We start from the raw sequence: 57,671 nt of genomic DNA, 5'->3' as shown, positions 1-57,671 counted from the left end.
TTGGAAGCAGGCGAATGCTATACGTTTGAATTTGCTATTGCCTGGCATTTTCCTAACCGCCCAAAGTGGTGGGAAGGCGGCAATACGTTTAAAGATGACGGCAGACGTGAAATCGAAAAAAACTATTACATCCATTTATTTGCTAATGCTTGGGATGCAGGAACTTATCTATTAAACAACCTTCCACGTTTAGAGCAGCATTCGCGTAATTTTCATCGGGCGTTGTTCGGCAGCACATTGCCTGGTTATGTACTTGAAGCTCTATCGAGCAACATAACCGTGCTTCGCAGTACAACTTGCTTTCGCATTTTTAACGGAACCTTCCTCGGCTGGGAAGGCGGTCTTGATCAAGGCGGAAGCTGTGAGGGCTCCTGTACGCATGTGTGGAATTATGCGCATACGCTGGCCTTCTTATTCCCTGATCTGGAACGTTCCATGCGCCGGGTCGAGTTTCTGCTTGAAACGGATGAGCAAGGCAGTATGGCATTCCGTACCAATCAAGTGCTGGGCGGTGATAAATGGGATATGATTCCCGCTACTGATGGCCAGTTGGGGACGATTGTCCGTTTGTACCGAGAATGGAAGCTAAGCGGGGATGATGCTTTTTTACACGAAGTGTGGGGAAAAGCGAGTCTTGCTTTAGATTTTGCTTTTCGTTATTGGGATTCCGACGGCGATTTTGTACTCGATAGCGAGCAGCACAATACTTATGATATCGAGTTCCATGGTCCGAATTCGCATTCCAACTCGATGTTTTACGCTGCTTTAAAGGCCGGGATGGAAATGGCGCAATATTTGAGGGATGACGGGCGGGCCGAACGCTATAAATCCGCCTTCGAAAAAGGCAGCCATAAAATGGACGAGCTGCTGTGGGGCGGCGAATATTACGTACAGCAGTTAGACGATATCGACGAGTACCGTTACCAATACGGCACGGGCTGCCTGTCCGATCAATTACTCGGTCAATGGATGGCCCATGTGGCGGGACTCGGTTATATTTTGCCGGAGGATCATGTTAAAAAAGCCATTCAATCGATATTCAAATATAACTTCCGTTCCACCTTGTCGGAACATCACAATGTTCAACGCACCTTTGCGCTAAACGATGAGAGCGGGCTGCTGCTTTGCTCCTGGCCAAATGGCGGCAGACCGAAGCTGCCGTTCGTGTATGCGGATGAAGTATGGACAGGCATCGAATACCAGGTTGCCGCACATCTGATTTACGAAGGTTTTGTGCAAGAAGGACTTTCACTTGTAAAAGCAGTTCGCGACCGCCATGACGGATATAAACGAAATCCATGGAATGAAGTGGAATGCGGACATCATTATGCCAGATCGATGGCAAGCTGGGCGCTTTTGACCTCGCTTAGCGGTTATTCTTTCGACATGGTCAATCGTACGCTATCTTTTGCTCCCCGAATAAATGAAGAACAGTTCAGCTGCTTTTGGAGCACGGGTACAGCGTGGGGAGTTTACAATCAAACGATAAATACCGCGACAGGTGAAAAAGATTGGTCGATCGATGTTTTGTATGGCGAAATTAGCGATGTGTCCGTTAATGGAGCACAAAAGAAAGTCGATTAGGACTCTAAAAATCGAGAACCTCGTAATTAGAACCTTTGTATCCTGCACAAACAGAACCAAAGCTGCAAATTGCGAACTATTTGTACCAATGGAACGATGCTATTCTCAAGATGCCGGCAACAATAGAAGGGGTGAGAGCGTGACAGGGAAATTGAAGCTTGGAATTATCGGGTTAGGAGAAATTGCTCAAATTGCTCACTTGCCGATTCTTTCCTCCTTACGAGACCAATTTGAAATTACCGCGATATGCGATGTGTCTCCACAATTAGTCCAGGCGATTGGACGGCAATATCATGTAGACAAACGTTATCTTACTTCAGCAGACTTGGTTGCTGATCCTGATATAGAGGCAGTGTTTGTTTTAAATAGCGACGAGTATCACGCGGATAACGTTATTGCGGCTCTAGAAAACGGCAAACATGCTTTTGTCGAGAAGCCAATGGCTCTCAATATGGAGGATGCCGAACGGATTATGGCCGCGGAAAAGGCATCCGGCAAAAAAGTGATGGTTGGCTATATGCGCCGCTACGCTCCGGCATTTAGACAAGCGCTCGAAGAAGTGAAGCAGATGAAGCATATTAACTACGCGCGCTTTAGAGACATTATTGGCTACAACCATTATTTCATTAAACAAACGCAAAATGTATTCCGTTTTTCCGATATCCCTGCCGAGCTGGCTGCCCAAAAAGAAGCAAGAGGCAAGGAGCAGGTTTACAAAGCGATTGGCGATAGCGCCGAGTTATACTCGAACACATATCGCTGGATGGCCGGATTATGCAGTCATGATTTCTCCGCTATGCGCGAAATGCTTGGCATGCCAAAACGCGTCGTTGCCGCTACGAAGTGGAGCGAGCGGAATTTTATGAATGTCCTGTTCGAATACGAAGGGTTTCATGTCGTCTATGAGGTAGGCTTTGATCATCATATTAGATTTGATGCTGCGATCGAAATATTTGGCGATCAGAAAACCGTTCATGTCCAGTATGACTCGGGTTACATTCGCCACTTGCCGACAACATTGAAAATCGAACAATCGGAAGGCACCAGCTATACGGAATCGGTTATCCGTCCCACTTATACAGATCCGTATACTTGCGAAATTTTACATTTTTACGAAGCTGTCAAAGAAGGCAAGCCGTTAAATACGACAGCGGAAGATGCCATCGATGATTTGCGGTTATTCCAAATGATTGTTCAAGCCATCGAAGCGGCGCAATAATCAGTTTCTATCTATGAAGGAGCAAATATGCAAAGGAAACTAAAGGTTGGTTTAATTGGCTATGGTTATGCGGGCAAAAATTTTCACGCACCGCTGATCACCTCGATTCCGGGCATGGAGCTTGCCAAAGTCGTACAGCAGAAGCTGGATAGCGCCAAAGAACGCTACCCTGGGGTGGAAGTGGTGAGAAGCGCAAATGATTTGTTTCAAGATCAATCGATCGATCTGATTATCATTGCAACGCCAAGTACGGATCATTACACGTTTACGCGCGATGCACTGCTAGCCGGCAAACATGTTATTGTCGAAAAACCGTTTACGGTTCGATCTTCGGAAGCCCGTTCATTAATTGCCTTGGCCAGAGAGCAAAAAAAGATGTTGTCTGTTTTTCATAATCGGCGGTTTGATGGCGACTTTAAAACGATTAGAGAATTACATGGTCAAGGCCTGCTTGGCCGCTTGACCGATGTCCGCTTTAGTTGGGATCGTTATATGCCAAAAGTCGATGTATCCGCGTGGAGGGAAAGCAGCGCTCCCGGCGCAGGTATTTTATATGATCTCGCCATTCATTTTATTGATCAAGCCCTATATTTATTTGGAATGCCGAGCCATATCCATGCAGATATTCGCAAACAACGCGAGCACGCTGAAACAGACGATTTCTTTGACATCGTATTGACGTATGAAAACGGACCGCGCGTAACGCTGGAAGCCTCGCTGCTGCGCCGGGAAAAAGGGCCGCGCTATACGCTGCATGGCACAAAGGGCTCCTTTGTAAAGTATGGAGAAGATCCGCAGGAAGAAGCGTTACTGCAAGGATTAACGCCTGCGTGGGCAGATTGGGGTAAAGATAAGCCCGATCGCTTTGGAGCTTTGGATCTGACATTTGCAGGGCAGCATTTCATCGGCCGTATCGAAACAATGGCGGGCAGCTACGAGCAATATTATCAAAACGTGTATGATCACATCGTCCATGGGGCTGAGCTGATCGTAAAGCCTGAGGATGCACAGGCAGCCGTTCGTTTAATTGAATTGGCGCAAGAAAGCAGCGAGAGCGGCAAGACGATAGCGGTCAATCTGTAAACTAGGGCACGAACTTGGCAACTTAAAGGAGGTGCGGCATGGGATTTTTTAAAGAAATATATCGCAATCGAAGTCTTTATACTTTAGCATTGCCTGGATTACTGTTTCTGGTCATCTTTGCTTATATACCTATGTTTGGTCATTTGATCGCTTTCAAAAAGTTTAATGCAACAATCGGATTCTGGAACAGCCCTTGGATAGGCTTTAAAAACTTCGAGTTTTTCTTTTCTTCGGGTCAATGGCTTGAAGTGACATGGAACACGATTTTTCTAAATTCCTTATTTATTATTTTTGGTTTGGGTCTTGCTGTCGTGATGGCCATACTGTTGAATGAGATTCGACTCGCTATAGTAAAACGATTTGCTCAATCCATTATTTTTATGCCGTATTTTATATCATGGATGGTAGTCAGCTTAATGGTTTACGCTCTGTTAAACACGACAGACGGCATGATCAACCAAATGCTCAAATCATTGGGCATGGATGCCGTAGGCTGGTACAATAACGCAAATTTCTGGCCATCTATATTGACGATCGTTTATGTATGGAAAATGGCAGGGTACTATTCGATTATTTTCTTAGCTTCCATAACGGGCATTTCCAGTGATTATTATGAAAGTGCTCGGATAGACGGCGCAACTCGTTTTCAGCAAATCCGTCATATCACTTTGCCATTAATCCGTCCAACGATTATCGTGTTGGCGCTGCTTGCAGTCGGTCGTATTTTTTATGGAGACTTCGCGATGATCTACGGCATCATTGGTGATAACGCGGCACTGTTTTCTACAACGGATGTAATCGATACTTTCTCGTATCGCGCGCTTAGACAGCTTGGCGATTTCGGAATGTCATCATCCGTTGCCCTGTATCAGTCCATCATGGGCGTCGTGGCGATTATATTATTTAACTGGATCATTCGAAAAGTAGATAAAGATTCCGCATTGTTTTAGCGAAAGGGTGAGAGTGATGGAACAGCCAGCTTTGCGAAAGCGCAGAAACTTGGATGTGGAATATACATGGACGGGCAGACTATTTACATGGTCCGGTTATATTCTCGTCGCGCTGTTTACAATATTTTGTTTAGTGCCGTTTTGGATGGTGCTTATCAACTCCTTCGCTGCCGAAAAAGAAATCATGACCAATGGCTTTCAATTGTTTCCTGCACAATTTTCATTAGATGCTTATAAGATGCTGTTTAGAAGCAATCAAATTTATAGCAGCTATTTTGTCACTATCTTTGTAACGATTGTAGGCACGGTGTTAGCCATGCTCGTTACCAGCATGTATGCTTACGTGCTCGCTCATCGCAAAGTAAAGTATAGAAATTTTCTATCGTTTATGACTTACTTGACGATGATATTTGGTGCGGGTCTGGTTGGATTTTATATTACAATTGCCATCTATCTGGACTTAAAGGATAGCATTTGGGCTTTAATATTGCCGTATTTATTAAATCCGTTCTTTGCGTTTATACTGGTCGCCTTTTATCGGAGCGTGCCGTATGAGCTCAATGAGGCGGCAACTGTTGACGGAGCAAGCGAGTATAAAATATTTTTTAAAATCGTATGGCCGATTTCGTTGCCGGCCATTTCTACAGTCAGTTTGTTTTATGCACTGACATTCTGGAACGATTTTTGGTTATCGCTGCTATTCATTGATAACCATAAGCTACATCCGCTGCAAATTATGCTGCGCCAGCTTATTTCCAACGCCAATATGAAGCAATATGTAGCTGGGGCCGCAATGGACTACGCTCAAGCGATTCCAACGTATGGTCTGCAAATGGCTACCGTTTGCTTAACGATCGGACCTATCATTTTATTGTATCCATTCGTACAAAAGTTTTTCGTTAAAGGGATTACGATTGGTGCGGTAAAGGGTTAATTATAGTTTTTACTAACAAGAAAAGGGTGATCGAAGTGAAGTTAAAAAAATGGTTAGTCGTCATGTTGTCTGTCATGTTAGTTGTACTTGCTGCTTGCTCCAACTCCAATCCAAGCGGCGGAAATGAGGGCGGAGGCGATAAAGAGGGGGGCGCCGATCTAGGCAAAGAAGTGACACTTAAAATTATGCTGCCTGGCGATCGTCCGCAAGATCTGGATAAAATCGTTGCTGCAGCAGAGCAAAAAATGAAGGAAGACGGTCTTAATTACAAATTGAACTTTGTGTTCGTGCCTTGGGCGGATCTAGCCAGCAAAACACAAGTAACCTTAACATCCGGCGAAGAGATCGACATGATTTACGATGCTCCTTGGTTGCATATTAATCAAATGACTAGCGAAGGCTACTACACGGATTTGACTGATCTTATTAAAGAACACGGTCAAAACATTTTAAATGCCGGCTCCGAGCTTATTTTCGAAGCCAATAAATTTAACGGCAAAATGACTGCTATTCCGCTAGGAAGTAAAAACGGTCATGCCAACTCTATCATTATCCGTAAAGATATTCGCGAAGAGCTTGGACTTGAAGAAGTGAAAACACATGAGCAGTTTATCGAGTTTCTAAGAGCAGTAAAAGAGAAGAAGCCTGAAATTATCCCTTATTCCGCTTGGGGCGTTTCACCGGACTTATCCTACGCAGGTATTCGCATCGAAAATGATTACGAAGCCGGCTTTAGAGTTACACCTGCTTTCAACCGCAACTTTACGTTATACTTGAAAGGCAATGATCCGACGGTTTACAACTTGTTTGACGAGATGGACCCGACAATATGGAGTTATATCGAGCTTACAAGATCGATGTATCAAGAAGGCCTGATCAACCCGGATATTATGTCCAGCCCTGACAGTAAGGTTATGCTGAAATCCGGTGAAATTGCATCTATGACATATACGGACTTCTCGATGCAGCAAAATACGTTGCGCGAATTGCAGGCAAACGTGCCAGGAGCGGATTTGGAAATTTTCGAGCTTTATAAATTCGAAAAGAATGCCAACACATCCGATTACAAACAAAACGATTATTTGGCAATACCAAAGGCAAGCAAAAATCCTGTAGATGCTATTAAATTTTTGAACTGGGCACATGAGCAAGACAATTACAACCTGATATCGTTTGGTATTGAAGGCGAGCATTGGGAAGCCGTAGGCGACACGCAGTATAAACCGCTTAAAGATTCTTATCCGTGGTTTGGCTGGTCCTTCTTATGGGCTCCCAAATATCATAAGTTCAGCGCAGAATTCTCGCCGGAAGATCTTGCGAAAAACGAATTCTATTATACGGCTGAAAACTTTGAAAAAGATGTTCTAACTGGCTTTACCTTTGACACAAGCCCGATTGCAAACGAAATTGCTCAATTCAACTCCATTGACGCTAAGTACTACCCGCTAATTATGAACGGCGTAGTTGATCCGGCGGAAGCATGGGACAAGTATAAAAAAGAAGGCGAAGCGGTCGTTAAAAAGATTCAAAATGAACTGCAAGCACAAATTCAAACCTTTTTGGATGGACAAAAATAAACTGGCGGTAGTGAGTGAGGTGAGCGAACGATGGATGTAAAAAGAATTATTATCGATACCGATATCGGCTCAGATCCGGATGACTCTGTCGCACTTGCACTCGCTATGCGATCTCCCGAACTCCAGATTGAAGGCATTACGACCGTGTATGGCGATGTTGATTTACGAGCGCGTTTAGCGAAAAAAATGCTGCGACTCGGAGAGAAGGCGGATATTCCGATATATACGGGCATCAGTCCTTCCTTGCTGCGCAATCGCGAGGTTTGGTGGGGCGGGCATGAAGGCGAAGGCGTACTCGAGGGCGGCGAGCCGACCGAGTCTGCCGGACATGCCGTAGATTTCATAATTGAAAAAATTATGAACAATCCCGGTCAAATTACCGTGATTGCCATTGGTCCGCTTGCTAACGTAGCGGCAGCACTCATTCGCGAACCGGCTATCGCAACGAACGTAAAGCAAATCCTTATGATGGGCGGCGTAACTCGCCTGGGCAAGGGCGGCGCTAGCTTACCCGTACTTGAGCATAATATCAAATGCGATCCGGAAGCGGCCTCTGTCGTTTTCGCTTCGGGTGCACCGATCGTCATGGTTGGACTTGATGTTACGATGCATGTAAACATACATCGTTCGGAAGTTCAGCAGTTAAGCCGCTCGACCAGCCCATTAAATCAAGCGGTTAGCGAAATGTTGGGCAGATGGCTTGATATTTGCCAGCGCGACTTTACGGCTATGCACGATCCGATAGCGGTTTCGTACTTGCTTGATGACGCGGTTTTGCAGACAGAAAGAATGAACGTAACGGTAGAATATGATTTGCGCCATCCATCAGGGATGACAGTGGCTGTCCCGTCGGAAACAGGCAATGTGCAGGTTTGCCTGGGCGTAAATAGCGAACGGTTTATTCGGCTTCTGATGGAACGATTGCTAGGGAATGAATAGTCATTGCTATAATTGGCATAATACAATACGATACGGTTGCGAAAGGAAATCCTCTCTTTCATTTAGAGAGGATTCCTTTCGCATTTATAAACAGACAAGCCGTTCGTTCAAACAGCATCTTTGTAGCTGCTGCTTCCACTGACCAAGTCAACAAGGCGGGTAGTTTCCAATGAAAAGTAAATTAATTCCCAGATCAACTTATATTCGTATCTTTATTGCCCTTGCCATATTGTGCACGTTCATTATTGCCATATTTTCTTTATTTCTAACCAAGCAATTTTCGAAATACTATATGGATGAAATAAAAGTTATTGCTGACAACCAGTTAAAGCAAACGGTGTTTGACACGGAATTTACGTTAGAAAAGCTAAAGAGTTACAGCATAAACATGTATCAAGATCCGGATATTTTTAATTGGATCTCGGTTAATCGTAGAGATAAAGTGGCGGATTATCAAGCGATGGTCGCTTTGCGCCGCTATATTAATACAGAACGTTTTATTAGCAATGTTTATTTGATCAATAAGCAAACAGGCGATGTATTGGATTATCAAAAAGGGATTTCTGTTTTGGAAGCCTTTCATGATCAAACGATACTGCAATTAGAAGACAAAAAGAGCCAAGAGTATTTGCATTTTTTCTATCACGAGACTGCTCAAAAAGCTTATTGGGGGCTTGTTTTACCTCCGGATATTAGTCATGTGGACTATACCGGAAGCCTCGTCGTATTGTATGATCTGCAAATAGTCGAAGATTATTTTCAAAATAGTGGGGATGAAGACGTCCAAATTGCTGTGTTGGATGGTGAAGGCCGTTCGGTGCTTGGCGACCATAGAGAAGAATGGGATGCAGCGATATATGAGCATGCTTCGCAAACGGATAAGTCCTACTTTCAGTTTGAATATGGCAATGAAACTTATTTCGCCAGCTCTGCTGGACTGAATTCGAATAAATGGAAGTTGTATTATGTTATTGGCATGAGCGGCTGGGACAAGAAGGTGGATCAATTTTCCGCCATTATTGTGTTATCTTCATTTGCTATGCTAGTTGCGATTATCATTGTGATGTTTTGGAATTCGCATCGATATATTAAACCTTTTAGTTCCCTTGCCAAAAAAGTACAACTGCTTTCGACGAGCTCTAAAGATGAGCGTTCGCTTGAGTGGGAGTATGATGTCATTAAGCGCGGTATTGATAGCCTGGTACATACCAGGGACGAGATGATACATACGATGCGTGATCATGAGTTTATGATTACGGATGAATATTTTCGTCGCTGGATTTTGCAGGGAAAGATGAACTCCTCCATGAAAGCTTATATCGAGAAGCGGTCATCCTTAGTACATTATGATTATATAAGACTTGCCGTTATCCGTATCGATTCGTACGCGGAGTTTCAAGAAAAATATAATTTTGAATCTCGTAAATTAATGAAATATGCCATAGGCAATATCGCTCAGGAAGTATTACAGCAAGCGGAAAAGGATTCTCGAGCAGTCGACATCGGCGGGGATCATCTCGTCTTATTAATCGGCTGTTTGCCCGAGGAAATCGCGGATTCTTCTGAGGACGACATCCTAACCCGACAAGTTCTGCCGATGGTTTCGGAGCAGGTTAAGAAATGGCTGTCGCTGCAGGTTACGATAGCTATAAGCTCGATCCGGGATATTTCGGACGATGTACGGCTTGGCTATGACAATATGTATGAGCTATCGACCTTTAAATTTGTAAGCGGCGAGGACCGTATTTACGAAGAGCGGGATCTGGAAGTATACGATACACTGCTCCAGCCGCCGGATGATGTTATGCTGCTTGAGCAAATTATGTATTCGGTTCGTTTGGGGCAAGAAAATGCGATGCGCTCGCATGTGGACACCCTATTCGCCAAGCTGCAGCATCTATCTTATACGGATTGTAAATATCAATTGGATCTTATTATGCACACATTTATGAGGAGTTTCCATTCGATTAAATCGGTTCAGGCTTTGCACGGCACTGAAATTCAGCTTGATCGATTTGCGACTCTGCAATTATTTCGACAATGGTTCGAAGAACAGCTAGTGCAGGCTATGGAGACCATCCAAAACAACAGCCGTATTGGACGTAAAGAAGAGTATGTGGACGAAATGAAGGAATATATTCAAAACCACCTGCATTCGGCGCAGCTTAATATTGATGAGATTGCAGAAAAACTATCGCTTTCCCCGGGTTATGTAAGGCAGATCTTTAAAGAAGTTACCGAGATGTCTTTGTCGGATTATATTTTAAATAAGCGAGTGGAAAATGTTTGCCTGCTGCTTATTAACACGGACTGGACAGTTGCGGAAATTGCCAAGCAATCCGGCTTTCAAACAAAAAGCCACTTTTTTACGATTTTCAAAAAAAGCACGGGTATAACGCCAAATCAGTATCGCATCGCGCATGGCAAGGAGCAGACGGAGTAGAAAAGGGAACCTTATTCCCTGAGGGAGACGAAATAACGCAGCCAGTTGGCTGCGTTATTTTCTTTCTGTTACCTTGCTTCCATCATACGAATAATGATTGTCGTTCCTTTGCCCTCTTCGCTGTGCATGTCAAAGCTTGCTCCTTTAATAAGCGAAAGCTTTCGAAACGGATTCATAAAGCCGAGTCCCTCGCTTTTGCCATGCATGAGCTCCTGCTGCTTCTCGTGAGGGATACCTGCGCCGTTATCCGCAATCATGATTTTGATTCGCTGCTGCCCGCGTTCGAATTGTTCTCGTTCGATCGCCAGACGCAGCGTTCCGCCGGCTTTATTATTGGATATGCCGTGATGGACGGCATTTTCTACCAATGGCTGGAGCGTCATCGCCGGGATGTCGATGTTAATGGTTTCGTCAATATCGTATTCGATATGCAGCCTGTCGTCGAAACGTATTTGTTCGATCGCTAAATAGGCCTTTACAAGCTCTAACTCCTCCTTTAAAGGGATGAGCGAACGCTGCTTCTGGTAATCCAGCTTTGCACGGAAATAGGTAGCAAGATGATCCAATGCCGATCTTGTTTTCTCCTGATCAAAGTAGCTGAGCGAAATAATCGAATTGATCGTATTATACAAAAAATGCGGCGTAATTTGTGCGTAAAAGGAGCGAAGCTCATTCTCCACCGCTTCATGGGCTGACTTTTTCATAAGGAGCAAGGACTCGATTCGCACCTCTAGTTCAGCCAAGTTTACCGGCTTTTGCAAGTAATCATTAGCCCCCAATTGAAAGGAAACAACAAAATCGGACAATTGCCCTGCTGCTGTTAACATAATGACCGGCAGCTCTACCCAATCCTGCTTTTGCCTGATCGTTTTGCAAACCTCATACCCCGTCATCTGCGGCATCATTAAATCCAAAAGTAGTAGATCTACCTTATCATTTTCAATAATGTCCAGAGCTTCCTGCCCGCTGCCTACCGCAATTACGCTATAATCCAAAGAATGAAGCCAATTAATAAGCACCTTTAGATTGGCAAGCTCATCGTCTACGACCAGTATGGTATCAGGCTTTGAGCCCTTTACTCTTGTCTGGGGGATAGGCTGCGGCTGCTGCAGGTCCTGCACGTTCAACCTCGCCGTCATCGCTCGCTCATCCCGATCGATGTCGTTAGCCGAATACTCTAGCAGTTGCTCCTCGGTTGCCAGTGGAATCGTAAAGGTGAAGCATGAGCCTTGACCTAGCTCGGAAGTTGCCTCAATATGCCCTCCCGCAGCCTCTACAATCTGTTTCGTAATACTTAAACCTAAACCAAGCCCTTCCGATTCGCGCAGCCTGGTGCTCTCTACTTGGTAGAAGGTTGTGAAAATATGTTCTAAATTCTCTTTCGCAATACCCAACCCGGTATCCTGCACCGATATGTGCATGTGCTCTTCATTGACCCAAGCAGATATCGTGATCGTTCCCTGCTTCGTAAACTTAATCGCATTATAGATCAGATTGAAAAAAATCTGTTTCAGCTTTTGCTCTTCCATATAGACCAGCGGCATATCATTCGGGATTTTATTGATGATTTGTACCTGCTGAGCGGGCTGCATGACATATGCAATCTCATCAAGGACTTCCTCGACAACGCGAATCTGGATCGGTCTGGATACAATCGATACTTCCCCTTGCTTGATTCGGGATACAAATGAAAGATCCTCAACCAAACCCGCCAATCTTCTGCCAACCGAATTTATTAAAATAACGCTTTCTTGCTGCTGCTTTTTTAAGGGCCCTTCTACGCCCTCCATCAGCGATCGGGATAGATTAATAATGCCGTGGAGCGGCGTTCCAAGCTCATGTGAGGTTTTGACAAGGAATTCATCCTTCATGCGGTCGAATACGAGCAACTCGCTGGATAACTCCTCGACCCGCTTAAAAGCCTGTTGAGAACGATGGCTCATTAACAGCGCCAAGCTAACTACCATAATCAGGAATAAAAGCAGCGTAGGCGTTTCGATGTCGACCTCAAACAAGAGGACGGCTACGAGCAGACAGCCGTAGGCTGCAAAGGTAAAAACGACCGTCAGCACATAATGGGACTCATCGGTTTTTTGTTTATAGGCTTTAATCAACAAGATCAGGATGTATACAAAACCAATACCCGTAGTCAACGAGATAATAAATTGGATAACCGAAAATGGAACATAGTCCAGCAGACTCGTTGCTGCAAAGAACACCGTTACGGCCAAGGCTTGAATGCCTAGCAACCAGCTTAATGCGGTCACGACTTTTTTGCTGGCAATCATATTGAAAAAATGATACACGAATTGGAGAAAAAAGAGCACGAACAGGGTAAGCGCAACAGCCTGTATGTTGATTTGGGCCAAAGGACCGAGCTCGGGAAATAGTAAGTAGATCCATCTTTCATTAATTGTCGAAATATGTACAGCCTGCGCCAGACAGAATAGACTAAAAAACAGCTCATACCTGAATTTTCGTTGATGCTGCAAATACGATGTGAAATAAATAAACGAAAATAGCAAATAGCCTGCTATAAGGAAGGCTTCAATAAATTTTTCTCGGCCCTGCAGCGCTAATATTTGATCGGCCAGACCGAAATCGAGCGAGCTGACAATCCCTCCAACTGCATAATCGTGATTGGCAACCTGTATAACAAGCTCCAGCTGTTTATTGCTGCTCTGCTCCAGGACGACATACTTTTTAAAGTCGAAGCGATAGTCCAAACTGCTTTTGGAAGGAACGCCTGCAGAACCAAGCTCTTCTCCGTTTATATACACCTTGTTTGCATTTCGAATCGTATTTAGCTTGACCCCGTAACGATCGTCCTCTGGAACATGGATGAGCAAACGATACGTGCCGGTACCGAAAGGCGTTGCTTTTGCTGCTATATAACCGTCCCAGGCTCCAGGCACAGAGATAGATCGATGTATGCCCTGATACGCCTCAAACACATCCTCACCAGGCTTGGGCACGATTAACTCATTGGGATAGAAGTCCCATTCGCCGTCAAGCGGAATAATCCGTTTATCCCGAGGATCCCATTGCTGCAAAGAAAGAACACCATTCTCCGCCTGGTATGAACCCGTGTCGAATACGTGAAGGGAACGTAATAAAAAATACGTTGTCAGTAGAACGCCAGCCATAATCAAGGTAAACAACTTTCTATTAAGCAATTACCCCAATCCTCTCCGTAAAACCGCTTAACCTCCTGTTTAGTATACTTTACTAGTCTTATCGCGTTCAATATAACAAACAGTAGCCCCGCTAGGAGAAAGGGATGAGCAAAGACCTAATCTATATTATATATAATATATTACATAAAATATATATTGCATCATATTTAATCTATCTGGTAGTATATAGACGAATTAATAAAACAAGGGTAAGAACAGGAGGGGTGAGTTTATATCGGTAGCGCTTTTAAAAATATGACAGCGGTTTCATTTTGAATGCAAGCTGCAATAAATCTGAGAACGAGGAGATGAACGATTTGTTGAAAAAGCCGATTTCATTGATTTGCTGTTTTATTCTCGTATTATCCCTGTGTCAAAACCTTGCTTTCGCAGCCGCCTCCGGGGCTGAAAGCCCGGAAGCGTCGGCAGAGTTGCCGGATTTCCTTGTAGACGTGCCCGATAGTGATTGGGTGAAGTTCGAGGAGGATGAGTTCATTCTTTATGATCCGGCGGTAAGCGTCGATGACAGTAAGGCAACAAATCAGAAGGCCGCGCAATTAGCCGGCAATAAAATAGATTGGGCGATACAGCTGCATAGAGCGAGCCTCCCTCAAGAGGGTCAGTGGAAGATTTATGCGCATGCGCGGATTGATCGTGGATCGGCAAACGCTGGAAATGCGTTTAGCTATGGTATTTATCCGCCTTATGAGAATTCGGCATCGATGAAATTTTCATCCTACGCGGATGAGGAATATCATTATGTTGAATTCCCATGGCTATACGAATATGATTCCAATTTGGCTTATCAATATTTGTATTTTTCTACGGCCAACACTTCCATTGAAAACTTGTATGTGGATCATATCATTGCAGTCAAGTATACGCCGGACGAACAGCTTCCGGACTTTTTGACCGGCGTGCCGAAAAGCGATTGGCTAAAAATAGAGGAGAATCAATTTGCTCTGGATAACCCGGCGGAAGTTGTCGCGGATCAGGGGGCCGCAAATCAAAAGTCTGCACGGCTAGCCGGCAATACCGAAGGTCCGGTCATACAGGTGCCGGGATTGGCGTTGCCTGCCGGGGGTCAGTGGAAAGTGTATGCCCATATACGGATTGAACGCGGAACGGCGCAAATGGGGGATCCGTTATTAAGCTACGGCATATCTTCGTCAAATCCACAGTCGGGACAAATCAATCTTACGGGCTCTACGGACGAGGAGTATCATTACATCCAGTTCCCCTGGTTATATGAATATGATCCCAATGAGGAGTCCCAGGCGATTTGGTTTTCGACCCAGGATTCGGCAATTGGCAATTTGTATGTGGACCGGATTATCGCTGTCAAATACGAACCTGTCATGCCGGTAGAAAAACCGGATTTTCTGAGCGGTGTGCCCGAGAGTGATTGGGTAAGCATGGAGGAGGATCAGTTCCAGCTTACTGCTCCGGCTGAAGTCGTCGGAGACGCGAAAGTATGGAATCAAAACGCGGTTAAGCTGCCCGGAAATACGAGCATCCAGGCGATCCGGCTGCCTGCGCAAGCAATGCCTTCCACGGGCAAATGGAAGCTGTATGCCAATGTTCGCATGGAGACGGGGTTGGCATCGGGGACAAACGCATTCCAGGTCGGCATCTCCTCGTCCAAGCCAAACGAAACGCCGATCAGCCGAGCGCCCCTGGCAGACGGCGAATATCATTACGTCGAAGTGCCCTGGATTTATGAAGCCGATCCGCAAGATGAGTTATATCTGTATTTCCATACGGGAGACGCGCTCATCGATAACTTGTACGTGGACCGGGTTATCGCCGTGAAATATGAAGAAAACGAAACGGAGCCCGTAACGATCGTGGATAGCGGCACGGCTCATGCCGTCATTGTTTATCCCGAACAAGCGGAGCAGCAAATCGTTAAGGCAGCGCATACCTTGCAGAACTATATCGAGCAATCGACAGGGGTTAAACTGCCCGTGATGTCCCGCGATTGGGCTTTGACAGACCCGATCGGCGCCGCTCGCATCCATGTAGGTTACAGCATGGAGGCTCGACATCGGGATCTGCTAGACCCGATGAAGGATGATGGTTACATCATTGATGCACAAGGCTCCTCCATTACGATTATCGGGCCTACGGAGTGGGGCACGGAATTCGGCGTCTATCGTTTCCTGGAAGAGTTTGCAGGCGCGGTTTGGCTGCTGCCGGGTCCTGATGGCGATGATGTAGTCCGGCAAAGCACGATTGATGTGCCAGCGGGACTTATGCAAGACGAGCCTGCCGTCATCGCGCGTCATTTCTTCGGCACGGACGAATCATACGGCCTACATATTTATGCCGAATGGGCACGACGCAATGGCATGCATGACAGCTTGAGCTTTCATCATAATTTAAGCACGTTGTTCGATCCTAACGTATTCAGCGACCATCCGGAATATTATCCGGGCGGCGTACTGCCAACGCATCCGTATGAATGGCAGCCTTGCTTCAACGATGATACGGCATCGGCGGCGGTGGAACGCATCGTACAATACTTCGAGGATAATCCGAAAGCGATCTCCTATTCGCTCGGGACGAACGACAGCATTCATTATTGCGAGGCAAATCCGAATCACCCCAATTATCCTAATAAGACCAACTCCATGGGCCGAGTCGATATGTCCAATATTTACTACGCTTGGGTCAACAAAGTGGCGGAAGGCGTTACGGAATACGACAACGGGAAGTTTGCGGATAAATATTTCGGGCTGCTCGCCTATTTAAACGTTATTGATCCTCCGACAGGGTTTACCCTGCACGAGAATGTCGTGCCGTATATTACGGTTGATCGCATGATATGGGGAGATGATGATGCGAAAGCGGCTGATCATGCTTTAACCGAAGCCTGGACGGCAGTCGCATCCAATATCGGATTCTATGATTATATTTATGGCTCGTTATACCATGTGCCTCGTCTCTATATGCAGACAATGGCGGAGGTCTATCAATATGCGAGTGATAACAAGGTAATCGGACACGTCGGAGAACTGTTCCCCAACTTTGGGGGAGAAGGTCCGAAACCCTGGGTTATGGCCAAGCTGCAGTGGGATCCCGATCAAGACGTAGACGAGTTGATGCACGAATGGTTCGTGAGAGCCGTGGGCGAGGATGCCGCTCCTTATATGGCCGACTACTACGCCATCTGGGAAAACTTCTGGACCCATCGCATTTTCGAGACGGATTGGTATTCGAACTGGGCGAATCAGGATGTCAAAACAAACTTCTTGCCGTTTCTCGACTATCGTTATCTGGAAGACGTAACGGAGGAAGAATTGGCAACCGCGCGCGCATTGATGGAACAGGCGGTCGAGAAGGCAACGGCAGGCAAGCAAAAGGTTCGGGCGGAGCTGATGATGCAGTCGTTCGAATATTATGAAGCAACAGCGCTTTCCTTTCCGAGAACTTCGGCTGAAGTACCGGCCGACGAAGACGAGGCCAGGCAGAATCTTGCATTCATCAAGAACAGCTATGCGTATGCCAAAAAACGCGTGGACCTTCGCGAGTCATTTAGAGGCGATCCCATCTTGGAAATGTCGGATTATCTGGACGCGGCGAAGTGGGATGGCATTCAATTCAAGATGATCGACGCTTTGCTGCGGTATGTAAAAAACAACCCCGAGGTTGCAGACGTAGCCGAAGAACTGCGTTCCTTCCTCGAACAAATCGACCATAAGGAATACAGCGCGACGGCAGTCGAAACTTCGGCAAGCAAGCAGGATATTCTGAACTCGCTCGACTTTGCTTCCGGTCCTTGGAAGGATGCCAAACCTTTCTCCGATTTCCTGGTGATGAGCCAACGTACGCCTCCTCCGGTTGACACCCGTGCGTATTTACTGTGGGACGAGGATTACCTGTATGTCGGTTACGAGAATATCGACAGCGAAATCATGACCGATAAAGTGAAGATCAGCAATGAAATTGTCAACGGTTGGTGGAAGAGCGGGGGAGACGATTCGGTCGAAACCTTTATCGCGAAAGATCATGCAAGCGCTTATTATGGCTATATGACAAATCCGCTCGCCAAAAATTTGATCTATCATTTGCAGCCGCAATCCAGTCCGGCGTTTCAATCGGAGCTGCAAATCGAGAGCAATGCCGCCATTAATCAAAACGGCTGGAACGTGGTGCAGGCCATTCCTTTCGACATGATCGGCGTCGATCCCAATGAAACCGAAAGCCTGCTCGGTCATTTCTTTCGGAATTATCACGGTCATTCGGTGTTTATCGGTTGGGCGGGAAGCCAGCCGTGGCGCAGCGATCAGTTCCATCCGATTTACTTGCAGCCGCAAGGCGGTTCGCCTAACGAACCCGGCTCCGGAGATCCGACAACGACAGGGCCGTGGAAACCGGAAACGTCTATCGGCAATGCAGAGATCATCATTAACGGCAAACCGGAAAAATTGGGAACGGTAACGACCTCAAACCGGAATGGTCAGGCCGTCGTCACTATCGTTGTCGATCGGGACAAGCTGGAAAGCAACCTTGCTTTGCAAGATCAACCGGTCAAAGTGACGATTTCGGCTCAAGCCGATGCCGACGCGGTGATCGCCGTACTCAATGGTCAATCGATTAAGCATCTGGAGAACAAACAAGCGGTTATAGAAATCCAAACCGGACGTGGAACGTATACGTTGCCTGCGCAACAAATCGATATGGATGCGATAGCGGCCAAGCTAGGCAAATCGGTTTCACTTAACGATATCCGGATTCAGATCGAAATCGCTTCTTCAACAGCCGATATGATTCGACTGGTCGAAAGCGCAGCGAGCCGGGGCATGTTCGAAATCGTCGTGCCGCCGATCGATTTTACCGTCAAATATAGCTATGGGGATACGACGTATGATGTTGCGACCTTCGAATCGTATGTGGAACGTAGGATTGCCATCCCGGAACAGGTCGATCCCGACGGTGTCACGACGGCCGTCGTCGTCGATTTAGACGGAAAAGCGCGTCATGTGCCGACAGCAATCGTGCGGATTGGCGGCAAGTATTATGCACAAATAAGCAGTTTGACCAACAGCACGTACGCACTAATCAAACATTCGATCCAATTCCGCGATACGCAGAGTCATTGGGCGAAAGCGGCGATTCAAGACATCGGCTCGCGCATGATTATTAACGGAGTCGGCAATCAGCTGTTCGATCCCGATCGGGCTATTACGCGCGCCGAGTTTGTCGCCATCATGGTTCGCGGTCTGGGAATCAAGCCGGGTGACGGGGCATCGACATTCTCCGATGTCAAATCGACGGATTGGTATGCAAGCGATGTTCGTGCGGCTGTCTCTTACGGCTTGATCAATGGACTCGAAGACGGAACTTTCCGGCCGAATGACGGCATCACTCGCGAACAAGCCATGACGGTCATCGCCAGAGCGATGTCGATCACCAACTTGAGGGCAAAGCTCCAGTCCGAGACTCCGGAGGAGAAGCTCAAGCCCTATCAAGATGCTGCCACCGTCGCCCAATGGGCGAAAATCAGCATCGCCGAATGTATCGAAGCAGGTATCGTATCCGGCAGAAGCAGCCACTTCCTCGCCCCTAAAGCAGCAATGACAAGGGCGGAGGTTGCCACGATCATTCAAAAGCTGCTGCAAAAATCGGAACTGATCTAAATCGGAGAATCAAATAACGAATAAGGAGTTGTTGAACATGAACCAGATAAAGAAATCAACTCTATTCCTGACGTTTTTTTTGGCTGTCTCTCTATTGTGGAGTTTCGAAAAAACCACAGCATCCGGCGCGGATTTTGTAATAGACGAGAATCAATTTACTTATTACAATGATGGTTTAACCGTGACGGACACAACCGCGCGAAATGGTTTTGCGGGTAAAATGATAAACACAAGCAATAATTGGAATATCTCGCATATTCGCATGGATTTTAGTGAATTGGAGCCCGGGAAATCCTACGATGTCTTTTTTCGGGTCAAAGTGAATCATGTGTCGGCAAATCCCGCAGGGGATGCGTTTTCGTTCGGAGTCTGGGATAACACTTACGGCGATTTTATCATTCCGCAAAAGTCCGTGCCTTTAAGCCAAACGCAAGACATGGTATGGAAAGAATATCGTGCGGGGACATTCGTGCCGAATTTAAGCGTAAATCAACTTGTTTTTTTTGTGGCAGGAACCAATAACGCCAGTCAGGCATCGGAAATCTATGTTGACGAAATCATCCTGAGACCGCACGATTCCATTGTCATTCAAGACAGCAGCTTTATTCTCCATAACACATCAGTGTTGACTGCAAGCGCGCTTGCTTCCGATAATAGCGCGGCTGTTCTATACAATGGAGCGGGGGGCAACTGGAATATTCAAGCGCCGATTGACGGCTCCAAGCTTCGGAATGATGAAACCTATGATATTACTGCAATTGTACAGATCGATCGAACGGACTGGCATTCTTCGACAGGCGATATTTTTGGCGTTGTTTTGTATGACTCGACGACTGCTACCTATCTTGTGCCGCCAAAGGTGTACAGTACGGCTAGCTTGGAAACGCAAGATAAGTTTAAATTTTATTACGGAATCAAAATTAACGCTGCGCCATTAGCTCTTGATCCAACCCATATTTACCATGTCAGCTTCTATCAAGTAAACAACGCTTCCCAGTTTCCATCAATTAAGGTAGATCTGATTTCGATAAACGAATCGCAAATCAATGATAATCCCGACCAGCTCATAAAAGCGAAGCCGTATAAGATCTCCCCGGGAAACCAGGACGATCTTAACGATTCCGCGGGAATAACGTATACGCTTTCTGCACCTCAAAACATAAGCGTAAAGATCGTCGATAGCAGCGGCAGTCTGGTTAAAACATTGGTCAGCGGCGCTAACCAGAGCGGTACGGTAAAACTTTCGTGGAACGGCAGAAATAACGCAAATGCGATCGTGCCCAATGGGATGTATACAGTCGTGGTCAGCAATGCCAGCGGGGATTTGTATAAAAAAAATATTCAGGTCATTACCGGATTATCCTTAAATGCTCCTAATGCGCCAGAGCCTTTTGTAGCTCGGGGAACATGGTTTGAGGGAGGAGAAATTCCATATCAATCTTCCGCCAGAATCTCCTATTTAAACAACAGCTTTCAGGATCTGAAGGATGCCAATATGAATGTTGTCAGTATCGCCAACTGGAATGGACCCGCCGCGCTTTATACAGATACTTTAGATCGGGCAGCCGCTTATGATATCAAGGTGATGGCTTTTCCGATGGCATACAGCACGTTATACAATCCGACGCTGGCGAATGATGAAGTCGCTTTGTATAACGAGATAAACAATCGAATTTCTCCCATTAAAAATCACTCTGCATTATACGCGTACGTACTGAAAGACGAGCCGATGGACCTGGATATGGATCATGCGAATTTATTGAAAAACGCCAAAAGAATAACGGAATCGATTGACCCCAACCATCAAGCCTTAATAGACTATGTGGCTCCGGAGTATACGGAATTCCATTACGGAGTCCAACAAACGCAGACGTTATTAACCGATCCATACGGGGCGGCTTTGGGGTACCCGGTCGGGGATTTCACCCATTACATGAACCACCCCTATTATTCGAACATTGATTATAAGCCCTATCTGGACTTTCTTCACATGCTGACCAAAAAAGATATTCAAAACCGTGCTCCATGGTGGACGGTCATACAGAATTTCGGGCATGAGCCGACGGGTTTGCGAGACCCCATTGCGGCCGAAACAAGGGCGATGACCTATCTCAACATTGGACACGGATCCAAGGGATTTCTTTACTTTATTTATCAAACGGAAAGCTTGTGGGAAGGGATGGTCGACGAGCATTATAACAGGGGGCCGAAGTTCACTACCGTTCAAACTTTATTTGATGAAATAAAAACGCTGGAGCCTACTATCTTATCCATGACCAAAATTGCGAATGTTGCCACAACGATCGGAGGCGGCAATACCACCAGTTCGGCACATCCTCATGCAGATGTAACCACTCACGAAAATCTTGCTACGGGAGATAAGTACTTGGTCGTTGTCAATCATAATTGTTTAAATAGTGCTAATGTCACGATCAAAATCGATCGGGCAAAGCTTGGCATGAATATTACCGAAATAAGAGATTCGCTCACCAACGCCGTCATCCCGTTTACGACCTATCCGGACCGTTATGAAATAAGCAGCCTGCCTTTTGCGGCCGGGGACGGAAAGATACTCAAATTGAAGAAAGATACAACTCAAACGGTTTACGTTGGGCAAGACATCGATTTGAGCATGTTCGGAGGGGCTGCTAAAAATAATGTTGACGTATCGGCATCGGATGGAAAAACAGCCGTTAAGGTAGTCGGAGCCGCAAACGGATGGGATATGCAATGGTTTTGGAATAAAAACCAGCTTGTTCCCGGTGCAACTTACGACCTCTATGCGGTAGTAAAGATCAAATATGCCGACGACTTGAACTACGACGCGAACGGAAAACCCCAATTTGTAACTCCATCAGGAAACGCGTTCTCCTACGGAGTATATGATGCAACTACAACGTCGTATCCATTCGGAACACAGACAATGCCGGCTGCCGCAATGGAAAATATGTTATGGCATACGATCAAGATCGGATCATTTGTTCCTTCTCAAACCAACAATCAATACGCGTATATCTGGCCGGCGGATAATTCCTCAAACGTGTATGCGGTATATGTAGATAAACTCTATTTTGTGAAACAGTAGGCGAGCATTGGTTGCGGCGTCAATCTAAATTGCGATATTGGATTGAGACGGCCGGGCGATTCGAATATGATGAAAGGAGAATGTTTTAGGGTTATCGCCCCAAGGAGGCCAAGATGAACGAAGCAGCTTTTGATATGAAGTTATTTGAGAGCTTTAAGCCGGGGTTAACATCGTTCTGTTACCGAATGTTGGGATCCATGGATGACGCGGACGATGCCGTTCAGGAAACCAGCATTCGGGCCTGGCAAAGCTGGAGCACGTTCAGGCAGGATTCCTCCATTAAAACATGGATCTACCGCATAGCGTCGAACTTATGCCTGGACAAGCTGAGGCAAACCAAACGCCGATCTCTTTCCGTTGACCGATCCGGCCCGGCGGTTGCCATTGTCGAACCTGTCGAAATGCTGCCAGACTCGTCCTGGATTTGGCCTTCGGCCGATTTCGGAGGGAATCCGGAGGATATTCTCGTTCGCAGGGATACCCTTCAGCTCTGCTTTATTGCACTCTTGCAATCCTTGCCGCCTCGGCAACGTGCGGTTCTTATTCTGAAGGATGTATTCGAATGGTCGTCCAAACAAATTGCGGAAACGTTGGGAATGTCGCCGGCAGCGGTCAACAGCGCCTTGCAACGAGCCAGAGAGACGATGGACCGAACGCAGCTTCGTTCCGAAGAATACAGCAAGATGGATGCCCATCCCGACCCTGATCTCCTCTCCAGGTATGTGGAGGCCTTCGAACAATTCGATATCCATGCGCTAGTTTCGTTGTTTCATGAGGAAGGTTGCATGTCCATGCCGCCTTTCGCCATGTGGATAAGCGGTCAGGACGATTTGTCCAAGTTTTTTGCGCTCACACGCTGGCATTGCGTGGGATCCAAATTTTTGCGGACTACCGTCAATGGCGGTTATCCCGCTTTGGCGCAGTACGTACCGAGCAAGGAGGCATCCGTGCTGGTTCCTTGGGGCATCCATGTGATTGAAATGAGAGATCATCGAATCCTCCATGTTCAAAATTTCATTAATGCAAAATTATTTTCCCGATTAGGGCTTCCGGAACAAATAGACCGATGAATATAGCGATCGGCATTCGTCTATATAAGGGAGAAGCAAAAATTCCCGTAAAGAGGTGTCCTTTTCAATGGAAACAAGTCAGACGAAAGTAACCGTAGAGACCGTCGTTCAAGCCCCTGTGGCAAAAGTATGGAGTTATTGGACCGAGCCGGATCACATCACGAAGTGGAATCAACCGTCAGAGGATTGGCATGCGCCAAGAGCGGAAAATGATTTGCGAGTCGGCGGCACGTTCATTACACGGATGGAAGCGCGAGACGGCAGCATGGGCTTTGATTTCGGCGGAACTTACGACGAAGTGAAGCTGCATGAGACGATTTCCTACACGATGGGAGACGGGCGGAAGGTGGATATTACGTTCGTTGATCAAGGCGAGACGACGAAGGTCGTTGAAATCTTCGACCCTGAGAGCACTCACCCCGTTGAATTCCAGCAGGCGGGCTGGCAAGCGATTATGGACAGTTTCAAGCGATATACCGAAGCATCCAAGGCATAAATCGGGGCGCCCATCAGGGCGCCTTTTTCTTTAACGTTGTAAAGCCGGGAGGGATGCCATAAAATGAAAGGAGCGAAGGCTACGCTGACTCAGGGGAGGTGTATCCGTTGAAGTTCGACGAAATACGGGATTACCCGTTATTGATAGAATTAGAGCCAGTAGATTTGCAATCGATCTACCCCTATTTAACGAAACATTCGTTTACAGACGGCATGATTATTCTAAAGCAGGGGCAATCGAGCGAAGTATTCCATATCGTGTTGTCCGGCAAATTGGATGTGTACCTGGAGAATGAAAAAAAGATTCTCGTCGCGAATTTGGAACGAGGGCATTTCGTTGGGGAAATGTCCTGTCTGACGGGGAAAACGGTAAGTGCTTCCGTAATGGCTGTCGGCACGGTAGAGACGGTAGCAATGCCTCGGCAAGGGTTGCTGTTATTGATGGACCGGAGCACTACGTTCCGGCAGCATATGACCGAAGCGATGATCAAGCGCATTCAGGAGTCCAACGACCGGGTGGCAGAGGAATATACGAGAAGCCTCGCCGTTATGCGGGAGCTGGAGCTGGAGCGGCAGGCGCAATATGGATCGTTGGTTGGCAGCAGCAAATTTATGCATCGGCTCCGCAGAGACATGACAGAATGCGCTCAGCGGGAAGACCCGGTATGTATCGTGGGCGAGAAAGGCGTCGGCAAGTCGCATGTCGCATACGAAATTCATCGATTGTCCCGGCGCGCCGAATATCCAATCGTAAGCATGGACGGGACAAACTTCCTTCAAGAGGATTGGGATATGAAAGTACGAGCTGCAAGAGAAGGAACCATCGTACTGGAAAATGTGGATTCGATGCCGATGGAATTATTAAGTCGATTGCTCCAATCCTCAGGAGATACGCGCATTCTCATGACAGCCTGCGACAAACCGGATACCCATGCACTAGAGGTAAAGATGATTCCGCTTAGGGAGCGGAAGGAGGACATCCCCGAGCTCGTCCATGCGTTCTTATCGGCCGCGGGCTCGGATGATCCGCAGGAGCTGATCTCCCATGACGCAATGAATATGATGACGGTCTATCCGTATCTTGACGGCAATGTCCAGGAACTGAAAACGGTCGTGCAGGAAGCGCATGTTGTCAGCGGCAATCGAATGATCCTTAAGCGTCATCTGCGATTCGGAAGGAACCGCGAGCCGGGAACAAGGCCGAGGATCGGGCTTGCGCTGGGCAGTGGCGCCGCGCGGGGGGCCGCGCATGTTGGCGTTATTAAGCTGCTGGAGCAAGAAGGCATTCCCATCGACATTATTGCAGGGACAAGCGTAGGGGCGTTTATTGGGGCGTTATACGCCGGGGGGCAGCCTGTTTCCGCTTTCGAGAAGGTGCTGCCAACCGTTCGTTGGGGCCAGCTTGTTAACTTTGTGATGCCTCCGAAGGCGTTAGTAAGCAATCATCCAATGGCCCGTTTTGTCGAAAAATATATCGGCCCTGTCAACTTTGAGGACTTGCCGATTCCGTTTGCCGCCGTAGCCGCGGATGCGGTGAGCGGCGAAGCGCACATTTTCAATAAAGGCAGAGTTTCCCATGCGATTTGCGCTTCGACGGCGATCCCCGGTTTCATCAAGCCGGTTCAATATCAGCAACGCTACCTGGTGGATGGTGCGGTGGTTCATCCTGTTCCTGTTGCGCTAACCAAAAGCATGGGGGCCGACGTGGTGATCGCCGTTGATTTGAGTACGCCGGTGTTAGGGGAACCAAAAAGCTTTGTAGTGGCGATCCTCAACACGATTGAAATTATGAGCCGAAAAATTATTTCGGAAGAAGCGCAAATCGCGGATGTCGTGCTTAGGCCCGAAATTACGACAAATCAGGTATCGTTTAAATTGTCTAACCATAACATGGCCATGGGCGAAAAGGCAGCGCGGGAAGCGTTAACTTTAATACGGAGCAAGCTGGTTGAAAGGTGAAAAGCGATTTAAAACACGGTTAAGAAAGGGTCATATCTGGCGTGGCTGAACAGGCTGCCGAAGGATGGCCCTTTCCAATTATTGCTCCTACTGGAGGTTTGAAGATGAATCTGCAATTATTACGAAATTTCCCGCTCTTCGAGCAACTTGATGATGAATATTTGACTGAAATTTCTAAATTATGCAGCACGCGCAAATATACGAAAGGCGAGTCTATTTTTTTAGAAGGCGATGAAGGGGATGAACTTTATCTGGTTATATCCGGAGTTATTCAAATTTATCAAGATAATCACTCCAGGGATGTGGTTCTTTCTATTTTTAGAGAAGGAGATTTTTTTGGAGAGATGGCCTTGTTGCAGAATGAAAGAGTACGCTCTGCTTCGGCGAGGACAATCGAGAAGTCTACTTTATGCATTTTGAAAAAACGCCATTTCATTCCTTTAGTCAATAGCAAGCCTGAAATCCTGATCGGTATATTGGGAACGGCTTTGGATCGTCTGCGTGATGCCAATAAATTAATCATGGACCTGACCATACACGACGTGCGCACGCGTATTGCCCGCATGCTGCTGCGACTAACAGAACAACATGGCGTACCGTCAGCGGATGGAATTTTAATCGATTTGAAGTTAACGCATCAGCAATTGGCGGATATGACAGGAACGGCACGCGAAACCGTGACGAAATTATTGCTGGAATTACAAAACGAGCAATTGATACGCAATGATCAGAGAAAAATAATTGTGTGCAACCTGGATGGACTGAGAAATATACTTGACGTAAATTGAGTTGAATGGGATATAGTGGTTCCTTTGCACTTCTAGTCCCATTTTTTCGGCAGCAGAAGACCGATCAGCGCTCCTGCGAAAGCTGGAATGAGGAACAATCCATTGAATCAGGATGGTAACTGTTAGGATATCACGGTAGGAGGGGAAAAGGTTGCACACGAAAGAGAGCTTGCAGAAGCAATTAGAACAGCTGGGCATTGATGCGGCTGGCACGTTATTGGTTCATTCGTCGATGAAAAGTTTGGGACAAGTCGATGGCGGCGCGGACACGGTCCTGGACGCGTTGTCCGACTATATGAAGGATGGGCTGCTGGTGTTGCCCACTCATACATGGTCGCATATAAATGCAGAGAATCCGAGGTTCTACGTGGAGGAGTCGCCGGTTTGCGTCGGCATTTTGCCGGAACTTTTTCGCAAAAGGCCGGGCGTGGCGCGTTCATGGCATCCCACTCATTCCGTGGCGGCGTTGGGGAGGGATGCACATGCATTTACAAACAGCGACCATCATTTCGATACTCCATGCGCCAGAGGCTCCAGTTGGGGGAAGCTGCTTGACCGGCAAGCAACGATTATGTTGGTCGGAGTCGATTTAAAGCGCAACACCTTTATTCATGGCGTCGAGGAATGGGTGGATATACCCGGGAGACTAACGGATGATCACGAGATGCTGTATACGGTTTTGTCTGATGGAACCGAAATCCCTGTGCCTTCCCGCAGACATTGCGGGTTATCGTGGTCCGAGCATTTTTGGAAAGTGGATGAAGTGCTTGAACGCAAGGGAGCGATGTATAAAGGGCGGTTGGGCGATGCCGTCGTTAGGGTATGTGATGCAGCTTTGGTGGCGGAGGTCATTACGGATATGCTCAAGGATAATCCGGATTTGTTTTCGGATAACAAACCTTTGCCGGAGCGTATCGACACGGCTGACAATCTATGATATGGTGAATGAAACCCATAGGCATTCCACTCTTCGGAGTGGGGTGCCTTGGTCTGTATTTGCGGGTTTTTACATTTAATGTATGTCTATCTATCCGAAAGGACATGGAGGTTGTGATGCTATGTTTCTCTATTTATCCCCGTGCCGGGGAGGTTCAACCGCTGCTATTACAGCGCTAAAATCACTCATGTAAAGGAGAGGTAGAGCATGGCTGCATGCATTCATACAGAAAGACGTCCGCGATTGAAATCTTCCGGACTGCGGAATTTACGTCGGGAGGGTCGTTTGCCCGGGGTCGTATTCGGAAAACACGCAGAAAACGAAATCATTCATATATCCACCAAGCAATTTGAAAAGTGGCTAAAGAAAGGGGGCTCCGGCTTTATCGAACTTAAGCTGGCAGATGACCATTCCCTGACGGTATTGCTGGAGGACCTTCATCGCAACCCGGTGACCGGCGAGCTGTTGCATGTCGATTTCCAGCTTGTTCAGTCAGGCGAAGTTATTCGTACGAAGCTTCCGGTAAAGCTATTGGGCAGCCCTATTGGAACAAAGTCGGGGGGAGTCGTGCAGGTCGAAGACCCCTATGTGGAAGTGGAGGCATTGCCTAAGAACTTGCCGTCCGTGGTCGAGCTCGACATCAGCGCGATGGAAATCGGAGAAACGCTGTTCGTAAAAGACCTGAAATTACCACCCGAAGTGACGGTCATATCCGGGGATAACGAAACTCTCGTATCCGTATTGAAGCCTTAATGCTTTGATGCTAAGTGAAAAATAGGATAAAACATGCAAGAAACCAAGGGGCTAAGCGGCTTGTTCTCGCTCTGCTCCTTGGTTTTTGTCATCCGCTGCTGCTTTCTTGAGCAACGTGCTGTACGTGACAATTGGTGTCGGTTTCGTTACACGCCGATCATTGTGAATCTATTCACAAATTGATCAAATGTTACCCCTCAACTTTGTGATTTAAATCACAATACCAACCGTTTTTACGTTCTATAATAAAGACATCAACAAGAAGCAATCATCAATCGAAACTAACGAGGACGGTGATCCTGATGAATCATATACAACGATCTCAACCATCAGCAAGATTGAAGCTAATCTGACGCCAATGTTAATACCGCTGCTAATAATGAAGAACGGGAGTGAGTTTCATGTTAAAATTTTGGAGAGAGAATAAAATCGCTGGTATTCTAGTCACTATTGTTCGCTTCGTAGTTGGGTTCGCATGGTTGGACGCCGGATGGCATAAAATTACGGGAGCAACGCCTTTCGATGCAACGGGTTTCCTCAACGCGGCCGTAAACAACCCGGTGCTTGATAAAGCTACAGGCGAAGCGGTTTACCCGACCTACACTGCATTTGTAGAACACTTTGCATTACCGAACGTTGGATTCATTAACGTCGCTATACCATGGGGAGAATTCCTGGTAGGACTCGGACTCATCCTTGGTACACTAACGCTTACCGCCGCATTCTTCGGAGCCTTAATGAACTTCATGTTTATGTTCGCAGGTACCGTAAGCACGAACCCGTGGCTTCTGCTTCTTGGATTGATGGTCATCTTCGCCGGCACGAACGCTGGCCGCTTTGGATTAGATCGTTACGTCCTTCCGCTTATGCACAAAGGGCTTGATCGTCTCTTCCATCGCAAACCCAAAAATCCGACAACAGATGCGGGACTGTTAGTTAAATAAACCAATTCCGAGAAAACTTCATCGAAAAAAAGGACGATCAGAGTGCTGCCTCTGATCGTTCTTTTACAGGGCTAGCGGAATAGGCTGGATTGTCTTTTAACCGCTGTGTTTTCCTCTGGTGCATATTGTTCCGTAATAAGGCAAAGATAATGAGCAGCGTGCCGTATAATTCATAGCTGCTGATCTGATAGCCTTGAAAGGCCATAATGACGAATGTGGTAATTGGAACAAAATTAATAAATAAGATGCCGTTAATCGGCGATAGCCGTTTGATCCCTGAATTCCAGCACAGCAGGGCAACAAGCCCTGGCAGTAGAATCATAAAGGACATTTCGTATTTAATCGAGAGTATCGTGTGCCAGCCAGGAACGGGAACCAAACCAAAGACGGAGGCAAGCGTAACGACGATGAAAGACACTGCAGTTCCTAGCAAACATGTGAGTGTGGAATAACGCAGGATCGACCAATCTCTAAATCGGCTCTCCCCCATCGAATACACGACCCATCCGACAACTCCCGCGAAAATGAGAAGCAAAGGAACAAGATGTTGCCCGGCCATCATAAAAAATGTAAATTTCCCATTGGTAATAACGAGCAAAGCGCCGGCAAGCGCGATACCTACACTTGTGAGCGTGTATGTATTCGGTGCTTTTTTTGTCGTGATCCATAAAAGCATAACGGATATCATCGGCATAAGTACTTCCATAATGGAGGCGGCGATTGTCCCTGCTTCCCCCATGAGTTGTTGTCCGAAAAAGACGGCCATGTTATAGACCGTAAATGCCATCGTTCCGAAAAACAATAATGTCTTACCCTTTCCCTCCAGCCGGAATGCCGCTTTTCCCTCTTTCATCCAAAGCAGCACACTGAGGATGACGGTAACGGCGAAATAACGAATAAATGAAAAATAAAGTGGATCCATTTTTTGCAATGCAAGGTGTGCAACAGGAAACATCGCTCCCCACGACATACTTGCAATGAGGCAGAGAATGGAACCTGTGACGATTTGTTTGCTTAGCATGTAAAGCCTCTCCCTATAAGTGCGTATTCCAAAAGTTAGCCTATAAAAAATCCGCCAAATCCTTTGTACATCACTCATTATAGGAAGGAGAATGGGTATAGTAAAATGATTGCAAATCAAGTTTATCATCATTTATAATGATACTTGATAAATATGTATCCATTGAAGAGCTGAGGCGAGGTTGCATTGGAGTTTAATGATTTGAGAATATTCCAGGCGGTTGCAACGCATGGCAGTGTCAGTAAAGCCGCATTGGAGCTAAACTACGTTCAATCCAATGTCACGGCAAGAATAAAGCTGCTGGAGAAAGAGCTTCGGACGCCATTGTTCTATCGGCATAAGCGCGGGATGATCTTAAACCCGGAAGGAAAGCGGTTGTTGGATCATTCGAGGGAGATCTTGTCGAAAATGGAGGAGATGACACATCTATTCGAGGATAAGACATACCCCTCTGGTGTCCTGGAGATTGGGATCGTGGAGACGGTGAATGCACTGCCGGACATCCTATCTTCTTATTATCGCAAGTATCCCAAAGTTGAATTATCATTAAAAACCGGAGTTACCGATGACTTGGTCCAACAAGTGCTTGATATGAAGCTGGATGGAGCTTTTGTTACAGGCCCCATCAGGCATCCTTTAATCGAACAGCTTGAGGTTTTTCAAGAAAAGCTGGTGCTCGTAACCAAAGGAGAAAGCTTTCGTATCGAGGAAATAACGGAAAAGCCTCTCTTGCTGTACAATAAAGGCTGCGGTTATCGGGAAAGACTTGAAAGCTGGATGAAGGCGGAGGGGATTATCCCGAAGCAGATCATGGAATTCGGAACGTTCGGAACGATTATGGGCAGCGTCGCTGCAGGAATAGGAATGACGATTATTCCGGAATCATCCATTACCGATCTGATTGTCAAGGGCACCGTGTATGGTCATAACGTACCGGAACCTTATCATGAAATTACGACCATTTTTATATGGCGTAAAGACTCGTATGTATCGAGCACGCTACAAAGCTTTATGGATGAAATTGTTTCTTTGTTATAATGTAGGTACAGAATGGAGAGGAGCTGCACAATGGCGCAATCGTTGGAAGGAAAAGTAGCAATCGTAACAGGAGCGGCAAGAGGGATCGGCAAAGCGACGGCTGTCGCATTAGCGAAAGAAGGCGTAAACGTTGGCCTGGTTGCCAGGAGCGAGGCTTCCTTAAAGGAAGTGGCCGAGGAATTGAAAGGGCTGGGCGTTAAAGTAGCTTATGCAACCGCCGATATCTCCTCCAAAGAGCAAGTGGAAGCTGCGGTGGAAGCTCTGAGAAGTGAGCTGGGCTCCGCCGACATTCTAATCAATAATGCGGGAATCGCGACATTCGGCACCGTATTGGATATGGACCCCGAAGAGTGGAAACGGATCATCGATACGAATCTGCTAGGCACCTATTATGTCACGCGTGCGGTGCTGCCTCAATTGATCGAGAAGTCAGGCGGGGATATTATTAATATTTCCTCTACCAGCGGATTGAGCGGAGCGGCTACCTCCAGCGCTTACAGCGCATCGAAGTTCGCGGTGATCGGTTTCACAGAATCGCTAGCGCAAGAGGTTCGTCGCAACAATATTCGCGTAACGGCCCTGAACCCTAGTACGGTCGCCACGGATCTGGCGCTTGATCTCAATCTGATCAAGGAAAACAACGATTCGAAGTTCATGCAAGCGGAGGACATCGCGGAAGTAATCGTCAATCAATTGAAGCTCAATCCGCGCATCTACGTGAAGACGGCGAGTTTTATTGCTACGAATCCTTACTGAGTGTAAAAAGCAGTTCTCAACATGCTCCTAAAGAAGGCCGATTTTCTACCCCGGTAGAAAATCGGCCATTTTAATACCGCGAACCTTATTACTGTGCAGTTAGTCCGCCATCGATAATAAATTCTGAGCCTGTAGAGTAGCTAGCCTCGTCAGAAGCCAAGAACAATACCATATTCGATACTTCTTCCGGTTGGGCTACGCGTTTTAATGGAATGTGTTGAGAGAAGGCTTCTACAGCCGCTTTTGTATCTTCTTGTACAACCATTGGCGTTGCAATAACGCCAGGATGTACGGAGTTTACGCGAATGCCCATCGGCGCCAGGTTGATCGCGGCTGCTTTTGTCATGCCGCGCACGGCGAATTTAGTATCTGTGTAACCTACGGCACCGGCAACCAAGCCGTTCATCGAAGATATGTTGATGATCGAACCGCCGCCAGCTTTCATCATCGAAGCTGCCACGGTTTTCATGCCCAAGAATACAGACACTTGATTAATGTCAACGATACGACGGTATTCTTCTTCTGAAAGATCAAGCATATTTTTAGCCATCGTAATGCCGGCGTTGTTTACTAATACGTTTACCGGACCAAAAGCTTCTTCGGCTTTCGCGACAACGTTTGTCCAATCTTCTTGAGAAGCTACGTTTTGTTTAACGAATAGAGCATTCTCGCCTAACTCGGATGCAAATGCATGCCCCTTTTCCTCATTTAGATCGGTTAAAACAACCTTTGCGCCGTGCTCTACAAATAATTTTGCATGTGCCGCACCCATGCCTTGCGCGGCTCCTGTAATAATGGCTACCTTGCCAGATAAGCGACTCATAATAAGCCCTCCTAAAATAGATTCGCCTAAAGTGATAGTCGACTATCACTATTCACACTTACTAGTAAACAACTTTCCCGTTTGAATGTCAATCTAAACGTCCGTTATTGTTGCGAACGAATGTAGCGTAAAAACACATCCTTCATCATCGCGAGCTGCTTGTCCGCCGAAAGCAACGTCGAAAGAGTGGCATCATGGGTGGCCAGGCTTGATTTGAATGTGAATATGCTGAAATTCTGCACCATCGTCATGATAAATACATCCAAATCAACATCCGGTCGTAGTGAGCCGTCCTGCTTGCCCTGCTCGGCCAATGTTAATAAAATTTGGGATAATTTACTTCGTGCGAATAAGTATTCCTCATATTGCTCAGGCGATTCTGCAGCTATTTTTTCGTATAAATGATAAGACTCGAAAAACTTCGCTAAACGAAGCTGGGGATCCTTGGATCCATCTATATAATAATCCAGAATTTGTTCGATTTTTTCGTATGTAGAAATGGTTTTCTCGACAATCCGTCCTACATTCGTGGCCATTTCATCTGTAATCGCATTCGTAGCGGCTATAACCAAATACTCCTTTTTTGGGAAATAGCGAAACAAGGTTGCTATTCCAACGTCAGCAGCAGTCGCTACGTCTTGCATTTGTATATTTTGCACGCCTTGCTCCAAAAATAAATCCTTTGCAGTCTGGATAATTTTTTGGCGGCGTTGTTGTTTGTGTTGTTCTCGTTTACTCATTTTCGTCACACTCCAACTGTTCTTCATACATGGATTGTAACATGCCAAATTAAATTATTTATTATTTTTGAAAAGAGTTAGAATGACTTATGTAGAAATACTTATTGTGGCTGATTAAGACTTGAGGGAGAAGGTGAAGGACAGTGCCGCAAATCGTGAAAGTACTGCTTATACTGGCTGGAGTATTCATTGTCATTGTTATTGGATTTCAGGTGCACTGGTTGCTTGGAATCGGGCTAATTGCCGGACTGTTGATTTATGTGATCTACGCCAATCTTTCGACGTGGTATGTTTTGAGGGGCAATGCGGTTTATGCGCAGGGGGATCTGGATAAAGCGCTGGCGTTTCTGGAGAAGGCGTATAAATCGAAAAACGCCAACCCTCAGCATCATATTCAATATGCATTTTTGCTTATGAAGGTCGGGGAGCAGGAGAAGGCGGAGAAAGTGCTGCAGAAGCTCCTGCAGGTCGCTACATCAACGGATGTTCGCATGCAGGCTAAGTCCAATCTGGCGACCGCGTACTGGCTGCTGAACAGGCAGGACGAGGCGATTCGGCTGCTTGAGGAAATCTGTCAGGATTATAAAACGGTGACGGTGGTCGGAAACCTGGGGTATTTCAAGCTGCTTAAAGGCGATCTGGAGACAGCGCTTGCGTTTAATGAGGAAGCCTATGAGTACGACGACAATGATCTGACCATTACGGATAACTTGGCGCAGAATTACTATATGCTGGGCAGGTTGGACGAGGCGGCAAGGATGTATGAAAAGGTGATGGCCAAATCGCCCAGGTATGCGGATTCGTATTACTATTATGCTAAAACGCTTGAAGGGCTGGGGCGGAACGAGGAAGCGGCAGAACAAGCCGGGTTGGCGTCCGAAAGAACGTTAGCGCTGGTTACGAGTATTACAAAATCCGAGATTGATCAATTAAAAGATAAGTTAGCCAGGGAAACGGATGAATTAGAAAAGATTTGAGCTCGTACAAATAAATGAAGATACAGGCTGGCTCAGTATGTCTTATGACATGATGGGCCGTTTTTTTTTAGCGTTCTTACTATCAGACAGTCAATAACGATTATTGACAGTGACCATTCATACTTTATGATATAGGGACGGATTAATACGGATAGGAAGTAAAAGCAATCATTTATAATATAGAAGGAGAGTATTGCTCGATCCATGCCATAAGGCATTAGACAAATAGGAGGGCATTTGGTAATGAAACAGAATGCTTTATTGAACAAGAAAGGACGCAAGCTGTTTATCAAGAGATGCTTGAAGTACATGCTCTTTTTACTGATTTTTGTGGCCATGCTGACTCCGTTAATATGGAATTCTTACACGCTGGCAAGACAATTAACGATTGATAGAAGCGAAGCAAAGCTTGTAGAAGGCGTATTGTCATTAGAATCACAGGTGACAAAAGCGAAAGAGCTCGCTAACTTGATACGCGAAGAAGAATCGTTTAAGACGCTGTTCTTTTTAAACGGCGAACCGTCGAGCGAGAACTACATCGATATGAAGCAGCTTAATGAAAAGCTTAGAAGACTGACTTTGACGCAGGAATTAGTTAGTTCGGCCTCCATTTATTTTAGAGATAATCCGGTGTATGTTTCGAATTATTTTTCCAGCGATCAAGTTCTAAATGCCTACGACAAGTTTCATCATTACGAGAGCTATACCTTTTCGGAGTGGAGAAACTTTATTTTCTCCGGCAATTACGAAGTGAAATTTTTGAAAACGCTTAAACTTCAATCCAATTATTACAGCAGCAGGCCCTATGAAACCTTTACCATTTTATTTAATAACACGTATCTCCCTCTTATCGATGATCTTAGAAGCGTATTGGCGTTGGATATGGATACTAAAACTTTAATGAAGCAGTTCCTATTCGATGAGCATCAGTACGATCAATTGTTGCTAATTGCGGATCAGAACGATAACGTGTTGTATTCGAATCAGGATGTAACAGATCTAAAGCTTGGAGAAATCGCTCATTCGAAGGAATTCAACCATCAGGGACAAGCATTTGTCGCCTTGGTCGAAGAACGCGATTTTTTGGGATTAAAGGTGATAATGGGTCTCCCGCTCAGCGGGTTCCAACAAAATATTCACGAAATGCTGGAGCTTGTCTTGGTGTACATCCTGATCGGAATCGTGCTTATTGTTTGCATTTCCTTGTATTTTTCGTGGAGAGAAACCAAATCGATTAAGCCGATTATCGAGCTCGCTTCCAAGGCATCCAATACGACCTTTAAAAATACGAACGAATACAGCTATTTAAATCAAGCCATGTCAACGATACAACATATGCAGGAAGAGCATATTAGGAAAATAAGCGAGTTAAACCAATCCATTCAAGGCTCTATTTTAAAGCAAATGCTTGTTTTGGGCGCGTACACGGAAAAGGAAATCGACGAGGCGGAATATTATTTTGGACATCGATTCCACTCTTTTAGAGTCATAAAAATATCGTTTTACTCGGAAAATTCGGATATGGATTTCCATCAAATGATTTCGCTTGAATTGGAATACAATTTGCGAAGTTTAATCGATGATGAGTTTGTTTCCTTGTTCTTTAATAGCGGCGAAGTGGTATTTGTTGTTTTTACGAACGGAGAGACAGTGGATGATTTGGATCGCCTGCAAGCCGCATTTATGGAATTGATTCGGAAAATGCATCATACCGTTTCCGTTGCCGTGCATCTGACTGTAGGGATCAGCAACTCCATGAACAACATTACGCAGGCCAAGGAAGCGCATCAACAGGCTATATATGCCGTAAGCAGCAATCAGTCAGAAGTGTCAAGCGGGGTTTACCGGCATGAGGCATCGCCTCAACAGCAAAAAAAATCGTTAATGGACGTCACGATTTTATTAAAAATATACGACGCTCTAGTAGCCGGCGAGAAGGAAACGGTTCAAAAGCTTCTCAAGGAGCAAGAACAAGTCCTGAAAATCAACTTAAATGAAGAGAGTCAACAATTGCAGATCTACTTTTCTTTGCGTCAAGCTGTCGAAAATGCCTATTACGTCATCTTTAATCATCGCACGCCATCCGCGACGGACCGTAAATTGGAGTTTCCGGTTTATGACCCCGCGGCTTCAGCTGCAGTAAACATGGGACATTTGGCAGGATATGCCGATCTATTATGCGAGGTTGTCCTGAGTCATAAAAAGAGCAATAACGATAAGCTAAAGGTAGATATACTTGCGTTTATCCAAGAAAATTATGCGGAGGTATCCTTGTCCGCAAATAAAATCGCAGAGCAATTTTTAATATCCGAAAAATATGTATTTGCTTTCATTAAGGAGCAAACGGGAAAAAGCTTGGGGAAATATATGGAGGAGGTTCGCGTGCAAGCGGCGGAGCAGCTATTGCTTTCGACGACCTACTCGAACAGCACGATCTTATCCATGTGCGGCTTTGGGAGCGAAAACACCTTTTACCGCGCATTTTCGAAAAAACATGGCGTTACGCCTACGATTTGGAGAGAACGCAACAGGCTCATAAAAGAGTAATTCGAACGCTGTGACAGTATCGAATCAAATGACAGAGCTCCAATAAAGAGTGCCGTGCAATAGTGACAGAATATATTCATTCTTTGTGAAAGCGCGCAGTCGCATTGACAGTATATTCTTTGGACCCAAATCCTTAGACTGGAGCTGTAAGCGATTGCAAAAAAACCAAAGGAGAATGTGACATGGTTGTTCATTCAATGAAACGAAAAAAGAAGATGGGGCTCGCGACATTAGCTGTATCTCTAACGCTTGCAACGGTGTTGTCGGGTTGTGCCTCCAATGAAACAAACAATAGCGGGGCAACAAATAGCGGAGGCGGTCAAAAGGCTGCCAGCTCTCCGGCCGATAACGAGGGCAGCAAAGAAAAAACGGTTGTAAAGATCGCCACGCAGCAGTCGCCCAACGTCGAAGATTATGAAACAGCTATGCTGACGAAGATGATCGAAGATGAGTTCAACGTAGATCTTCAGTTTATTCTTTTGCCGACCGACAACAATGAGGCAAAAACGAAATTGGCGTTGATGGTTGCTTCCGGCGACAAGCTTCCGGATGTAATCAACATGAAATTAGACGAGATCACGGCGTATGAATATGCCAGCAAAGGAGTATTCGTTAATTTGGAGTCTTATTATAATGATCCGGCGATTGCTGTAAATTTCAATAAGATTCCGGAAGCCGATCGTACTTATATGTTCAATAACTCCCGTTTGGCGGACGGACATGTATATGTCATGCCTAAATACAATCCAAATCAATGGAACGAAGGCTCCTATCGGGCTTGGATCAATTCGAGCTGGCTCGAAAAGCTGCAGCTTGACGCACCCAAAACGACGGATGAGTTATATGAGGTGCTGAAGGCTTTTGCTGAAAAGGATCCAAATGGCAACCAGAAGAAGGATGAAGTTCCTCTTGTCGGCACCATGTCGGGGTGGGGGCAAAATCCGATTACATTTTTAATGAATGCGTTTACGTATGCGAACCCGGAAAAAAGCTACTTGAACGTTGAAAATGGCAAAGTCGTTGCAGCCTATACGAAGCCGGAATGGAAAGAAGGCTTGGAGTACATGAATCGGCTCGTCTCCGAAAATTTACTGTCTCCTTTAACCTTTACTTCGGATAATACGCAACTAAAGGCTTTGGTTAATGTGGAGAATGGAATGGCGGGCATCGTCGTAGCGGGAAGCTACGGCACGTTTGACACCAGCATTTTGGGCAATGACATGGTCATGCTTGAGCCGCTTGCAGGCTCCAACGGAGCAAGCTTTACGCCGTTTAACCCGACCTTGCCCGAACAGCTATGGTGGATCACGCAGGATTCGGCTAATCCGGAATTAATGTTCCGTATCGGCGATTATTTCTACGACGAAGCGATTTCCAACATATCGAGGTATGGCGAAGAGGGCGTCGAGTGGACGCGCGATCCGGCGATTGTAGCCGAATATTTTGGCGATTATGAGGAGCAATTAGGTATTTCGCCAGAGCAAGCCACTTTGGATCCCGGTTTCTGGGGAAGTCCGCAAAACAAAACATGGACAGATGTAAATCCAAGCTTCCGCAGCGGGGAGTCCCTGACTAAAACGGCAACAAGGAAAAAATCGGAGGTAACGGAGGGATCGGCTCCTGTTTGGCAGCCTGTTTTCTATAAAACCTACGTTCCGAAGTTCCCGAAAGAGTTTATTACAAACCTGATCTACAACGAAGAGGAATTAAAGACGATTGCTAACAGCAAAGTCGTTATCGATACTTACGTATCCGAGATGACCGTTGCGTTTGTTACGGGTCGAAAGCCATTTTCCGAATGGGACGGCTATATCAAGGAACTAAACAAAATGGGATTGGAGCAATATCTCTCTGTTTCTCAAACCGCATTCGAGCGCACACAATAATGAAGTCATAGGGGAAGCAATGGCTGGTTATCTTGTTTAACTTTGCGGGATTCCAGCCGTTTGTTTCTGGAATGGAGATAAGGCAATGTCCGAAAAATTCATCAAAAATTATTTATCGAATTGGCAGTTATATGTTTTTTTAATACCCGCCTTGGTCTATATCGTCATTTTCGCTTACGTGCCAATGGCAGGCGTCCAACTGGCATTTAAAGATTGGGATTTTAGAGCAGGGATTTGGGGGAGCGAATGGATCGGCTTTGAAAATTTCGAGCGCTTTTTTGACTCCTACCAGTTTGGCAGCATTTTGTGGAATACAATTTCCTTATCTTTGTATAGCCTGGTTATTTCCTTTACATTGCCTATCATTTTTGCCTTGTTGCTCAATGCATTTATCGGTACGCGTTATCGGAAGTTGATTCAAACCGTGTCCTATATGCCGCATTTTATTTCGACGGTTGTTATTGTCGGTATGCTGCTGCAAATTTTCAATCCTAGAACGGGCGCGATTGGCAATCTCTTTTTAGCGTTGACCGATAAGGTTATACCTGACGTGTTTGCCAATCCCGATGCGTTTCAGCATCTGTATGTATGGTCGGGCATATGGCAGAGCTTGGGATGGAGCAGCATTATCTACATTGCCGCATTGGCGGGTGTGGATCAAGAGCTGCACGAGGCCGCCCAAATCGACGGCGCTACGCGATTTAAACGGGTTCTGCATATTGATTTCCCATCCTTGCTGCCAACCGCGACGATATTACTCATTTTGGCTGTAGGCAATGTGATGGATATCGGTTTCGAGAAAACGTATTTAATGCAAAATAATTTGAACATCAGCCAAAGCGAAGTGATTTCGACTTATGTGTACAAGGTTGGCTTAACGATTGGAGCGGGGGATTTTCCCTTCGCGACGGCTATCGGACTATTTAATAGCATTATTAATTTTATCTTGCTCATTTTAGTAAACTATTCGGCCAAGAAAATTAACAACAACAGTTTGTGGTAGGGAGATTATGATGGGAAATCAACTAACGTTTGCGAAGTCGCCCAGATCGGACAAAGTGTTTTATATCCTGTCAGGCATCGTCTTAACCGTCATTTTATTGGCTGTACTGTACCCGCTGCTATTTGTTTTATCGGCGTCCTTCTCATCCGGATCTGCGGTTTCTACAGGTAAAGTCTTGTTATGGCCGGTGGACTTTAGCTTGGAGGGTTATAAAGCCGTATTCAAGCATAAAGACATCTTGAATTCTTACGGCAATACGTTTCTTTATACGATTCTCGGCACGATCATCAATGTGTGCATGGTCATGACCTGTGCGTACGGACTGTCGCGCAAAAAGCTTAAGGGCAGAAACGTATTTATGTTCATCTTTACTTTTACGATGTTTTTTAGCGGCGGATTAATCCCCTTTTATTTGTTGATCAAGGATTTAGGTTTAATGAACTCCATAGGCGCAATGGTGTTGCCTGGCGCTTTGTCCGTCTACAACATGATCATTGCAAGAACATTTATTACGAATACCATACCGGATGAATTATTAGAGGCCGCGCAAATCGATGGATGCAATGATTTTCAATTTTTCTTTTCCTTTGTTCTTCCATTATCCAAGTCGGTTATTGCCGTCATTACCTTGTTCTCGGCGGTCACCCATTGGAATGCCTATTTTAACGCATTAATGTTATTAAATGATCGCAGCTTATACCCGCTGCAAATTATACTTCGTGAAATTCTAGTGCTGGGCCAAGTTAACGCAAACATGATTATGGATCCCGAACTGCAGGAAGCTATGGCAAATACCGCTGCCGTATTAAAGTATTCTTTGATCGTCGTGGCCAGCGTGCCGATTTTATGTTTTTATCCCTTTATACAAAAGTATTTTGTTAAAGGGGTTATGATTGGTTCTTTGAAGGGGTAATCGAATACCACTTAGAAGGGATGATCTTGATGTTATTGAGCACGATGAAACGGATGTCGATGATAGCTCTGATTTTTTTATTGCTGAGTAGTTTATGCCTGGGAGGCCCTACATCATCGTTAGTCGCTTCAGGCGCCAAATCGGAAGACTCTTCGCCTTTAACAGCTTCAATAAATTGGGACATCGTTGAGAAAAGTGTGCAACCCCAAGCCTATGGTCAAAATTCGAATGGATTCATTCATGATTCCTATACCGCAGATCCCGGCTTTATGTCGCATATTCGTTATTTAAATGGCAATCAAGGTCTTATTCGCATTCATAGTACAGGTATGATTAATACGAGCGGCTGGCTTAATGAAGATTTAACCTGGAATGAAACCAAAATCGTTAATGCGCTTACTCCGCTTGTAGATGAACAATATCCCATTATGATTAATATTCCTTACGGGCCCAATGGAAAAGAGGATTATTTGGATGCCGATGCCTTTGCTTCCTTTGCGGCCGAACTGGTGGAAATCGTTAATATAGAGCATGAATTGGGTATTCAATACTGGGAAATTCCAAATGAAAGAGAAAGCGGCTTTATTACTCCGGGGCTGAATGCTTCGGCAATGGCTAATCTTATTAAGAAGAGCTATATGGCTATGAAATCTATTGATCCAACGATAAAGGTTGGAGGACCTGCTACGGCCGATGTAAAGGTGTCTTATTTGACATCCGTCGTTGATCAAGCGCTGCCTTATATTGATTTTGTTACCATGCATGCGTATAGCAGCGGGCAATCCAGTCCAAAGACGGATGCCGCGGCCTATGACCATGCACAAAATCAAGGGACATTAGTTGACAGTTTGCGAACGGGTTTATTGGCGATCGGACCATCGGCGGATCTTCCTATATTTATCGATGAGTACAATATGACCTGGGATACGGATCCGAGGTTGCACACAAGCAAGGAGTCCGTCTATGCTGCGCTGCTAGTAGCCAATGTCATTGGCGGAGCCGGAACGGCAGTGAATTTCTGGCATGCAGAAAGCTCTTATATGGGTTTAATGAATGATGGAAGAGAGTTGTATGATACGGCGGATTTATATTATTGGTTCAATCGATTTTTCCATGGGCAAGTCGTGACATCCGTTTTTTCGGATGAAACAAAGGTGGATGGATATGCAGTAAAATCGGCGGAACGCAAATCGATCCTGCTCGCCAATCGAACGGATGCAGAGCAGACGGTTGAGCTTCAGCATTTAGGGGCTGCTCCCTCTTCTTACTGGGATATGTATCGGATTGATGCTGCGGGGTCGTCACAGCTTGCCAATGTTAATGGAGCAGCCTGGTCTACGGCGGGAATAACGCTGCCTGCTCACTCGGTCACGATCATTACGCAAGGAGTCGACGTGACGCTGTTTGAGCATATTCCTTATACCATCATGAATATGGATTCGGGAACTTTATTAACGTTAGAGGATGCAACGAGCGATGTCATTCATGAACAAGATCAACTAAACGATCATCAGCAATGGATTTTGCAAAAAACAGGGACTAATCAATATGAGATACGTTCCAAGGTTGATCAGTCTTTATTGAAGATATCCTACGGTGCGGGCCTTATAGCGGATAAGTGGGAGCTCCTTTCTATCGGGGGAGAGGGATACCAATTGCAGGCAGCCGGTACAACAATGGTATTAGCGATCTCCGGCGACCCGTTGGATGAGTTTGCGCTCGTCGAAGCCAATACGCTAGCCGATCGTCAGAAGTGGACGTTCCGTTATGCCGGCAAACGCACAGCCATTATCGATCATGCGGAGCATCTTTATACCATAACGAACAAGGCATCCGGTAAAGTGCTGCAGATTGGCAATTCGAGAATGACAGAGGGCGGGACGGCAAATCTGCAAACGAATGAAGGATTGGCCAGTCAAAAATGGAGCTTTAGATGCTACGACGAATGCTCAGGCTTTCGTATCGCCAATGCAAACAGTGGATTAGTTATCCATGCAACGGCTGCTGCACGCGTTACCCAAGCGCCATTTTGGTATGATCCTCCCCGGCAATTGTGGACGTTAGAACGGCAAACCGACGGCTCTTATCTCATACGCAACAATTTAACCTCCCAAGTATTGCAGCCTAGCGGAGGAAGCTTGCTTGAAGGTATTGTCGCAACGACAGGCGTTGATGCAGGAGCCGATTATCAAAGATGGTATATTGCAAAAACAACCAACAACCATGTTTTGCCTACGGTTGAGCAGGATGTTGATTATATTTTAAGAAATCTGAGTACGGGTAAAGTCATATCCGTTGCCGGCGCTTCGACTGCCAATGGAGCAAGCGTCATCCAGGAAACCTATTCGGGAAATCCCGAGCAGCGATGGAGATTTAGTTGGTATGTCAATGGAACAAGGATTATCAATCAAAACAGTTTAAATGTACTGGCGCCAAACGCTTCAGGGTTGTCAATCCAGCAAACCTTTGCTTTTCATGATACCAATCAACAATGGATTCTTGAACGACAGCCGGACGGCACATATTTGCTGGTCTACGCCGCGAATCGAAAGGTACTTCAGCCGGTAGGAGGCGGTACTGCAGATGGCGTTCGTTTAGAGTGGGTTAATCCGACGGGAGCTACTATCGAAAAATGGGAATTAATCCGTGCATAATCCGGTGGAGGCCAACATGAACATCGAACAAATGATTAATCATATCCTTCAAAGCAACGAGCAAGAGATCGTTGAAACGGGAGTTTCCAAAGAAACTTATCTCGATTTCATTCAGCGTTCCTTTCAAGCCTATGATCTGGAGGAGCTTCGTTTAAGACGCAAAAAAGACGGAGACTACTTGGATCTGCAGTCTTATTCGAGAGTGGCGTGCCTATTGGCTTGTTTGTTGGCAGGAGGGCGTTTGTCGCATTTGAAACCATTTTGGGCAGAAATGATGACAGAATGCTGCAAGGAATTAGCTTCTATGGACAATAACATTTTCGCCGACTTCGCCATAAAAGAAATTATGCTCTCCATAAAAGTAATGAGTCGGCGTGTAGACGAGGGTACGATGAAAGAATGGTACGCTCATCTACAACAAGTGGATCCGTATAAGCAATATGCTGCGGTTATTCGAACATCAGAAGATGAAGCCAGAATGCATAATATAAATGTATATAATATGGTTGGAGAGTTTTTGCGGGAGACGGAAGGTTTAACGGATACGACAGCGTATTTTGACCGCCACTGGCCCATTCAATTACGGAAGTTTGATGCTTATGGCATGTATCGCGACCCTGGTTGTCCGATCCTGTATGATTTAACGACGAGAGCGCATATCCAGTTGATGTTAGCTAGCGGATATAACGGTACTTACGCATCAAGCTTGGATGCTTATCTACAATACGGCGGATTGATGACTCTGTTTACCCAATCGGTAACAGGCGAGCTGGCATACGGCGGAAGGAGCAATCAATTTCTTTTTAATGAAGCGTTAATTGCGGTCAGCTGTGAATATGAAGCATTGCGGTATAAGAGAGCTGGTATGGATAAGATTGCAGGCGCATTTAAACGGGCAGCGCATCTTGCTATATTATCGATAGACCGCTGGCTTAGCGCCTCGCCGCCTCGCCATCTTAAAAATTTGTACCCTATCGAAAGCGGTTATGGTACTGAATATTACGCCTATTATGATAAATATATGGCTTCGTTCGGATCGTTTTTGGTTATGGCATATGATCTTGCAGATGACACCATTGCCGAGAAGGCTACCCCTGTAGAAGCTTCGGCCTGCGTTATTCAGACAACACCGTCGTTTCATAAAATCATTGCTAGCGCAGGAGGTTATACGATCGAAATCGATCCTAAGCCGGATCAACAATATGATGCTGCCGGTTTAGGACGTATTCATCGCAAGGGTATCCCGACAGAGTTGGCTTTGTCTACGCCATTTACAGCGGAAGAGTCATATCGTATACCTGCAGGTTTGCAAAGAAGATATGCTGCCATATCCCCTGGTTGGATGAATCATAATGGTGAAATGTGTACATTAAGCGAGTACGGCAACCATGTCGACTATGAGGTTGTGATTCATTCGCGGGAAGAGGATAAAGTTTTTTTTCAAGTCGATTACAACGTGACTTCTGTTCGAGGGGAATGCATGCGATTAAGCGAGAAGTATTCGCTTGGAGAAGAAGGATTGCACTATGAGGCAGAGTTGAGGGGAGCTAGCTGTGGCGGCATCTTCTTGCAGGTTCCGCTGCTTGTTGCCAATGGCATCGATCAAACGGATCGATTTGTAGGAAACGGTAAGATCCTGGTCGAGCTGGGTCGGTTCCGTTATCAGATTTCATCCGAAACCTCGAGTGTAACGGTTGATCCGCAGCATATCGCAAATCGCAATGGCGAATACGAGCTGGCTTGGCTGAAGTCAACTTCGCATCGGATTTCGGCTCATTTTGCATTGGAAGCGACTGAATAAAAAAATCAGTTCGTCGCAACACCCCCCCCGTTAATACGTAAGCTTTTGTCCTATATCAATAAGGCACTCTAATCAGAGTGCCTTATTTGCATCCTTGGCAACCAGAACCATGCTCTCTAAATCGCCTTTACCGTCTCGCCCTCGATCAACTCGGGCTGATAGTAGATGCTCGCCGGCAAGTCCCGTTTGCCCTGCAAATATTTGATGACCCAATCGGCCGCATCGCGCCCCATCTGTTCTTGGGGGTGGGTCAGCGTCGTTAGCTTGATATTCGCGTTTTTGGCGATATACGAATTGTCCTGGCCTATGATGGACAGCTCGTCCGGAATGCTGATCCCAAGCCTTCGGCACGCATGCACCGCTTCCAGACCCACCTCGTCGTTATAGCATACCAGCGCGGTCAATGTTTCCCGATTATCGACCAGGAATTCCTCCAGATTGAGGGACAGATCCGGCTTCGTCTCCGTGTCGAAGGACAGCACCTGCTCGGGGTGGAAGCGAAGCTTGGCTTCCCCAAGCGCCTTGATGTAACCTTTCATGCGATATTTCCCTTGCAAATCATCCATCTTCGCGATTATCCCGATCCGGGTATGGCCCTTGGCGATCAGCTCCCGAGTGGCGAGATAGCTGGACTGCACGTCGTCGAGGCAAAAAAATGGAACCTCCAGCTCTTCGTAATAGGCATTGATCATCGTAAAAGGAACCTCCCGTTCCTTAAACGACAAGTAGTACGCAATGTTAGGGTTGTAGACATTGCTTCGGGTAGGCTCGATTATGAGTCCGTCCACGCCGTAGGACAACATCATCTCGAGCGCCTTCTTCTCCTGCATGATGTCGTTGTTCGTACTCGCGAGCAGCAGGGAGTAGTTATCCTCGTTCAGACGGCTCTCGATGCCGCGGATAATGGAAGGGAAGATATAGTCGGAGATATAGGTCGTAATGACGCCGATCGTTTTTTTTGCAGCGGCTCCGCCCGTTTTGGAACGATATTGGCTGCTGACATACGTGCCGGAGCCTTTCTCGCTCCGCAGAAACCCCACGTTCGAGAGCTCAAGAATGGCCTTCCTGACAGTCTGCCGGCTGACCCCGTAGCTTTCCTGCAGAGCCAGCTCCGTAGGGATTTGTTCGCCGGCCTTGTAGGTCCCCGACAGGATGTTGCTTTTAATATCATCTATAATGATCTGATACTTGGGCTTCACGATATCCACTTCTTTCATTAGTGTTCGGAAAGTTGTACGTACATATTCTAACACGAATATTACAGAATGAAAATGCAACAAAAGGTAGTGACGGGGACATTGTGGGTATAACTATCCAATTTCATTGACAAATGTACGTACAAAAAATATACTAAGGCTGTCAGTAAGGGAAGGCGCCTTCTTCCATATGTCAAGCGACTGGTTTATTATGGGATCTGTCGGGCAGACGGGAGCGGCTATTATAGCATTAACAATCGTCTGGACTTGCAACCGCGAAGGGGAGAGGATAAACGTGACCATGAGTCAAGTGAACTTAAAGGAAGCAATAACCAAGGGCGAAACATCGCTAGGGATAGAACTGGGGTCGACGCGGATCAAGGCGGTACTGATCGATCAACGCTTCGAGACGATCGCATCGGGGAGCTTCGAGTGGGAGAATCAGCTAAAGGGCGGTTATTGGACGTACAGCCAGGAGGATATCCTTAAGGGTCTCCAGACCGCTTACCGCGAATTAAAGCAGGAAGTAGACCGGAATTATGGGGTGACACTTCGGACCACAGGTTCCATAGGCTTCTCCGCGATGATGCACGGTTATCTGGCATTCGACGGCAAGGGCGAGCTGCTAGTACCTTTCCGGACGTGGCGCAACGCAACGACGGGACGGGCGGCCAGGGAGCTTACGGACTTATTCCAATTCAATATTCCCGAGCGTTGGAGCATCGCGCATCTATATCAAGCGATCTTAAATGAGGAGGAGCATGTCCCTCGCATTGATTTCATAACGACGCTGTCGGGATACATCCACTGGCTGCTGACCGGCAACAAAGCCATCGGCATCGGGGACGCCTCCGGCATGTTCCCTATAGATGAAGCCAGCCATAATTATCACGCGACAATGATAGGACAATTCGACGATCGGATTGCGTCCAAAGGCTACGCATGGAAGCTGGAGGAGCTCCTGCCCAAGGTGTATGTCTCCGGCGAGCAAGCCGGCGAGCTTACGGAAGCGGGGGCGCTCCTGCTGGACCCTGCAGGCGATCTGCAGCCCGGCATTCCGCTTTGTCCGCCGGAAGGCGACGCCGGGACGGGCATGGTGGCGACCAATAGCGTAAAGAAGCGTACGGGCAACGTCTCCGTAGGCACATCCGTATTCGCCATGATCGTGCTGGAGAAGGAATTGTCCAAGGTATATCCGGAGATCGATATGGTCACTACTCCGGATGGCAGTCCGGTCGCCATGGCGCATGCCAACAACTGCTCCAGCGATCTCAACGCCTGGGTGGGATTATTTCGTGAATTTTCCGAGGCGATGGGCTTCGATATCGATTCCGGCAAGTTGTTCAGCGTGCTGCTGAACAAGGCGCTCGAGGCCGACCCGGATGGCGGCGGGCTACTCAGCTACGGTTATCTGTCCGGCGAAAATATTACGGGCATCGAGAAAGGCCGTCCATTATTCGTCCGGTCGCCGGAGAGCAATTTCAATCTGGCTAATTTCATGCGGACGCATTTGTTTAGCGCATTCGGGGCGCTGAAGCTTGGGATGGATATTTTGACCGAGAACGAGCATGTAGCGATAGACAGCATACTGGCTCACGGCGGTCTATTTAAGACTCCGGTAGTCGGACAACGGATCGTAGCCGCCGCGCTAAACGTCCCCGTTTCGGTGATGTCCACGGCCGGAGAAGGCGGGGCATGGGGCATGGCGCTGCTGGCCTCCTACTTGACGGGCAAGGCTTCGGGAGAGAGCTTGGCCGACTTCCTCGAGGGCAAAGTGTTTAAGGATGTCGAAGGAACGGAGATCGCTCCGGATGCCAAGGATGTCGAAGGGTTCGGGGCTTTCGTCGAACGCTACAAGGCAGGGCTGGCCATCGAGCAGGCTGCCGTCGAGCATCTGCTCGAGAACGGGGGGCGCTAACGTTGTTGGAGCAGTTGAAGGAAGAAGTATATCAAGCCAATCTGGACCTGCCGAAGCACGGTCTCGTGAAATTTACTTGGGGCAATGCGAGCGCGATCGATCGGGAGACTGGCCTGTTCGTCATCAAGCCAAGCGGAGTGAGCTACGAGAAGATGAAGCCGAGCGACATGGTGGTGGTGGATCTCGAGGGCAACGTGGTCGAAGGCGACTTAAGGCCATCCTCCGATACCGCTACGCATGCCGTCCTGTACAAAAATTATTCGACTATCGGCGGAATCGTGCACACCCACTCCACCTGGGCGACCATCTGGGCGCAAGCGGGACTGGATGTGCCCGTCATGGGCACGACGCATGCGGATACCTTCTATGGCGCGGTTCCTTGCGCACGGTTTTTAAACCAGGAAGAAGTTGACCGGGGATACGAGGCGGAGACGGGCCATGTCATTATCGAGACGTTCGAGCAGCGCGGGCTGGACGTCATGGCGATTCCGGCCGTCCTGCTGCAAGGCCATGCGCCGTTCACCTGGGGCAAGGATGTGAAGTCGGCGGTCGTCAACAGCGTCGTGCTGGAGGAAGTGTGCAAGATGAACCTGTACGCGCGTCAATTGAACCATTTTGCCAAGGAGCTGCCGCAGGGCATTCTGGATAAACATTACCTCCGGAAGCACGGCAAGGACGCCTACTACGGGCAGAAGTAAGGGACTTATTCCACAATTCATATAGAAAAGAGGATGATCAGGTTGTCAGCAGCAGATAAACAATTTTGGTTCGTCGTAGGTTCGCAGCATCTGTATGGGGAAGAGGCGCTGGCCGAAGTGAAGGCGCACGCGCAGACGATGACCGATGCCTTGAATAACAGCGGCTTGCTTCCATACCCGCTTGTGTTGCAGGATTTGGCCGTAAGCGCGGATAAGATCACAAGCATCATGAAGGAAGTCAACTATCGCGACGAGGTGGCCGGCGTCATAACGTGGATGCACACGTTCTCGCCCGCGAAGATGTGGATTCGCGGCACGAAGCTGCTCCAGAAGCCTCTTTTGCACCTGGCCACGCAATATAACGAAAGTATTCCTTGGGCCACGATCGACATGGACTTTATGAACCTCAACCAGGCTGCTCACGGCGATCGCGAATACGGCTTCATCAACGCCCGTCTGCAGAAACAAAATAAAATCGTCGTCGGCTACTGGGAGCGTCAGGCCGTGCAGCAGCAGATTGCCGATTGGATGGACGTAGCAGTCGCGTACAACGAAAGCTTTAACATTAAAGTCGCCCGGTTCGGCGACAATATGCGCAATGTCGGCGTAACGGATGGAGACAAAGTCGAAGCCCAAATCCAATTCGGATGGACCGTGGACTACTATGGCATCGGCGACCTCGTGCAATACGTAAACGCCGTCACCGAGCAGGAAATCGACGACCTGATGGCGCTATACGCCGAGCTTTACGTGTTCGAATACGGCGAAAACGGCAAGGAAGCCTGGGAAGCCAGCGTCAGAATCCAAGCGAGCTACGAGATCGCCATCAAACGGTTCCTGGACGAGAAAGGCTACAATGCCTTTACGACGAACTTCGAAGATCTGCATGGCATGAAGCAGCTTCCGGGTCTCGCGGTGCAGCGCCTGATGGCGCAAGGCTACGGTTTCGCCGGCGAGGGCGACTGGAAGACGGCCGCGCTTGATCGCCTGCTAAAGGTCATGAGCCGCAATCAGAACACGGGCTTTATGGAGGATTACACGTACGAGATGGCGGCCGGTCAGGAAGCGATCCTGCAATCCCATATGCTCGAGGTCGATCCAACCCTGGCGAGCAGCCGGCCAAGGATCATCGTGTCCCCGCTCGGCATTGGCGATCGCGAGGATCCGGCGCGCCTCGTATTCGACGGCAAAGCCGGCGAAGGCGTCGTTGTCTCCATGGCGGACTTCGGCACGCATTATAAGCTGCTCATCAACGAGGTATCCGCGTTCGAGCCGACGATCCCCGCTCCCAAGCTGCCCGTAGCCCGTGTGTTGTGGACCGTGAAGCCGAACTTCCAGGATGGGGTCAAGGCCTGGATCGAAAATGGCGGCGGACACCATACCGTAGTTTCCTTAAATCTAACGACGGACCAAATCGTGACCTACGCGAAGCTGGTTAACTTGGAGTACGTCGTTATTAAGTAACTCATCATTGAACAGGCAATGCCCAAAAACCGTTTCTTGCGTAAATGGCGAAACTCAAGCCGATTTACGTAGAAACGGTTTTTTCGAGGAAGGCAGGACCTATGTTTGGCTCCGTGACACCTCCATGAATATGAGGCGCCGAATAAAGTCAGCCCGGTGTGGAATTCTATACCTATACGCGGATAAAACAGCGTAACCGGCAGCTCTAAGGAGGTCGACTTAATCGGATGTTGAAGTTTATATTGAAGTGGCTTGTCAACGGAGCCATCGTTGTCGCGCTCCTCTTGTACTATACGGAGATCGGATTCTGGAATGCCGCGCTTGCCGCCACCGGTTTAACAGTGGTGTCCTATTTGATCGGCGATCAATTCCTGCTCCGGACGACGAACAACTTTTTTGCCGCCTTGTGCGATATCGTGCTGGCCGCGATCTATCTGGCAGTGTTGTCCTACGGCTTCAGTTGGGACTTGTCTTGGGGCGAGACGGCGTTTATCGCGTTCCTGATCGGCGTAGCGGAGTGGGTGCTTCATCGTTTCGTATTCAATGAAGAGTTTAGAGTCTCTGGCTAGAGGCAGCGTTAAGCCAACGAGAATCCACAGTAGCGTTTTCAAGAGCTGTCAGGCTGCCGCATCTTGCCTGGATCAAGGATCCAGGCAAGGTGCGGGGCCTTTTTTGCTATGTTCAATAGCGCCGATACAGGAACGTTATCTGTATCATGTTTATTTAAACGATTGGGAGCGGTCATAGAACGATTGGTATAGCTCCACATATCGTTTAATGTTCAGCTTTTCAAGCTTGTCGAGATGTGCGGCCCATTGCTTGTCATCCACGCCTTTCAGTACAGACTGAGCAAGGAAATTTTGAATATAGGTGTCGATTTCCGTAAACATATTATTTTTTTCCTGCTCCGCTTCGATGGTATCCATCCCTTTAGGAATGACTTCTTCTTTCAAATAGGGCTTATAAAATATGTTTTTGTCTTGCTCTCTAAGGTCCCGCGGATCTGTAACGTTTTGATTTTCGATATCCTCGTCCTTGAGTAAATAGAAACCTTTCATGCCTGGCGATTCGGTATGGCGGAATTCCGCGAAGTTGTTGATTCCTTCCGGAAGAGTCGTGATTTTTTCCCATTTACCATCCGCGTTTTCTTTCCAGATTACATCTTTGCGGCCAAAAGCCATCGTCATCATTCGCTCGAAGTCCGAATTGATATACTCGTACATCCGTACTATCGCTTCGGGATATTTGGAGTTAACGCTAATGGCGAATTGATCGATGTCCAAATCTCCAGCGAATTTCGATCCCAGAACCGTAATTTCTCCATTGCTGTCTTTCATCGGGAGAATATCGGTGTAATGCTCTGCTTTTTCAGTGCCAACGGCAATATCAGCATAGGAGTGATGATTAAAAAGTCCAAGCAATCCTTTGTTGCCTTTGGTGTACAAGTCCGTACTTTTTTGCACGAAACCATCCGGATCGATCAAACCCTCGGCGTATAGCTTATGAAGGAAACGCAAATAGTCCAAATATCTATTGTCGGCCGGAACAAACAGCATCTTTCCGTCTTCGACCATGACATGCGCCGTTTCGTCGTTGACTAAACCAAAATGCCACAGCATCGCGTCCAGACCGTAGTTTTCGTCCGTATAAAAGCTGTACGGAATTTCATCCTTCTTGCCGTTGCCGTTAGGATCCTTTTCTTTAAACGCCTTTAACGTTTGATAGAGCTCTTCCGTCGTCTCGGGCACCTTTAATTGCAGCTTGTCCAGCCACTCCTGGTTGATCGAGAAGTTTACTCCCGTGTTTCCGCTTTTGGTCTGAAGCAGCGGCAACGAATAAAGATTGTCGTCAGGGAGGGTGCCTGCGAATTTGTACTCCGGATGTTTTTTATACAGCTCCACCAGAGTTGGAGAGTATTGCTCGATCAAGTCGTTTAGCGGCATTAGCGAACCTTTGTTTAACGTCAAGTTAGGAATGCCGCCGATAATGACGTCCGGCAAATCGCCTGATGCAATCGTTACCCCGATTTTCTCGTTCCAGGCCATGGCCGGAACCTCTGTAATATCAAGCTTGATGCCCGTATCTCTTTCAATGATTTTAATGGCTTCCTTATCCATCCAGCTCGACCGATCTGTATCGCTCTTGGAAACCATCATCGTTAAAGTAATCGGCTCATTTACGATCGGCATGCCCGTCGCATTAAAGATCTCTTTTCCGGAATCCCCTTCCTTATCCCCGTTTCCGTCGCCCGAACAGCCCGACACTACTGCAGTTAACACCGTAGCGGCCATAATTGCCGCTGCTTTTTTGTTCCATTGTTGCATCTTCATCTGTGCTGTTGCCCTCCTTTTGCTCCTTAAAGAAAACGTTTTCAACCGACTTCTATTTTATTATAGGCAAGTTAAAATCGCGTTTGTATGGACAGAACTCAGCGCTCTTTGTCATGAACTCACTTGTTTGCAAGAATGGGAATCCTAATTTGTACGGTTGTCCCTTCCCCTTCGACACTATCGACCGTTAGACCGTATGGCTCGCCGTAGCTTACCCGAATTCTCCATTGGATATTTGCGATGCCAATTTTCTGTCTGCCTGCGCTCCCGAGCTCAAGCTCCGCCATGTCGGCAATCATTTGTTTGATGCGCGCCAGCTCCACGCCCGTCATCCCGGGACCGTTATCCCTCACTTGGATACACATGCCGTCCTGCTCCAGCCACCCGGCAATGCTCAAACTTGCCTGGCCAAGCTTCTTTTCCAACCCATGATAAACGGCATTTTCGACGATAGGCTGAAGAATCATTTTTATCGTGTTCAGCTCCAGCAGCGCATCGGGTACATCGATCTCCCATTGGAATCGGCCGTTAAAGCGAATATCGATAATATTTAAATATTGCCGAGCAATATGGAGCTCGTCTCGAATCGTCACATTGTCGTTGCCTTTAATGCCATAATTAAAGATTTCGGCCATCGAGACCGTCATATCTACAATTTCCGGCGCCTGCTTGGCATAAGCGATTCCGCCAATGCTTTGCAGCGTGTTAAACAGGAAATGCGGATTGACTTGGCTTTGCAGGGCATAAAGCTCCGTCTGCTTTTTACTGATTTCAATCTGGTACATCCGCTTTTGCACCAATAGCTGATCGTGGTTCATGAGCTCGAGCTTTTGAAGCATGCGATTGATATAGAGAGCAATCCCTCCAATTTCGCTTTGGTAAGATGCCTGAATTCGTTTGCCGAAGTCTTCGACGCCAACCTTTCGAATTTCGTCGAGCAGCCGGGATAACGGCTTGGCGAAGCTGCGATGGAACACAAGGCCGAACAAAACGAGCAAAACAAGCATGCTAATGCCGACGATCATCGAAAAGCTTTTTAAAAACTCGTAATCCTTTACAACATTAGGTATCTTAATAACGCCTACCATGTTCCACCCGGTACTGCCGATTTTCTCTTTGATCGCGATACCTTCCGACGGCTTGGAGGGAAGCGACCCATGATGAACCGATCCCGGGACGATTTGCTCCGAATTCGAAGCTACTACCCTATCCTTATAATCAACAATCACGAGATCTACTTCGTCTGACGGCGCGGCTTCATGCATAATCGTTCGCAAGGCATCCAGCTTCAAAAAGATGATCATCGTCCCCAAATTTTCCCCGCGTCTCGCATCAGGCGCGCTATAAACGATTGGCATGATATAGGCGAGATAATCCCGATTTTCGATCTCATCGCCCTGCAAAAAAATAAAACCCTTCGATCCGTCGCCTTCACGAAGAGTCGTTTCTATTTGATCGAGCGCGCTGGATACCTGAATGGAGTTATAATAATACTTTCGTTTCATTGCCGGATCTAAAATGACTACATTTTCGATTTCATAATTGATCTCGACAGCCGTTGTAATCATGTCTTCGATGTACTTTTGGGCCTGAAAAATTTCAAAGGGGTCGTCGATAGAAAGAAACGTTTGCAAATAACTGTTGTACGAGAAATAAATCGCTGCTTTGCTCACTTTTTCAAAAATAATGTCGGTGGTATCGACAACTTGTTTGATGCTGCTTTTTGTAAACAGCTCCACACGTTCTTTGGTCACCTTCGTCATTTGAAAATAATAAATCATCTGAATGATGAGAATAAGCAGCATGGAGACTGCCAATATAGCACCGAACTGTGTACGTATTCGCCAGCTGGAAAAGTTCCATTTCATTTTCATGGTTGATTGGCTGCCTTTCGATATTCCGAAGGGGTTTGTCCATAATACTTTTTAAATACCTTGTTAAAATAAAAGTAGTCGGGATAACCGGACTCGCTGCCCGCTTCTTCTATGGTGAGACGATGGTTCGCCAACAGCCCGGCCGCTTTTTTCATACGCAGCTCGGTGACGTACTCAGTAAACGTTTTGCCGGTATATTTGTTAAACAGGTGGCAGCAGTAATTTGAATTCAAATAAAACTGATTGGCGAGCTCCTTCAGATGCAGCTTGTCTTGAATGTTGGACTGAATATAGTCCAGCATATCCTCGAATTTCAGATTGCGTTCGCTTGGGAGCGCAAGGCCGTAAGGCTCCTCCGAAGACTTGGGTTTGGCGCCAAGCCGCTCTCGCAGACGTACAAGAAGCCGATCCGCCTTGTCGGCGGCAATCGGCTTGAGGCAATATTCAAAGGCGCCCAGCGTTATCGCTTCTTGCGCGTAGGAGAACTCGGCAAAGCCGCTCATGATGACGAATTCACATTCTATCCCGAGCGTCCTAACCTCATTCATCAGTTCGAGCCCCGTCAAACCAGGCATTCGAATATCGGTAAAGATAACGTCCGGCCGGACGTCCTTTACCGAATCAAGCGCATCTTTGGCGTTGCTCTCCTCGGAAGCGATAACGAAGCCCCTATCCTCCCAGTTAAACGTTTGCTTCAAATAAACCATTGCCCACGGTTCATCGTCGATCAACATCACACGGTAGGTCATACGAATGCTCCCCCTTGCTGACAGAATGACTACTTTTTCGTAATTAACCTTTAACGGAGCCGATCATAACTCCTTTTACAAAGAAGCGCTGCAAGAACGGATAGATAACAAGAAGCGGCAGGGACGATACAATAACGACGCCATATTTGATCACCTCGGCAATACGCTGCTTTTCGGCGAGCGCCTCCAGCTCCGATGCATCGCTTGGCGCCGGCAGCGTCTGACCTTGCACCAAAATATCCCGCAAAATCAGCTGTAAAGGATACAACTTACGTTCCGTCACGTAAATCAATGCGTTAAAGTAAGAATTCCAATGCCCTACCGCATAAAACAAAGCGATTACGGCGATCACGGATTTTGAAACGGGCAGCACGACCGACAGAAAAAAACGGAAATTGCCGCAGCCGTCGATAAATGCCGCTTCCAGCAGCTCCTTCGGAATCGTTTGCTCAAAAAAGGTTTTGCTAATGATTATATTATAGACCCAAACAGAGCCCAATATCATGAGTACAAAAGGCGTGTTTAGCAGATTCAGCTCTTTGACAACCATATAAGTAGGGATCAAACCGCCGTTAAAAAACATCGTAAACACCATGACTTTCATCAGCCACCCGCGTCCGGCCAGGTCCTGGCGAGATAGAGCGTAGCCCGCGAGCGTCGTCACCCCTACACCAAACAATGTCCCGCATACGGTATACAGAATGGTGTTGGCATAACCTTTCCAAATCCGCTCATCCTCAAAAATAAACTGATAGGCGGAAAAATCGACGCCTGACGGCTTAAAAATAACTTTAGCGGAAAGAATGTCTTCCGGTGAGCTGATGGAGGCAATCGTAATAAAGTACAAAGGGTAAAAGGTAACCAGCAGCGCCACCAAGGCAATTGCCGTAACGATAATATTAAACATGATATCCGATTTGCTTTCACGCGCAAACATAGCTTTCCCTCCTACCATAGTCCGCTTTTTGTCGTCTTGTTAGCCAGCTTGTTAACCGCAATCAATACAATAAAATTGATCACGTTGTTAAACAGTCCTATGGCGGAGGCATAACTGAATTGAGCGCCTTGTATGCCTATTTTGTACACATAGGTGCTGATCACCTCAGACGTGGACAGGTTGGGAGCCGTTTGCATAAGAAATGTTTTCTCAAAGCCAACATTCATGACCTGGCCGACATTTAGAATGAGCAGAATAATGGCGGTAGGCAGAATGGAAGGAATATCGATATTCCAAATCCGCTGAAGCTTGCTTGCCCCATCCACCGTGGCAGCCTCATGAAGCTCGGGACTGACGCTGGCGAGCGCGGCAATGTATATAATCGAGGCCCAGCCTGCAGTTTGCCAGACGCCGGACCAAACGAATAAATGTCTGAATATGCCCGGGTCGCCGAGAAAATCAATTTCCGTGCCGCCAAATGCGCGAATAACAATATTAATGATGCCGCTCGAAGGCGACAAGAAAACGAACAGCATGCCGACGAGCACCACAATTGAAATAAAGTGAGGCGCATAGGTTACGGTTTGCGTCACTTTTTTGAGCCAAGGTATCGGCGTATACGTTAGCACCAAAGCAAGCAATATGGGAAAGGGGAACGAAACAAGCAGCTCGTATAAGCTGAGGAGCAGCGTGTTTTTTAGCAAGGTCCAAAACGAATACGAATTAAAAAAGTTTTCGAAATACTTAAAGCCGACCCATTCGCTTCCC

At 46.8% G+C, this 57,671-nt stretch carries 40 protein-coding genes (2 of these 40 cut by a window edge); 30 read left to right on the top strand and 10 right to left on the bottom strand.

Features of this window, described 5'->3' with window-relative positions; genetic code table 11:
- The 8 genes from B1748_RS13120 to B1748_RS13085 form a co-directional block, all read left to right on the top strand.
- Nucleotides 1–1,584: the 3' portion of a GH116 family glycosyl-hydrolase gene (locus B1748_RS13120; RefSeq protein ID WP_087568374.1), read on the top strand. Its footprint begins 879 nt before the window's first position; the window shows 1,584 of its 2,463 coding nt (coding positions 880–2,463); its start codon lies off the left edge, out of view; the stop codon is at nucleotides 1,582–1,584.
- Complete coding sequence (locus tag B1748_RS13115) at nucleotides 1,559–2,803, top strand: Gfo/Idh/MocA family protein (RefSeq protein WP_218781628.1); 1,245 nt, start codon at nucleotides 1,559–1,561, stop codon at nucleotides 2,801–2,803. The genes B1748_RS13120 and B1748_RS13115 overlap by 26 nt, the downstream gene beginning before the upstream one ends.
- Nucleotides 2,804–2,830: 27 nt before the next feature.
- On the top strand, nucleotides 2,831–3,886 hold the full coding sequence (locus tag B1748_RS13110; RefSeq protein ID WP_087568372.1) for an oxidoreductase: 1,056 nt from the start codon (nucleotides 2,831–2,833) through the stop codon (nucleotides 3,884–3,886).
- Between the two features lie 38 nt (nucleotides 3,887–3,924).
- The gene (locus B1748_RS13105) at nucleotides 3,925–4,836 is read left to right on the top strand and encodes an ABC transporter permease (RefSeq protein ID WP_087568371.1); all 912 of its coding nucleotides are present in this window, start codon (nucleotides 3,925–3,927) and stop codon (nucleotides 4,834–4,836) included.
- 16 nt (nucleotides 4,837–4,852) lie between these two features.
- Entirely contained in the window at nucleotides 4,853–5,770 is a 918-nt protein-coding gene (locus B1748_RS13100) for a carbohydrate ABC transporter permease (protein ID WP_087568370.1), read from the top strand.
- 35 nt (nucleotides 5,771–5,805) lie between these two features.
- On the top strand, nucleotides 5,806–7,347 hold the full coding sequence (locus tag B1748_RS13095; protein ID WP_087568369.1) for an extracellular solute-binding protein: 1,542 nt from the start codon (nucleotides 5,806–5,808) through the stop codon (nucleotides 7,345–7,347).
- Between the two features lie 30 nt (nucleotides 7,348–7,377).
- Nucleotides 7,378–8,286, top strand: coding sequence for a nucleoside hydrolase (locus tag B1748_RS13090; RefSeq protein ID WP_087568368.1), 909 nt, complete (start codon nucleotides 7,378–7,380; stop codon nucleotides 8,284–8,286).
- Between the two features lie 169 nt (nucleotides 8,287–8,455).
- Entirely contained in the window at nucleotides 8,456–10,729 is a 2,274-nt protein-coding gene (locus B1748_RS13085) for a helix-turn-helix domain-containing protein (protein WP_087568367.1), read from the top strand.
- A 68-nt stretch (nucleotides 10,730–10,797) separates the two neighbouring features.
- On the opposite strand, the gene B1748_RS13080 is transcribed toward B1748_RS13085, so the two are convergent.
- Nucleotides 10,798–13,905, bottom strand: coding sequence for an ATP-binding protein (locus B1748_RS13080; protein ID WP_087568366.1), 3,108 nt, complete (start codon nucleotides 13,903–13,905; stop codon nucleotides 10,798–10,800).
- A 317-nt stretch (nucleotides 13,906–14,222) separates the two neighbouring features.
- On the opposite strand from B1748_RS13080, the gene B1748_RS13075 reads away from it, so the two are divergent.
- The 9 genes from B1748_RS13075 to B1748_RS13035 all read left to right on the top strand — a co-directional run bounded on the left by B1748_RS13075 (nucleotide 14,223) and on the right by B1748_RS13035 (nucleotide 29,578).
- Nucleotides 14,223–19,547 (top strand): DUF4838 domain-containing protein, encoded by a 5,325-nt coding sequence (locus B1748_RS13075; RefSeq protein ID WP_179215564.1) that lies wholly within the window; start codon nucleotides 14,223–14,225, stop codon nucleotides 19,545–19,547.
- Nucleotides 19,548–19,584: 37 nt separating this feature from the next.
- A complete protein-coding gene (locus B1748_RS13070) occupies nucleotides 19,585–22,632 on the top strand; it encodes a FlgD immunoglobulin-like domain containing protein (RefSeq protein ID WP_087568364.1) in 3,048 nt (1,015 codons plus the stop codon).
- 113 nt (nucleotides 22,633–22,745) lie between these two features.
- The gene (locus B1748_RS13065) at nucleotides 22,746–23,702 is read left to right on the top strand and encodes a sigma-70 family RNA polymerase sigma factor (protein WP_087568363.1); all 957 of its coding nucleotides are present in this window, start codon (nucleotides 22,746–22,748) and stop codon (nucleotides 23,700–23,702) included.
- Between the two features lie 67 nt (nucleotides 23,703–23,769).
- On the top strand, nucleotides 23,770–24,198 hold the full coding sequence (locus B1748_RS13060; RefSeq protein WP_087568362.1) for an SRPBCC family protein: 429 nt from the start codon (nucleotides 23,770–23,772) through the stop codon (nucleotides 24,196–24,198).
- Nucleotides 24,199–24,305: 107 nt separating this feature from the next.
- On the top strand, nucleotides 24,306–26,156 hold the full coding sequence (locus B1748_RS13055; RefSeq protein WP_087568361.1) for a patatin-like phospholipase family protein: 1,851 nt from the start codon (nucleotides 24,306–24,308) through the stop codon (nucleotides 26,154–26,156).
- 104 nt (nucleotides 26,157–26,260) lie between these two features.
- On the top strand, nucleotides 26,261–26,944 hold the full coding sequence (locus B1748_RS13050) for a Crp/Fnr family transcriptional regulator (protein ID WP_087568360.1): 684 nt from the start codon (nucleotides 26,261–26,263) through the stop codon (nucleotides 26,942–26,944).
- A 151-nt stretch (nucleotides 26,945–27,095) separates the two neighbouring features.
- Entirely contained in the window at nucleotides 27,096–27,881 is a 786-nt protein-coding gene (locus B1748_RS13045; RefSeq protein WP_087568359.1) for an AAC(3) family N-acetyltransferase, read from the top strand.
- Nucleotides 27,882–28,088: 207 nt separating this feature from the next.
- Nucleotides 28,089–28,634, top strand: a complete 546-nt coding sequence (locus B1748_RS13040; protein WP_087568358.1) for a 50S ribosomal protein L25 — start codon at nucleotides 28,089–28,091, stop codon at nucleotides 28,632–28,634.
- A gap of 401 nt (nucleotides 28,635–29,035) precedes the next feature.
- Entirely contained in the window at nucleotides 29,036–29,578 is a 543-nt protein-coding gene (locus B1748_RS13035) for a DoxX family membrane protein (RefSeq protein ID WP_087568357.1), read from the top strand.
- A gap of 37 nt (nucleotides 29,579–29,615) precedes the next feature.
- Here the strand turns inward: B1748_RS13035 and B1748_RS13030 are convergent, their stop codons facing one another.
- The gene (locus tag B1748_RS13030) at nucleotides 29,616–30,599 is read right to left on the bottom strand and encodes a DMT family transporter (RefSeq protein ID WP_087568356.1); all 984 of its coding nucleotides are present in this window, start codon (nucleotides 30,597–30,599) and stop codon (nucleotides 29,616–29,618) included.
- A gap of 186 nt (nucleotides 30,600–30,785) precedes the next feature.
- On the opposite strand from B1748_RS13030, the gene B1748_RS13025 reads away from it, so the two are divergent.
- Together B1748_RS13025 and B1748_RS13020 are read left to right on the top strand one after the other, a co-directional pair.
- Entirely contained in the window at nucleotides 30,786–31,637 is an 852-nt protein-coding gene (locus B1748_RS13025; protein WP_087568355.1) for a LysR family transcriptional regulator, read from the top strand.
- 30 nt (nucleotides 31,638–31,667) lie between these two features.
- Nucleotides 31,668–32,393, top strand: coding sequence for a 3-ketoacyl-ACP reductase (locus B1748_RS13020; protein ID WP_087568354.1), 726 nt, complete (start codon nucleotides 31,668–31,670; stop codon nucleotides 32,391–32,393).
- Between the two features lie 88 nt (nucleotides 32,394–32,481).
- On the opposite strand, the gene B1748_RS13015 is transcribed toward B1748_RS13020, so the two are convergent.
- Both B1748_RS13015 and B1748_RS13010 read right to left on the bottom strand, forming a co-directional pair.
- Complete coding sequence (locus B1748_RS13015) at nucleotides 32,482–33,216, bottom strand: glucose 1-dehydrogenase (RefSeq protein ID WP_087568353.1); 735 nt, start codon at nucleotides 33,214–33,216, stop codon at nucleotides 32,482–32,484.
- Nucleotides 33,217–33,320: 104 nt separating this feature from the next.
- Nucleotides 33,321–33,956 carry a TetR/AcrR family transcriptional regulator gene (locus tag B1748_RS13010; protein WP_179215563.1) on the bottom strand — a complete coding sequence of 212 codons (636 nt, stop codon included), beginning with the start codon at nucleotides 33,954–33,956 and terminating at the stop codon, nucleotides 33,321–33,323.
- A 143-nt stretch (nucleotides 33,957–34,099) separates the two neighbouring features.
- Between B1748_RS13010 and B1748_RS13005 the strand changes: the two genes are divergently transcribed.
- The 7 genes from B1748_RS13005 to B1748_RS12975 all read left to right on the top strand — a co-directional run bounded on the left by B1748_RS13005 (nucleotide 34,100) and on the right by B1748_RS12975 (nucleotide 45,737).
- Nucleotides 34,100–34,933, top strand: a complete 834-nt coding sequence (locus tag B1748_RS13005; RefSeq protein WP_087568351.1) for a tetratricopeptide repeat protein — start codon at nucleotides 34,100–34,102, stop codon at nucleotides 34,931–34,933.
- Nucleotides 34,934–35,176: 243 nt separating this feature from the next.
- A complete protein-coding gene (locus tag B1748_RS13000) occupies nucleotides 35,177–37,480 on the top strand; it encodes a helix-turn-helix domain-containing protein (RefSeq protein ID WP_087568350.1) in 2,304 nt (767 codons plus the stop codon).
- A 182-nt stretch (nucleotides 37,481–37,662) separates the two neighbouring features.
- Complete coding sequence (locus B1748_RS12995; RefSeq protein ID WP_087568349.1) at nucleotides 37,663–39,366, top strand: type 2 periplasmic-binding domain-containing protein; 1,704 nt, start codon at nucleotides 37,663–37,665, stop codon at nucleotides 39,364–39,366.
- An 85-nt stretch (nucleotides 39,367–39,451) separates the two neighbouring features.
- Nucleotides 39,452–40,369 (top strand): ABC transporter permease, encoded by a 918-nt coding sequence (locus tag B1748_RS12990; protein ID WP_087568348.1) that lies wholly within the window; start codon nucleotides 39,452–39,454, stop codon nucleotides 40,367–40,369.
- Nucleotides 40,370–40,379: 10 nt separating this feature from the next.
- Nucleotides 40,380–41,282 (top strand): carbohydrate ABC transporter permease, encoded by a 903-nt coding sequence (locus B1748_RS12985; RefSeq protein WP_087568347.1) that lies wholly within the window; start codon nucleotides 40,380–40,382, stop codon nucleotides 41,280–41,282.
- Between the two features lie 269 nt (nucleotides 41,283–41,551).
- Nucleotides 41,552–43,936: an RICIN domain-containing protein gene (locus tag B1748_RS12980; RefSeq protein WP_179215562.1), complete on the top strand. Its 2,385-nt coding sequence runs from the start codon at nucleotides 41,552–41,554 to the stop codon at nucleotides 43,934–43,936.
- A 16-nt stretch (nucleotides 43,937–43,952) separates the two neighbouring features.
- Nucleotides 43,953–45,737, top strand: a complete 1,785-nt coding sequence (locus tag B1748_RS12975; protein ID WP_087568345.1) for a hypothetical protein — start codon at nucleotides 43,953–43,955, stop codon at nucleotides 45,735–45,737.
- Between the two features lie 116 nt (nucleotides 45,738–45,853).
- Here B1748_RS12975 and B1748_RS12970 read toward each other — a convergent pair whose 3' ends face one another.
- Nucleotides 45,854–46,936, bottom strand: coding sequence for a GntR family transcriptional regulator (locus B1748_RS12970; protein ID WP_087568503.1), 1,083 nt, complete (start codon nucleotides 46,934–46,936; stop codon nucleotides 45,854–45,856).
- Between the two features lie 298 nt (nucleotides 46,937–47,234).
- Here B1748_RS12970 and B1748_RS12965 point away from each other — a divergent pair, with 298 nt between their 5' ends.
- From B1748_RS12965 to B1748_RS12950, 4 genes are all read left to right on the top strand, one after another.
- Nucleotides 47,235–48,851 carry a xylulokinase gene (locus tag B1748_RS12965; RefSeq protein ID WP_087568502.1) on the top strand — a complete coding sequence of 539 codons (1,617 nt, stop codon included), beginning with the start codon at nucleotides 47,235–47,237 and terminating at the stop codon, nucleotides 48,849–48,851.
- Nucleotides 48,852–48,853: 2 nt separating this feature from the next.
- On the top strand, nucleotides 48,854–49,549 hold the full coding sequence (locus B1748_RS12960; protein WP_087568344.1) for an L-ribulose-5-phosphate 4-epimerase: 696 nt from the start codon (nucleotides 48,854–48,856) through the stop codon (nucleotides 49,547–49,549).
- A 42-nt stretch (nucleotides 49,550–49,591) separates the two neighbouring features.
- Nucleotides 49,592–51,013, top strand: coding sequence for an L-arabinose isomerase (gene araA / locus B1748_RS12955; protein WP_256975647.1), 1,422 nt, complete (start codon nucleotides 49,592–49,594; stop codon nucleotides 51,011–51,013).
- A gap of 227 nt (nucleotides 51,014–51,240) precedes the next feature.
- A complete protein-coding gene (locus B1748_RS12950; RefSeq protein WP_087568342.1) occupies nucleotides 51,241–51,582 on the top strand; it encodes a DUF2512 family protein in 342 nt (113 codons plus the stop codon).
- 150 nt (nucleotides 51,583–51,732) lie between these two features.
- On the opposite strand, the gene B1748_RS12945 is transcribed toward B1748_RS12950, so the two are convergent.
- The 5 genes from B1748_RS12945 to B1748_RS12925 all read right to left on the bottom strand — a co-directional run.
- Nucleotides 51,733–53,343 carry an extracellular solute-binding protein gene (locus tag B1748_RS12945; RefSeq protein ID WP_087568341.1) on the bottom strand — a complete coding sequence of 537 codons (1,611 nt, stop codon included), beginning with the start codon at nucleotides 53,341–53,343 and terminating at the stop codon, nucleotides 51,733–51,735.
- A 119-nt stretch (nucleotides 53,344–53,462) separates the two neighbouring features.
- The gene (locus B1748_RS12940) at nucleotides 53,463–55,217 is read right to left on the bottom strand and encodes a histidine kinase (protein WP_087568340.1); all 1,755 of its coding nucleotides are present in this window, start codon (nucleotides 55,215–55,217) and stop codon (nucleotides 53,463–53,465) included.
- Nucleotides 55,214–55,966: a response regulator transcription factor gene (locus B1748_RS12935; RefSeq protein WP_087568339.1), complete on the bottom strand. Its 753-nt coding sequence runs from the start codon at nucleotides 55,964–55,966 to the stop codon at nucleotides 55,214–55,216. Before B1748_RS12935 ends, B1748_RS12940 begins: the two co-directional genes overlap by 4 nt.
- Before the next feature lie 43 nt (nucleotides 55,967–56,009).
- Complete coding sequence (locus B1748_RS12930; RefSeq protein WP_087568338.1) at nucleotides 56,010–56,903, bottom strand: carbohydrate ABC transporter permease; 894 nt, start codon at nucleotides 56,901–56,903, stop codon at nucleotides 56,010–56,012.
- Nucleotides 56,904–56,914: 11 nt separating this feature from the next.
- Nucleotides 56,915–57,671: the 3' portion of an ABC transporter permease gene (locus B1748_RS12925; protein WP_087568337.1), read on the bottom strand. Its footprint extends 173 nt past the window's final position; 757 of the gene's 930 nt are visible here — the last part of the coding sequence; its start codon lies beyond the right edge, outside the window — the gene reads right to left on this strand; it ends in the stop codon at nucleotides 56,915–56,917.

The sequence above is a fragment of the Paenibacillus sp. MY03 genome (assembly GCF_002165585.1).
GTDB lineage: Bacteria > Bacillota > Bacilli > Paenibacillales > Paenibacillaceae > Pristimantibacillus > Pristimantibacillus agaridevorans.
Note: the sequence above shows the minus strand (reverse complement) of the source record. Positions and strands in the feature narration are given on the sequence as shown.

Bases quoted from the DNA above. Each gene is read 5' to 3' on its own strand.
- B1748_RS13115 (WP_218781628.1), top strand. From the start codon at position 1,559: ATGGAGCACAAAAGAAAGTCGATTAGGACTCTAAAAATCGAGAACCTC.
- B1748_RS13110 (WP_087568372.1), top strand. From the start codon at position 2,831: ATGCAAAGGAAACTAAAGGTTGGTTTAATTGGCTATGGTTATGCGGGC.
- B1748_RS13105 (WP_087568371.1), top strand. From the start codon at position 3,925: ATGGGATTTTTTAAAGAAATATATCGCAATCGAAGTCTTTATACTTTA.
- B1748_RS13100 (WP_087568370.1), top strand. From the start codon at position 4,853: ATGGAACAGCCAGCTTTGCGAAAGCGCAGAAACTTGGATGTGGAATAT.
- B1748_RS13090 (WP_087568368.1), top strand. From the start codon at position 7,378: ATGGATGTAAAAAGAATTATTATCGATACCGATATCGGCTCAGATCCG.
- B1748_RS13085 (WP_087568367.1), top strand. From the start codon at position 8,456: ATGAAAAGTAAATTAATTCCCAGATCAACTTATATTCGTATCTTTATT.
- B1748_RS13070 (WP_087568364.1), top strand. From the start codon at position 19,585: ATGAACCAGATAAAGAAATCAACTCTATTCCTGACGTTTTTTTTGGCT.
- B1748_RS13065 (WP_087568363.1), top strand. From the start codon at position 22,746: ATGAACGAAGCAGCTTTTGATATGAAGTTATTTGAGAGCTTTAAGCCG.
- B1748_RS13060 (WP_087568362.1), top strand. From the start codon at position 23,770: ATGGAAACAAGTCAGACGAAAGTAACCGTAGAGACCGTCGTTCAAGCC.
- B1748_RS13050 (WP_087568360.1), top strand. From the start codon at position 26,261: ATGAATCTGCAATTATTACGAAATTTCCCGCTCTTCGAGCAACTTGAT.
- B1748_RS13040 (WP_087568358.1), top strand. From the start codon at position 28,089: ATGGCTGCATGCATTCATACAGAAAGACGTCCGCGATTGAAATCTTCC.
- B1748_RS13035 (WP_087568357.1), top strand. From the start codon at position 29,036: ATGTTAAAATTTTGGAGAGAGAATAAAATCGCTGGTATTCTAGTCACT.
- B1748_RS13030 (WP_087568356.1), bottom strand. From the start codon at position 30,599: ATGCTAAGCAAACAAATCGTCACAGGTTCCATTCTCTGCCTCATTGCA.
- B1748_RS13020 (WP_087568354.1), top strand. From the start codon at position 31,668: ATGGCGCAATCGTTGGAAGGAAAAGTAGCAATCGTAACAGGAGCGGCA.
- B1748_RS13015 (WP_087568353.1), bottom strand. From the start codon at position 33,216: ATGAGTCGCTTATCTGGCAAGGTAGCCATTATTACAGGAGCCGCGCAA.
- B1748_RS13010 (WP_179215563.1), bottom strand. From the start codon at position 33,956: ATGAGTAAACGAGAACAACACAAACAACAACGCCGCCAAAAAATTATC.
- B1748_RS13000 (WP_087568350.1), top strand. From the start codon at position 35,177: ATGAAACAGAATGCTTTATTGAACAAGAAAGGACGCAAGCTGTTTATC.
- B1748_RS12995 (WP_087568349.1), top strand. From the start codon at position 37,663: ATGGTTGTTCATTCAATGAAACGAAAAAAGAAGATGGGGCTCGCGACA.
- B1748_RS12990 (WP_087568348.1), top strand. From the start codon at position 39,452: ATGTCCGAAAAATTCATCAAAAATTATTTATCGAATTGGCAGTTATAT.
- B1748_RS12985 (WP_087568347.1), top strand. From the start codon at position 40,380: ATGGGAAATCAACTAACGTTTGCGAAGTCGCCCAGATCGGACAAAGTG.
- B1748_RS12980 (WP_179215562.1), top strand. From the start codon at position 41,552: ATGTCGCATATTCGTTATTTAAATGGCAATCAAGGTCTTATTCGCATT.
- B1748_RS12975 (WP_087568345.1), top strand. From the start codon at position 43,953: ATGAACATCGAACAAATGATTAATCATATCCTTCAAAGCAACGAGCAA.
- B1748_RS12965 (WP_087568502.1), top strand. From the start codon at position 47,235: ATGAGTCAAGTGAACTTAAAGGAAGCAATAACCAAGGGCGAAACATCG.
- B1748_RS12950 (WP_087568342.1), top strand. From the start codon at position 51,241: ATGTTGAAGTTTATATTGAAGTGGCTTGTCAACGGAGCCATCGTTGTC.
- B1748_RS12945 (WP_087568341.1), bottom strand. From the start codon at position 53,343: ATGAAGATGCAACAATGGAACAAAAAAGCAGCGGCAATTATGGCCGCT.
- B1748_RS12940 (WP_087568340.1), bottom strand. From the start codon at position 55,217: ATGAAAATGAAATGGAACTTTTCCAGCTGGCGAATACGTACACAGTTC.
- B1748_RS12935 (WP_087568339.1), bottom strand. From the start codon at position 55,966: ATGACCTACCGTGTGATGTTGATCGACGATGAACCGTGGGCAATGGTT.
- B1748_RS12930 (WP_087568338.1), bottom strand. From the start codon at position 56,903: ATGTTTGCGCGTGAAAGCAAATCGGATATCATGTTTAATATTATCGTT.